This window comes from Lysinibacillus sp. FSL L8-0312 (assembly GCF_038003285.1).
In the GTDB taxonomy this organism is placed as follows: Bacteria; Bacillota; Bacilli; order Bacillales_A; family Planococcaceae; genus Lysinibacillus; species Lysinibacillus fusiformis_D.
The window spans coordinates 2,765,248-2,822,918 of record NZ_JBBOOV010000001.1; the positions used below are offsets into that span (position 1 = coordinate 2,765,248).

Sequence of the window (57,671 nt, forward strand, 5' to 3'; positions counted from 1 at the left end):
ATTTACGACTGGATATTTAGCATCGTTTAATACTTCATCTAAAAAGTCTAGGCCATAGTTGAATTCATGGTTTCCTAAAGTTCCACCATCATATTTTAATGCATTAAGTGCTGCGATAGCTGGATGCACTTCCCCTGGCTTTAATACACTTTCTAACGCTTTATAAGAGCCAAGTGGTGTACCTTGAATTAAATCCCCATTATCGAATAACAATGTATTTGGATTTTTAGCGCGCGCTTGTTCAATTAATGTAGCCGTATTAGCTAAACCAACCTCCGTTGAGGGAGCATCTAAATAGTAATTATAATTAGCTAAATTTGTATGGATATCTGTTGTCCCTAAAATCTGAAGGTCTACTGATGCTCCAGCTGAAGGTGCTTTATATTCTGCTACAAAGCGCTCCACAATACTTTCCATTTGCTCCTTCGTCACATAATCACGAGGGCGAATGGTATTATCCTCAAATGCTTGCAAAATGTTTGCAGCAACTGCGTTAGCTAAATCTTGTTTATATGCCTCTGCAATTTGGTCTGCATCTTTAAATTGCTCTAAAATAGAAAGGGAAGCGTTTTCACTAACTAGTCCACGAGCAGATATAACAAATGCTTGTTGACGTGTTAGTTTATCGTTTGGTCCAAATGTAGTTGCTGTTTTACCTTTAATAAGTTTTAATTCCACAGCCTTTTCTACATAAGGTGCTAAATCCTTAGAGACATCGGTAAAGGCAAGAGAAGAACCATCACCTATCTCTACATCTAAGCTCTTTACTAGTTCTTTTACATAATCTGCACGTGTTACATCATTGGAAGCAGCATCTGCAGAAAATCCAAATGGTATAAACGCGAATAGAACGAGTAACATTGCCAAGAAATTAGTTATTAATTTCTTATTCATACAACAACCTCCTTAATAATCTAGTATTTTCCTACAAATCCTATTATATTAAACTAATTCTATTTTTTACTGAATAAATAGTCCTGATTATATGTATTTTTAAAAGAATGGTTAATTACTTTTCTCCAAAATCATAGATTACTATCATTTTAATTCTTGCGTCGCAAACAGGATGTTAGTAAATGTAAATTCTAAATAATTAATTAATATCAATATATCCGACCTCCATACCACACCATACATCTGTTCACAAAATAAAAAAAATCCTCCCGAATTTGAGAGGACTTTTATTAAAAAATATTTTTTATGCATTCACAGTTTGAAGTGATTGAGCTACTTTTTTCACTTCTTCTAGGCCATTTGCAATAATTTCTTGTGCTTTATCAGGTGAAGCATTGTGACCTTCAATAATAACTTCTTCGATAATTTCCATACCGAATACGCCACCTGCTACATTTTTAATGTAATTTACTGACATTTCCATTGGTTGTGCTTCTGGTGATGAGTAGTAGCCACCACGAGCATTTAAAATGATTGCTTTTTTGTCAGTCATTAAGCTAATTAATTGACCATTTTCACCATACTTGAATGTAAATCCAGCTTGGTATACATAGTCGATAAATGTTTGTAAAGGTGCTGGAATTGTTAGGTTCCAAAGTGGGAATGCAAATACAACGATATCAGCTGCAGTTAATGCGTCCATTGCTTTTTGTTTTGCAGCTAAAAGACGTGATTCGATGTCTGTTAGCTCACCGCCATTTTGAACTTTACCAAATGCATTGAAAAGGTCTTGTCCAAAATAAGGCATATCTTCAGCAAATACGTCAAAAGTTGTAACGTTGAGGCCTTGTACATTCTCCATGAATGTATCATACATTTTTGTTGAAATACCGTCTGGACGGTTGTTAGCTTTTACTACTAAAACGTTCATTATATAAATTCTCCCTTAAACATCATAATCTAATATCTCGAATTCAAGATATATATTAATCTTAAAAAATTTCACCTAAAATGTCAACGTTACTTTCCTCAGACTTTTGACTGAAATATTATGTTAAGATTCTTTCATTCATCTAACAAGAGGGGGTATAAAGCTTTACTCCCCTCTGTGTAAACTACAATTTACAGTTATCATCTGTACATATACCCTCATCATCAGAGCCAGCCATCTTTAACTTTGGTTGCAAACCCTCTTCCTCAGCAACTTTACGTAGTGTATCTTCAAATACCTCCTGTGGCTGAGCACCTGAAATACCATATTTACGATTTAAGACAAAAAATGGTACCCCACGAACACCAAGTTGTAGACCTTCTTGAATATCTACTTCTACTTCGTTTTTATAATCGTCACTTGCAAGAACCTTTGCAACCGCTTCACGCTGTAGCCCTACTTGCTCAGCTATCTCTAATAAAATGTCTTCTTGGCCAATACGCTTTCCTTCAATAAAATGGCTGTGTAAAAGTAATTCCACAAGTGCTGTAACATCTCCCTGTTGTTCAGCCCATTTCACAAGTCGGTGTGCTTTTAGCGTATTTTCTTCCATCAAATTGCTAAAGTCGTAGTTTAAGCCCACTTCTTTTGCACGTGCCGTTACGCCCAATGTCATTTCCTTAGCCTTTTCTAAAGACATTCCATATTTCTTGGCTAATGATTCATATACAGTACTAGTCGATTCTACTGGTGTAGTTGGATCTAATTGATAGCTTTTATAAACAAACTCCACTTGCCCTCCAAAGCCAGTATCTTCAATTGCTTTCTCTAATTGCTTTTTACCAATATAACAAAATGGACATACATAGTCAGACCAAATTTCAATTTTCATTACACTCACTCCTTTTGCTTCATTGTAGCGATAGAACAAATCACAAGGCAATATTTATGCTTCACTGCATAAATTTTCAAGCCCTTCTACATACTGAACATAAAAACAATGTGAGGTTTCAATATGACACAATCTCTGTGGCTCGCATCAACCGAGTCAGTCTCGCTAGCTTCTCTTACTTCCTCAACAACTTGTGATGTATGTATTATCGGTGGGGGCTTAACAGGTTTGTATACAGCCTATACTTTAGCAAAAGCAGGTGTGGATGTAGTTCTACTTGAGGCGAATACCCATTTTGGTCACGGAACGACAGGGCATTCCACAGGAAAATTAACAGCACAGCATAGTATTGTCTATGCGAATCTGTTAGAAAAACTATCTATAGAAGAGGCGCAGCTTTATTATCAGCTCAACCAACAAGCCATCGAGAAAGCTAGGCAATTACTTCCGACACACAGTGTTCGATCAGTGGACTCACTGTTATACTGTCAAACAAAAGAAGGCTATGCACAATTATTAAAAGAATGGAATGCCTATAAGGTTTTAAATATTAAATCTAAAATTACCTCTGAGACAGAGCTACCGTTTCCTATCACCAAAGCATTATGTATGTCACAGCAAGCTCAAATAAATCCTTTAGAGGTGAGTAATTTCCTTGTCAAAGAGGCACAGGCAATGGGGGCAAGACTTTACAGCAATACTCGTGTTCAGCAATTAAACATATCACAAAATAACTTACATACCGAAAAAAATATGTCGGTTCAATACAATAAGCTTATTTTGTGTTCGCATTATCCCATTGAGGCGTTTAAAGGACTCAAACTTTTTAAACTGTCCAATAGTCGCTCTTATATGATTGCTAGTAAGATTTCCGAAACGATGCAGGGGCAATATCTATCCGTTGATTTCCCTTCCCGTTCGATTCGGACTGCCACGATAGACAAGGAACATTATTTAGTAATGGGTGGAGCGAATCATATAGCTGGCGAAACCGTTCATACGGAGCCGTATTATGAAGCGATTTCCAATGAAATGAAGGAACACTTTGAACAACAGCCACTTTATCGATGGTCAGCTCAAGATATTGAAACACCTGACATTGTTCCTTACGTTGGAAGAATTACAAACTCCTTACCTAATGTACTGATTGCTACTGGCTACCGTAAATGGGGGATTTCCAATTCCTTTGTCGCTGGTGACATCTTGTCCACCCTGATTACAGGCGCACAGAGTGAGGATGGTGCCATTGCCCTTTATTCACCGTCACGTACAAAATTCGGCGCGCAATTCATGCAGATGCTTAAAGTAGGGGGCTTTGTTGCAAAGGAATATATAGCTGGTTATATGAAGAACGCCAAAGCACCGACTTGCACCCATTTAGGCTGTAAAACGAAATGGAATGAAGCAGATGAGACATGGGATTGTCCTTGCCACGGTTCACGCTTTAACGCTAAGGGTGAGGTACTTGAAGGCCCAGCAGTACAACCATTAAAACTCGATTAATATGAAAGCTGGATAATTTTCGAATGAACTAAGCAATTTAAACAGAAACCCCGAACTATTACGAAATATTAATGAACATTTCGTAGTTCGGGGTTTTCTTTGGCTAAAATTCTTTTGTCCCAGCCTCTGCCTATTATTTTAGTGCTTCCGTTAATACTGGTACAATTTGTTTTTTACGAGAAACAACACCTGGTAGTACAACACGGTTGTTAATGAGTTCCGCACCGAATCCTTTTGCTGCCGCTTCTGCTACTTGTCCAATTGCAACAGCAGTTGAATCATTATTTAAAATGTCTGTCACAACGAAGAAGAATAAATCTAAGCCGTTTTCTGCAACGTTTTTATTTAATAGGATTTCTAGTTCTTCTTGACGATTAAGTACATCATTAATATCAACTGCATTAACTTGGGCTACAACTGATTTGTACTCACCAAATTGGAATTCTTTCGCATCTAATGATAAAAGATCTTCTAGTGATTTATCAGATAGGTCAGCCCCTGCTTTTAGCATAGCTAATCCATAGTCTGCAACGTCCACACCTGCAATTTTTGCTAGCTCTTCACCAGCTTTTACGTCTTGCTCTGTACAAGTTGGTGATTTAAAAAGTAATGTATCAGAAACAATTGCTGATAACATTAAGCCAGCAATATTAGCTGGTATTGCTACACCATTTTCCTTAAAGATTTTGTTTAGAATTGTTGCTGTACAACCTACTGGCTCAGCACGATAGTATAGTGGATCTGCTGTTTGGAAGTTTGCAATACGATGGTGGTCGATTACCTCTGTAATTTGTACTTCCTCAATACCATCCGCTGATTGTTGGAATTCATTGTGGTCAACAAGAATTACCTTGTCCGCTTCCCCTACTACAGAAGAAATTAAACGAGGTGCTTCAAAACCAAATTTATCTAATGCAAACTGAGTTTCATTATTAATATCTCCAAGACGTACTGCCTCAGCTTCTTCACCAATTTGGTGTTTTAAATAGGCATATACAATAGCAGACGTGATTGTGTCTGTGTCTGGGTTTTTATGTCCAAAAACTAATACTTTACTCATTCAATCAATTCCTCCTAAAATAGCACTTACATTTGTATTTTATTTTATCATATCTTATAGCCTAATAAGTGATAAAGTGTAACTTTGAATCAACGAAGCCTCATCAAACTCACTCGAAAATTTGCTCCTAAAAGCATTTGCTGAATCCAGATAAAATCTTACTGCCTATCATTTATTATATAAAAGAATAATTAATCTTTAAATACATACTTTGCAAATAAGATATATATTATAACTACCTTATGTTGCTATATAACTTCTATTGGGTCTACACACTCCTATAATACTCTCTATTTTTACCAACCTATTTTTAACATTTAATAGTAAAAATGCATCTTTTTAAAAAAATAATTAGTTTATATAGATATTTAGTTGGGTTTTCATATTTAAGTCATCGTAATTTTATGCTATCATCAGATAGTCTATATTTTTGGATATTCAGGAAATGGGGATTACGATGACAAAGAAGATGGAAAAAAAGTACATTCCTTTAGCAAACTATTTTGAAGTAGCTTTACAACAAGAGATCACTTTATCCTTTAGTGAATTAGAAAACATTATGGGACAAGTATTACCAAACGCCGCCTACTTAAATAAGAGCTGGTGGAAAAAAACTAAGCCCCCTCTCTCACACTATTTATCTTGGACCAATGCAGGTTATTATGTTATTGATGTTAAATTAGGGACAAGCGTAACTTTCTCACGTTCGCAAATGAAGCCAACTGAAAGCAGTACTTCTAACAATGAGGAAAGCCCATCTGCATACATAATTCGAGGGATTGAAGCATCCGATGCTAGATCATTCATTCATTTACAAGAGGAAATCTTTCAGCAAACTGACTTCATGTATAATGTTCAAAATGAAGTAGATCTAACGGTCCAACAACTTCGTAAAAATTTAGCCTATTGGAAACAGCTAAAAAACCGCACAATACTACTCTGTGTATTAAATGGCATTTTTGCAGGCTATGCAGTCATTCATGGGTATAAACAATCGAAAGCTAGACATGTTGCTTCTGTTCGCTTAGCAGTAAAGGAAGAACATCAACAAAAGGGCATTGGCTCTGCACTGATGAACGCTGTTGAAAATTGGTCTAAACAGCGAGACATTTCTCGTCTAGAGTTAACGGTGATGGAACATAATAATGTAGCGTTACACCTTTTTACAAAACTAGGGTTTCAACAAGAAGGCATCCGACAAAATGCCATTAAATTAAATGATACGTATGTGAATGAATATAGCTTAAGTAAAATTCTATAATTCATTTTTCCTAGATGTCTAAATCATATTTGGACATCTTTTTTTATAGTGAATTTCATAAAAACACGCATAGACCTGTGTATGAGTACACACCATCTATGCGTTGCCTACATTAAAAAACCTGCTTCTCTCTAGCAGCATCTAAGAATAACACATTACTTTCAACTTGCTCATAGGATTGCTGATATTTTTCATATTGTCCCTTATCTTGACTCATCATTTCCTCTAACAAGGCATGCAAAAAGGAAAATAAGACTGGTGCAATGTTTAGTGAAGAATGCTTTTTTGTGCCAAGAGCAAATAATGCACTGGCATATTCTCGGATAGGGGAAAATGCAGACCCTGTAATCGCAATAATCTTTACTTTCTTCATCTTGGCAATTTCAACAATCGTCTTCATATCCTTCATCTGTTTATCAAAGGATAGCACAATGAATGTCGTATGTTCGCCCATACTATTCATTTGATTAACGAGATCATCCGAGTCTAAGCGAAGCTGCTTAATATTAGAACGTAATGTTTTTAATGTGTTGGCTAACCAATTGGCGACATATGCATTGTGACGAGTACCAAGAATATAGATATGATCTGCCTCATGCATCCATTTCGAGCTTTTTTGAATTTGCTGATCGTTAATCAATTGAATCGTTTCTTGAATATTTTGGCTATCTTGTTGCATGATCTTACCAAAGCTAGAATTAGTTAATTTTTTTACTGTATATGTAGGTTGTAGATTTACCCCTTCATTTTGAGACATCATATATTCTCTAATTTCCTCTTGCAATTCTACATATCCTGATAAATCCATGGCATAACAAAAACGAATTACTGTAGATTCACTTACATTCGCCAGCCTGCCAACCTCTGCTGCTCCATTAGCAATAACTGTAGTGGGATTATCCATCACAAATTGTGCTACTTTACGCTGCCCCTTTGACAGCCTTACAAACCTTTTCTTTATATCCTCATGAATACTCATTCCTAACAACCTTTCTTTCAATGACCTTATCACGAACGGGAGATTGTTTCCTACTGACTCAAAATTCGATTAAAAATACAGTATCACGATTACAATTTGAATACAATGACTTTTCTGAAAAATCTTTAACACATTAACCTGCTAATAGAACAATTTGATTTACCTTTTTATATTGATTTGTCATTTTAACAAATAAATTCTTAAAATTGAATAAAAATTAATAAATACTTATTTTTATGTATTTCACTAGCGAATATAAACAAAAAAGTCCTGGATTCATTACTCTGATCCAGAACTTTTTATTTTTATTCTAATTCAAGCTGCTTTGTTTCCCTTCCAAGGAAGATGACACCCACCACGCCTATAATGATAGCACCACAGAAAATGGCAAAGATAAAGCCTATATCATAGCCTGCCGTTAATAAAAAACCAACGAGCAATGGACCAAAAATACCTCCGATTCGCCCAACAGCTGCCGCCATGCCAGCACCTGTGCCGCGAATAATAGCTGGATATTGCTCAGGTGTATAGGCATATAATGCACCCCATGCCCCTAAGTTAAAGAAGGATAAAAACATCCCTGAAATTAACAATACGGCAAGTGTATCTGCATTCCCAAAAACGAAAGCACTTCCAGCAGTACCAATTAGATAGGAAACAAGGACAAATTTACGGCCGAACTTTTCTATAAACCAAGCTGCTGTAAAATAACCTGGCAATTGAGCTAATGTCATGATTAGAACATATTTAAAGCTTGTAATCATATCAAAGCCCTTTCCAACCATTACACTTGGCAGCCATAAAAACATGCCATAATAGGAGAATACAACTGTAAACCATAATAGCCACAACATAAACGTAGAACGTGCGTACTTCTTCGACCAAACTTCTTTCATATTTTGGCCAATACTGCGTTTTTTGGATTCTTCCTTCACCGTAAATTGTGGTGAGTCTGGCAAATGCCAACGAAGATAAATAGCATAAAAGGCTGGAAGTGCTGTTAATATAAGGGCCACTCTCCATCCCCAAGTAGGGATAACGAAATATGAAATAAGTGCAGCAATTAACCATCCTGCCGCCCAAAAGCTTTCTAATAAGACAACTACACGCCCTCTTTCCTTGGCCGCTACACTTTCAGATACTAATGTTGAAGCTACAGGTAATTCTCCCCCTAGCCCCATACCTACTAAAAAGCGTAAAATTAAAAATGCAGTTAATGTAGTTGTAAAAGCGGATAGTCCACTTGCAATAGAAAATAGGACCAGAGTCCACATAAAAATTTGCTTTCGCCCTACTTTATCAGCAAAAACACCAAAGAAAAGTGCTCCTACAGCCATCCCGATTGAATTAACACTACCTATCCAGCCAGATTGACTTGGTGATAGTCCCCATTCAGCTGCCAATGCCGCAATGACAAAGGATAATATACCAACATCCATGGCATCGAAAAGCCAACCTACCCCCGCTACACCTAAAAGTTTATTTCTAGAAATGGATTGCTGAGGTTTATTTGTTACTACTGTATTTGTTGTCATCCCAACCACCTGTCTTTACACTTGACTTTACATTACAAGATTACTATACAGTTGTTTCAAGAAAGTGACAAGTAAAATTCAAATTACCGAATTGTTTCGACAATTAATGAAATGCTATTGAAATAATAGTACGATTTGCGTTAAAATGTCTTTTATACAAAAACAACTGTTCTTCCTATAAGAACAAAAGGAGATCGTATCGTTATGTGGAAAGGCCTTATTGAAGAATATAAACAATTTTTACCCGTAACTGAAAACACACCTGCTTTAACTTTAAACGAAGGCAATACGCCTCTTATACATTTAGTGAATTTATCTAAGAAACTAGGCATTGAGCTTTACGGAAAAATTGAAGGTGCAAACCCGACAGGCTCATTTAAAGACCGAGGGATGGTATTTGCCGTTGCAAAGGCTATTGAAGATGGGAGTCAATGCGTTATTTGTGCCTCTACAGGAAATACTTCTGCAGCTGCGGCAGCTTATGCAACACGCGCTGGTATTCAATCCATCGTTGTTATTCCGAAAGGAAAAGTCGCTCTTGGTAAACTTGCTCAAGCTACCATGTATGGTGCAAAAATCATCGAAATTGACGGTAACTTTGATGATGCCCTTAATATTGTTCGCCAAGTAAGTGAAACGACTCCTGTCGCACTTGTAAACTCTGTGAACCCATACCGTATTGAAGGTCAAAAAACGGCATCCTTTGAGATTGTAGATGGCTTAGGTACAGCACCTGATTATTTGTGTATTCCAGTAGGTAACGCAGGAAATATTACTGCATACTGGAAAGGCTTTAAAGAATACCATGCAGCGAAAAATTGCGGTCTACCAAAAATGTATGGCTTTGAGGCTGAAGGTGCCGCAGCTATCGTCAAAGGAGAACCTATTGCTAATCCTGAGACAGTGGCAACAGCCATCCGAATTGGTAACCCTGCTAGTTGGAAATTGGCAGAAGCAGCTCGTGATGAATCTGGCGGTATCATTGATTCTGTTACAGATGAAGAAATTGTAGCTGCCTATAAATTAATCGCAAGTACAGAAGGTATTTTCGTTGAGCCTGGCTCTGCTGCTTCTTTAGCAGGTGTTATTAAGTCAGTTGAAAACGGAAAAATACCACAGGGTGCAAAAGTTGTCACAATCTTCACTGGGAACGGACTAAAAGATCCTGATACAGCTATGAACGTTTCTACTGTAGAAGTAGTGTCCCTTAAAAATGATGAAGAAGAAATTCGTGCATATATCGAGGGTGTACTATGAGTAAAGTGTGGCAAATCTCAGTTCCTGGAAGCACGGCCAACCTAGGGCCAGGCTTTGATTCGATAGGACTCGGCTTGTCCCTTTACTTAAAGCTTACCGTTACTTTACAAGATCAATGGAATATTATCCATCTCGATGATAATGGTCCTAAAGAGTTTGAGCTTGAAGAACACTTACTATACGTCATTGCTAAAAAAATTGCAGATCAATATGATCAGCAACTACCTGCTTGTCGTGTCGAGATGACTAGTGAACTTCCATTAGCACGTGGCCTTGGAAGCAGTGCAGCTGTGATTGTGGCAGGTATTGAACTTGCTAACCAAGTATGTGAACTTGGTTTAACTGTTCAAGATAAGCTCAATCTCTCCTCACAGATTGAAGGACATCCAGACAATGCAACCGCTTCTGTTTTAGGGGGATTAACCATTTCCTCAATGGATGACAACGGAATTGTCGATACATTTCATATCAATGATATCGAGGCATCATTTGTGGTATACGTACCAGATGTTGAGCTCAAAACGAGCGAATCTCGTTCTGTTTTACCAGAACAACTAAATCGCGCCTATGCTGTTTGTGCTTCTGCAAATGCGAATATGTTGGCAGCTTCCTTAATGGCACGTGATTTCGAGCGTGCTGGTCATTATATGGAGGCTGATTTATTCCATGAACCGTTTCGTGCAAAGCTAATTCCTGCCTATGCAGAAATTCGTACTGCTGCAAAAGCTAACGGTGCATACGGTACCGCTCTAAGTGGCGCTGGGCCAACGTTGATTTCCATTATTCCTTCTGCTATTGCTACTGACTTTGTTCAGTTAATGACAAAGCAATTCCCAGAGCATCAAGTAATTTTAACAAAAGCGGATGAACATGGTGTGCAAGTCCATAAGCAATAAATGTTTGAAACGTCTACTACCCTAGTAGGCGTTTTTTTGAAAGCAAGTACTTATAAAACTAATATGATAGAAGTATAGAAAAGGATATTTTATACGTGCTTTTCTAAGGAGGGACTATCTTGAAACCAATTATATTCTGTGATTTCGATGGCACGATAACAGAAACTGATAATATCTTTTCATTAATGACTGAATTTGTACGAGAGGATTCTGAAAAAATTGCTAAAGCCATGATGGAACAAACCATTTCATTTAAAGATGGGCTTTCTGCTATGTTTCATCTACTTTCTACTCAACAAAAAGATGAAGTAATTCAATATCTTATGGATTCAGCAGTAATTCGTGAGGGCTTTGGGGATTTTGTTCGCTATGCTCAAGACCATAACATACCATTTTATATTGTAAGCGGTGGCGTTGATTTTTTCATTGAGCCTCTAGTTGAAAAATATGGTCCTTTTTCGGGCATCTACTGTAATAAAGCCGATTTTTCAGGTGAACAAATAGAACTAATCTATCCAAATAACTGTGACGAGGAATGTGTTAAATATAGCACACAAGGTTGCGGTTGCTGTAAACCTAGCGTGATGCGGAAGGTTGCAGAGGAGGATCATTTTAAAATTGTGATTGGTGACTCTCTTTCTGATTTTGAGGCAGCTAAACTAGCAAATATTGTTCTTGCTAGAGATCATCTTGTTCAGCGCTGTGAGGAGCTTCATATTCCATATAAACCTTTTACTACATTTCATGATTGTCTAAATAGTGTACAAGAGCTTGTGGAATAAAAAAAGGCTGTTCCTACAATATAGAAAAATAACAAGGGAGCCACTTTAAATGACTCCCTTTTCCTATTTTAATTATGCTAATAATACTAAGCTAATGGCCATGACAGCCATTCCCCCTACTAGACCATACATGGATAAATGTGTTTCATCGTATCTTTGCGCTGCAGGTAATAATTCATCTAATGAAATAAAAACCATAATGCCTGCAACACCAGCAAACACGATGCCAAACATTACATCTGTTAAAAAGGGCATAAGGAGCAAAAATGCTACTAGTGCACCGACAGGCTCTGCTAATCCTGATAAAAAAGATAACTTAAAAGCTTTTCGACGATTGCCCGTTGCAAAGAAAATAGGGACTGATACAGCAATGCCTTCTGGAATATTATGAATGGCTACTGCAATAGCAATAGCAATCCCCACATTTGGGTCATTAATAGCTGACATAAATGTAGCAATGCCCTCAGGAAAATTATGAATGCCAATAGCGAGAGCTGTAAAAATACCCATCTTCATCAAATGCTCTTCATTGACCTGAGGCTTCACTGCATTCACATCTTCAACTAGCTTTACTTCGTGAGGATTAGTAGCCTTAGGAATAAATTTATCTATTAAAGCAATAAATAACATCCCGCCAAAAAATCCGAGAATTGTCATCCAATAGCCATTTGTTGTGCCTAATGCGTCGGTTAAAGCATCTTTCGCTTTAACAAAAATTTCTACAAGGGATACATATATCATGACCCCTGCTGAAAAGCCCAATGCGAATGATAAAAATTTTGTATTTGTTCTTGATGTAAAAAAGGCGATTAAACTACCTACACCCGTTGCAAGTCCGGCAAAAAGAGTCAACCCTAGTGCCAGTAAAACATTTCCGTCCATTCCCTTCTTCCTTTTCTCTTTTTATTATTGTACTCATCTTAACTTAGAAGTTTCCTATACGCAATTCTTTTTTATAAGGTAAATATCATTCTTTACAATAGGGAAATCATGCTCATTCATTAGTATATAAAAAACCGTGAGCACATTCTTTCTGAGAGAGTCACTGCCTCCCGTTTCATCTACTTCTACATAGAAGATAATCAAATATAGCAAAGACAGAGACATTTTGCTTATCTTGCTGTCACGACTGTGATGTTGTGGGGAATTTAAAGAAATGCTTATAAAAAGGACCGAAACATGTAAAAAGGAATCGAGATTAAATTTCTCGATTCCTTTTGTAGACAGTATCAGTTCATCCTGATACTATTTATATTTTTTTATTTATGGTTTGATTGAAATGATTTTTTACGACGTTCATACCAGATGACACAGATGATAAACCAAGTATATCCCATACTCCAACCTGCAAGCACATCCGTAGCAAAGTGTCGAGCTCCTGCAATACGTGATAATCCAATGAGTACCATTAGAATTATTGCACCTAGCCACAGCACAATTTTACGACCTTTACTATTATTCTCGGCGAAAATATAAGCGATTGTGAATAAGTACAGAATACCCGTCATAGCATGTCCAGATGGAAAGCTAAAGGATGTCAGTTGGTTCTCCAATTCAGGACGTGGTCTTTGGATCCATTTTTTTAGTAATTGATTCAAAACATTGCCCGCTGCAAAAGTTAACACTACAAATAGCATGGCTCGATAATTTTTTACCTTCCAAGCTAAATACACCATTAAGACTACTGCGACAGCGACAACAAATTTAGGCTCTCCTATATAATGAAAGATCTCTATAAATCGATTACCAAAAAAGATCTCCGCCATCTTTGCGTCAAATGTATTCATGAACTCGCTTTGATAAGTAGCTCTTACTACGAAAAATACAATTAGCGTTAAAATTGCTAATGGATATGCCCATTTTTTCATTCTTTCACCTCAAAAACATTCATGCTATGATCTTCACATCATAACATAAATAAGTCTATTCTGAGCGAAATATAGACTCTCGTTTTAAGAAAGGTAAGCACGTTCGTATTCTTGATAAACATGGATGGATGCTTCTTCAGGTTTGTTAAAATAATCGGAAATAGCCAATGCAATAATAAACAAAATGGCTACTATAGGTAGTATTTTTCTAAACATCCTAAACACTCCCTTATCCTTTTTTGTTCCACTTCGTTTACTTGATTAACACAGGATCAAATAGCCAATCTTTTGGGCCAAAGTTTGAATCCTTTTCTCCTCTAACTTCACGAGAAATACCATTTTTTATAATCGTTTCTCTAAATCTTTTACTGAACAAAGTCTTTCTATAAAGATATCTTCCATCGTGACTACATTCAGCTGAGTAAAATACATCGCCTTTTAAGTGCTTTAAATCTTCATGCTCATAGGTATCAGGACCATTAATCACGCCATTTAAGCCGCAGCTACATGGAGGTTGTTCCGTTGCAAAATATAAATTTACTCTATCCTTGCTACATTCAGGCAGCACTTGCACAGGAATAATTTGATAAGCTAGTTGCTTTCCTTCTTCAGGTCCTTGATGGATAACCTCTAAAAGTTCAAAGCCTTCTAAATTTTCCTTTTTCATGAGTGATGCTAGTGCCTCAGAAGCAACCCAATAACCATTTACATGGACTAAATGGCGATCCTTCATTTGTGTAGTATCAATGACTATAGGTGATAACTGCTCTTTATCCATTAGACCACAGTATTTACAGTGTGTGCTTAAAGAAAATAATGTCCCTTTGTCCTCTAAGAACATTTCTGGTGAATTACCTGTTGAATTTAAAGTAAATAATGGTGCCCGTTCATATTCCATATCTGAAAATTCAAAGTAAAAACGTTCTCCTATTGAAACAATACCAAATTCGCGTTCTAATGATTTATATAAAGCTGTTACCTGTTCGTATGTTACATCTTCATTTAATGTAAAAATAGGATTAAACTTTGTTTTTAAATTTCTTTTTCTAATTTCAGGCGCACCAATCGCAATACCATGACGATTATAAACGTTAATAACTTGATCTTGACTAGTTTCATCTACGGAAAACAAATTTTCAAGTTCTACTTTCACAATACACGCCTACCTTTATAAAGTTTTATGGTGAAGTATATTGACTAGCTAGTAACATTCTACAATCTACTAACGCTACTTTATTCATAGATAGTCAGGCTGCTTATTCTAATAAAATCTATTGTCTATTACTCACTAAAGCAAATCTACTTAACCACCGTTAATTTAAGCGTACCAGTACTTACACCGTCTTTTCAACTTCGGGTTTACGCCAATTTTTTGGCGTGATTCAAGTGAAAATCTGGCGTGATTTGGCGGTCATAAAAAACACCGCCACTTTTTTGGCGGTGTTCCTAGTATTTTATAGGTTATTTCTCATATAAATATGGTTTTATTTTACTAAGGTAATATTTAGGATAGTAAACTCCCAGAAAGCTCCCTTTTTATTGAAAAATATACCAAGAGTATAGCATAGAAATAGTTTAGAGTAAATTCATTCTTTCAGCTAGATTTACAGCCTCTGTTCGTGAATCTACATTGAGCAGAGAAAAGAGTTGTGTCAAATATCTCTCAGTTGTTCGCTGAGGAATGTTTAATTCAATCGCGATGGCTTTATTTGTATGGCCCTCCGCAATCAATCTTAAAATTTTCTTTTCCTTTTCATTTAAATGAATATCTTTTGCATCTTGCAGTTTAAATTTATCATCCAAAAAATCCAAGAAATTTTTAGGTAAAACAATTTCTCCGTTTGCAATGGCTCTCACCGTTCGTAAAATTTGCTCTTTAGAGGCCGTTTTAGCTAAAATGCCTTCTATTTTTCTTTCCAAAATAAGCGGGTAATAATCCGTGATATCATCACCTGTATAGAGGATAACTGCAGCATTTGACTGAAAAGCTTTAATATTACGGGCTAAGTTAATGCCATTTTCGAGTGGCATATTGATATCAATCAAATAGATATCATATGGCTTATTTTTTATTCTTTGAATAACACAAGTAGCATCGCTTTCCGTATCAATGATAATATCATCATTCTCTTGAAATAAGTTTTTAGTTCCCTCTAATACTATTGGGTGATCATCCACTATGAGCATCGTAATCAAGTGTTTCACTCCCTTCTTTCACTATTATTCTAATAGACATCCCTTTGTTTATGTGAGCGTCAATATAAAATTGCCCATTAAATGCTTTTACACGCTCCTGCATACCTCGAATACCCATAGACTCTGCTACAATAATATCCTCCACGTTACAGCCTACACCATCATCATTATAAATGATTTCAAAGCCATCATTCATCTCATTTAAATGGATTTCAACGGATGCGGCATAGGAATGCTTTAACGCATTATTCAGTAGTTCTTGAAACAATCGATAAATCATTAAATTCATGCGCTCATCCTCTAAATAAAGACGATCGATTGTATAAATGAGCACAAAGTTAGCTCTTTCTTGAACTTTTCGAATTAACTTTTCTAATGCAGCATTTAAACCTAAAGTATCCAATAAAGGAGGCTTTAGATTTTCACAATAGCTCCGCAATTCATATAAAGAGATAAGCATTTGTTTATGAATTTTAGCAAGTTGCTCTTGAATATCCGATGTATTCTTTGCATTAACAAGGACATCCACTTCTCGTGCAATATGGAGTTGCTCTTGTAAATTGGTGTCATGTAACTCTTGAGCTAACTGGTATTTTTCTTCTTCAAACCTTAACCATAATAGCTTATTTAGCCATGGTAACTGACCATCGTCAGCCTGTTTCATATGCTTTAGTTCCTCTATCAGTTCTTCCACCATCTTTGTATTTTCAATAAAATTATTTACATACAATAGGAGCAATTCAAGCCATAAAAGCTCCTCATCTTTTAAATGGATCGTATTATTATGCCCCAACACTAATGCTCTTTTATAATGTGCGTCTTGATGGAGAAAGGCTACATAAACTTTGTCTATCTTTCTTATTTCTCCTAATCTCAACTCTTCCACAGTATCAGGATGAATCGTAAAACTTTCTCCAGCCATCGTTAAGAATTCATTCGTAACATAGTTATATGTTATGACAAAAACATCCTCTAACTCAAGATGCATAGAAACTTCATAAGCAAATTTCTCTAAAAGCTCGTCGATTTTAATGGTTTTACCAATTTTATCTACAGCAGTATATAGTTGATGAATATAGTCACCTTTTGTAGAAAATAGTATTTTCCGTTTTCGATAATCAACCTTTTCTTTTACGTAAAAGAGAATTACTAATGATGAAAATGTAAAAAGTGCTACTCCTGACATGACAGTCATAGTTAAATACTGTCCTGCAATAAAATACAGTCCCATAGTAATCCATAACGTAAAGCTTAAAGAGAATATGACATAATAGCGTAATCTTGTAATATGATACTCAATATCAAATAGCCTTTCCGTTAGTTGTGTAAAGATAAAGCTAAAAGGTATAAGCAATAAAAATAATGAGCAAATTTCAGCTGAAAGAATGTACGTATGAAAAAGAATTTGTGGAAGTGCATACAAAAAAAGAAATGGTAGAAACGGTATTAATATACTATTTAATAAAATTTTCAACTGTGGTGAGCTGTATTTGAAATAGCTTATTAGTAAAATACTAAGGATAATCACAAGGAGAAGAAGAAACATGGCTAATACTATATTGGAAAGAATATCGTTAGCAGCAGGATAAATAGTGCCTGTAAAACCTAGTATAAAAGCGATTATGGGGAAAACATAAAAGAGTTTGATATTATCCATAAATACCCAATTCGCTTTCACAAATAAAAAGTAATTTCTTAAAAAATGTAATAATAGGACTAAACATAACACCATACTACTACGATTGACGATAATACCGATCGCATCTAACCTACCAGAGACACCACTGCTCACATATGCTAATGAAACATTTAACATAAAAAGAATAAGTAAGTCTGCTAACTTTGAATTCCTTTGCTTGGAATGTAAATAAAACGCAATGAATAACGTCAAAAAATAATAACACGCCGGAACAAAAAATATATATAAAAATTGCTGAGGAATATCTAAGTGTCTAATATGTATGTTTATTAAACTTCCACTTGGCTTCATAACTGTTAAATCATTAGCTGATAATATTTTGGATTTATACTTCAGCTGATTTAAATGGTCAATTGGACGTTCATCTACCTTTACAATAACATCACCAATGGCTATATTTTGACTGTCCGCCCAGTCTTTATAATCAAGTTGAGTTACTACCCACTGACCATTTTCTTTTTCTACCTCAATATCAATATATGGCGCGCTATAATTCACATAATTTAAATAAAAGCCAATCATTAAATAGAGAATTATAGCTGGCCAAAATAATTTACTACGCAATGTTTTTAGTTCCAAACATCACTTTCTGCAATCATCTCTCCGCTAAATGCTTCTAGAATTGCTTTTTGTTCAACAGGTGAAACTCCAATTAATGAGGCTTTTTGTTCTTTTAATAGTCCAACTAGGCTAGGATTTTGTTCTAAATACTGGATTACATTAATCATACTAATCTCTCCTCATTTCATTAATTCTTGCAGATATATTTTACCTAATTCGTTTATCTCTACATTTTCAAGGTAATTCAAGGCTTTAAACTTGTAAACATTTTTTATTGTGATGGCATAGCGTATTGCCCCACTATTTGTCAACTCATTTTCTGTTGCATTTTGATCTAAAACTGTAACTATATCATCATTATAATAGCTGGCAACAGAATTTGAAATATCATTTTTCTTGGTTAAAAGGTATATAATAGGCAATGAATATTTTTTGTTTAGCAGGTCATTTTTAGGGCCCCACACTTTCAAGCCTTGTATATCATTTTTAATTTGCTGGATAATACCTATGTATTTCCCATACTCCTCTACTTCTTTAGAAACTTCCCCTTTTGCAAGTACTTCGCCGATCAAACAGCCCATTGCTGTTAAAGAGCCAGATTTCTGAGTTATCATTTGTACATAGGATTCTTCATCGCGGCAATTATTTAGTAAATCTAGTTGTTGACCATTTATACTTTGTAACGCGTATTTCTCAAGTAGTCTTATAGCAACTTGTTTATGCTCAAAGGAAGTGTCATCGATTGCTTTAGAAGCCATGATCAGCATTGCTAAGGCAACGTTTAATGATAACTCAGGTGTTTTACTCCAAATATAGTCTGAATCCTTATCCTGTATATCATCAATAATATCAAAGGAAAGTATTAAAAGTTCAATTGCCGCAGCTACTTTATAGATATCTTCATTTACTCCGTCAGAAAATGCTTCGTAATGCCAAAAGCATAACTTACCAAAGGAAAAACCTCTGGTTGTTTTTTCTTCTTTAAAGCTTTTTAACAGTAATTGTAGCTCATGTCCCAGTAATGTCTCATTTTCTATAAGAATGTCTAATGATTCATTAATACGTTCATCTAAACCGTTCAATAGTCCTCTCTCCTCTCTAGCATATTACTAGATATTATATAGATTAGTGGGAATTAATACTAGTAACATAATTAGGTAAGCCATATAAAAGCATTAATTCTTTTTTAGAGATAGAGACCGCCAAAAAATGGCGTTATTCATGCAAACCACGCCAGATTTTTGCTAATAATTACTAAAAAAATGGCGGTAGAGAACTAAGCACCGCCACTAAAGTGGCGTAAACTTACCCTTGAAATGGCGTTCTAACAGATGTTACGCTTATAGTAACTCGAGGATTAGTAATTTTAGCTATAGCAAGATTTTTATCCTGCTCAATATACTACTGCTATGTAAAACAAATGAAAGTACTGGTAAATGACTATCTGTACTGTCTTATACATATTTAATTTACAAATAAGGGGATCAGGACTTACGGTTTGAAATAAATATTATTTTCTGTATGTTTATTTCTGTCCTAATTACCTAATATACCAATTAACGGAATTTGATATTACTACAATATCTGTATTATTAGAACAAAAGATTTTATAGCAATAAATTAAACATTAGTGAACAATAAATTCTTTTGTACTGGGAGTGATTTAATATTGAAAAATGCATTAAATGAAACTATTTTCATACTTACGGCTACTTTTTCATGTAATATCTCTGTCTCAGCTGAAGAAATTACAATTAAACAGCCTACAATTGATCAACATCGAATGGAGCAAGTCATTATTCAATCCGAGTTAAAAGCTTATCAAGAAACTTTAGCAGCATATCAAGGCATTTCAACCGTATCAAATCTTATTAGTGATATTCCTGGATTTGAGGATACATTCCAACAAAAAAGGGATCTTTATATGGAGCAGCATGGCATTATAAGAGTTTCGACCGAAAGTTTATCCAGTATGGCATCTGTCAATCCTTTTACCTTTGGATTAAACCTAGATTCACCTTCTGTCTATATGACACCACAATACACCATCATCAATGCTAGAGGGCTAGAAATGGAGACGACGACTCAAGATCATTTTGATGAGCAAGGAAATACAAGCATTTCAGGATTGTCCATCAATGAAAGCACGATATCCTTTAATATGGATTCAACATTTAGTGGGTGGCGAAAAACATCAATCAAACATTAAAATATAGTTAAGCAGGTCACCATCATCAACGTGACCTGCTTTTATATGTATTAAAAAAGGTGCCTCAATCTCTTGAGACACCTTAAGGCTATTAACCTTTTACATAATAAACTTCTTGTCCACTTTCAATGATATGATCAGGCTTTGGCTTTCCTGCGCTTGCCTTGTGGCCGGCAATATGCTCAGGGCTCTTCTCCCAATTTTTCCATGCTTCTTCTGATTCCCAGCGAACCATCACTAGCACTTCCTCATCACCGCGGCGAACTTTCTTTACAAGAACCTGTTTATCAATATAACCAGGTTGTTGTTCAAGTAATGATGGACTGTTTGGCTTAGCACCAAAGCGTTCCACAACCTTATCCGAATTACCTTCCGTCACAACGATACGTTTAATTTGTACAAACATATTAGTTAAACGCCTTTAACACATCTTCAGCTTTTTGTGTTTCTGATTGTAAACCGCCACCTGAAAGGTACCAAACTTCCGGATCCAAGTAGAATACTTTACTGTTTTTCACAGCATTTGTTGCACTTACGATTTCGTTTTCAATTGCTGCTTTTGTACCTGACTCACCGTTTTCATTTACAACAGCGTCACGGTCAATAACGAATAAAATATCTGGGTTTTTCTCACGTACGAACTCAAAGCTTGCATTATCACCATGAGACTCAATTTTAAATCCGCCAGCTTCAGCTACAGCTTTTACACCATATACATCATGAATCACACCGAAACGTGAACCAGGACCAAATACAGATAATGAACCTTCACTACCTAAAACGATTAATGCTTTTTCTTCTGTTGCAGTTGCTTTTGCTTTTACTTCTTCTACTTTTGCTTCATAGGCAGCAATTGCATCTGCTGCTTCTTTTTCTTTACCAAAGATTTTACCTGCTAATTCTGTATTAGCTTTGAATGACTCTAAGAAGTTATTGTTATCTACACCAACATATACAGTAGGTGCAATTTTAGATAATTCAGCATAAGCTGCTGATGCACGACCAGAGATGAAAATAATATCAGGGTTGATTTCAGATAGTTTTTCATAATCAGGTTCGAATAATGTACCTGCATTTACATAAGTGCTATCTTTATATTTGCTTAAGTAAGCTGGTAATGAATCTTGTACTACAGCAGTAGGATTAACACCTAAGGCATCTAATGTATCTAGGAAACCATTATCAAAAACGACAACTTTTTCTGGCATTTTATCAAGTTTTACTTCTTCAAATGTAGTAGTGCTATCACGACCTTCAACTGTGCTTCCAGGAATTGTTAGTGGGTATACTGATGATTCTTCATTTTGTTCTTCAGCCGGTTTGTCAGTTGAAGTCCCTTTATCTTCTTCTTTTGCTTCGTCTTTTGAACCACAAGCAGCTAATACTAATAGCATCATTGCCATTAATACCGTAAGTAATTTCCATTTTTTCATTGTAAAATTCTCCTTTAAATAATTTATTTGATAGTCAATTGATGGTTGATCCATCGATAACTATTTTTACGAATTAAAATAAACACAAATTCGACAGCCATCCTGTTCTTGAACAGGGATATCCATATCATAGATTTCCTTCAATGCATCTGAGTTAATAATGTCATTTGTAGGACCGTTTTTAACTACACGGCCATCTTTCAATGCCACGATATTATCAGAATAAACAGAGGCAAAATTAATATCATGTAATACGATGACCACTGTTTTCCCTAACTCATCAACAAGTTTACGTAAAATCTTCATAATCTGGACAGAATGCTTCATATCTAAATTATTCAATGGCTCGTCCAGTAAGATATACTCTGTATCCTGCGCAATAACCATTGCAATAAAAGCACGCTGACGTTGACCGCCTGATAGTTCATCTAAATAACTTTGTTGCATATCTTCTAAATTCATGTAGCGAATAGCTTCGTCCACTTTTTCTTCATCTTCAGGCTTTAGGTTTCCTTTTGAATAAGGGAAACGACCAAAGGATACAAGCTCACGAATGGTTAGACGGACATTCATAAAGTTTGATTGCTTTAATATCGAGACACGCTTGGCAAAATCATCTGATTTCCAACGACGTACATCTGCTTTATCGAGTAGTACTTCGCCAGTATCTGCATTCAGTAAACGGCTTACCATTGAAAGTAGCGTGGACTTCCCTGCACCATTCGGTCCAATAAAAGATGTGATTTTTCCTGAAACAATGTCAACACTTACATCTTGAACGACAGGCTTTTTCCCAAAAAACTTCGTAATTTCTTTGACTTGAATCATCCTGCTGACCTACTTTCTCTTAATAATAAGTAGATGAAGTAAACCCCACCCACAAAATTAATAATGACACTAAGTGTAGTACTGAAACCAAATACACGTTCAACCATCCACTGTCCACCGATTAAAGCAATAATACTCATGACACAGGAGCCAGTAATCAAAATAGAATGCTTGTATGTTTTGAAATACTGATACGATAAATTTGCAACAATTAAACCAAAGAATGTGATCGGCCCAACGAGCGCCGTCGAAACGGCAATCAAGATCGAAGCTAAAATCAACATACGTTGTACCAACTTATCGTAAGGTACACCTAAATTAATCGCTGTATCTCGTCCCAAGGACATCACGTCTAATTGATTCATGTGGCGAGCACCATATGCAAACGTTATTAAAATGATAACACCTGCTAGCCAAACTAAATCTGAATTGACATTATTAAAGCTTGCAAACATTTTACTTTGTAAACCTAAAAACTCATTAGGATCGATTAATACTTGGAAGAACGTCGTAATACTTCCTAAAAACGTACCAACAATCATTCCGACAAGCAGTAAAAAATAAATCGGTCGCTTTCCTTCTTTAAATAATACTCGGTAAAAAATTAAAGCGAATATAATCATCACTACAATAGCAAGCGTGAAATTATAGTAAATATTAATGACTAATATAGATGTAGAGCCAAAGAAAAAGTAGATGAATGTTTGAATCAACATATATAAAGCATCTAATCCCATGACACTTGGCGTTAAAATACGATTATGGGTAATTGTCTGGAAAACTACTGTTGAATAGGCAATAGCTATACCTGTTAACGACATCGCTACTACCTTTATGACACGACGTGGAAAAGCATAATGATAGTTACCATTTAGTGCCCAAAATAAATACAATAAAATGGCTATTACGGCAAGACCTAGTAAAATGAACATCTTTGTACGATTACGCATATGCTCTCCCCCTAAACAACATGAATAGGAAGATGGCACTTCCAATTACACCAACAGTCATACTAATTGGTATTTCATAAGGGAAAATCAGTACACGTCCCAAAATATCGCAGAATAATAAAAATGACATACCAAGTAATGCTGTATGTGGCAAGGTTTTTGCCAAATTATCACCTTTAAACAGTGAAATTATGTTTGGAATGATCAAACCAAGGAAAGGAATGACACCGACTGTTAACACCACTGTTGTGGAGATAAGGGCTACCAACACTAAGCCTAAATTCACCACAAATTTATAGGATAGACCAAGATTTTTTGCAAAATCCTCTCCCATCCCAGCTACAGTAAAACGATTTGCGTAAATGTAAGCTAAAATAAGTACTGGCACACTTATGTATAACAGTTCATAACGGCCTTTCATGATTAATGAGAAATCTCCTTGTAACCATGCAGAAATGTTCTGGATAATATTCGCCTTGTACGCAAAGAATGTTGTAACGGAGGACAAAATATTTCCATACATTAAGCCAATAAGCGGTATAAAAATCGCATCTTTAAACTTAATTCGGTTTAATATTTGCATAAATAGTAATGTGCCGGCTAAAGCAAATATGAAAGCGAAGGAAATTTTTTGAAAATACGTGACATTCGTAAAGAACATCATGGAAATCAATACACCCAACCGCGTGGCATCTAATGTACCAGCTGTTGTTGGCGATACGAACTTATTCCTACTTAAGCTTTGCATAATTAAACCAGCAATACTCATACCTGCACCTGCTAGCAAAATAGCAACAAGTCTAGGTACACGACTAATTAAAAATAGTCTAGCTTCTTCTGATTGAAAGTCTAATAGGTCGCTAGGCTTAATATCTATTACTCCGATAAATAGCGACACAATAGACAGCACAATCGTTGCTGTTAAAAGATATCTTATTTTCATAGTAATCCCCGGTAGATTTCATTTTTGTGTGTAATTCACTTTCTAGTGAAAATGATTATCATTACTCACGTTTCCCATTATAAGCATGATTTTATTCTCAGTCAACCAACAATTGAGAATTATTCTCGTTTTATTGAGTATTAACTAAAAAACGTGTCTAATAAACAAAATATCAGTAAGTTCGCTAAACTCTACAACTGAAATAATTCACTATTTCTACAAATTTTTTATCCAAACAAAAAGGTAATTGAGAACAAAAGCTATCTCTCAATTACCATTTTTATATTAAATAATCTTCCTCGTACCTCTTAACCACGCAGAAACAATAAATATAATTAACACCAAACCTACATAGCCCATTACTGCATACAGCTTTGCCACTAGTGTCGTGAATCCTACAAGACTCGCTAGAAATCCGAGACCACCTATAAAAATAACTGCTACTCTAAAGCTAGCTTTACTAGGCTCGAAAAACCTTACCATGAAAGAATAGAGCATTCCTACGGCCGTATTATAAATCATCCCCAAAAGGGAAATTGCCATTAAAAGGCCCACTATAGGATGGATTTCATTTGCTAAGGCTAGCATTGGAATATCTAATCCAACAATGATATTCATTTTTGCTAGAAGGGAAAAATTAACAAGTAAAATTAAAGCGCCTAACAAAATGCCACCAATTATGCCACCCATGCCAGCAACTTTGGCATTGCGTATAGAACCACACATAACCGTTAGTAAAGAAAAGCTAACCCCTACATTGAATGACATATACAGTAAGGCCGTCACCCACCAACTGTTTGCACTTACTTGAACCTGTTGGGCAATAACTGCCTGCTCTACAAAGGTAAGGTCCATCGTTGCTATAGCATAGATTGCGATAATAGAGACAATTGTTAGTAGATAGGGTGTGGCAAGGGCAATGATATTAATAATGCTTTTGACATCCATCATGACCGTAGCTACTGTAAGTAAAATCATACAAATACTCCCTAGCCAAATAGGTAGTCCAAACATTTGCTGAAATGTTGCACCCGCACCAGCAAACATAATCACGGCTACACCAAATAAAAAGAGAGATAATACAAAATCCAACACAAAGCCAATCGTATTCCCTGAAATTTGATAAATCAAATCCTTATGTGAGGCTGTGCGGAGTCTTGAGCTCACTTGAGCAATACACATGCCAACAATAGAGAAGCCAACCATGGCTAACAGCGCACCATATACGCCTTGAAAGCCATAGCTTGTAAAATAGAGGACAATTTCCTGTCCTGATGCAAATCCAGCTCCAACGATGATTCCTACATAGGCCCCACCGACTTGCAAGCTTTTTTTCAATCAGTTCTCTCCTCGTTTTTCCTTTATTGACTTACTAATGCTTTATTGATAGACCTCTGTACTAATCGTTAACTTATCAATAATAGTCATATTAGGCGCATACCCAATACCAACTGACTGCGACACCTCAATATAACCATCTTTCACTACTACTTCAGGATCAATTATATCTTCATACCAATAATGACTAGAACCTGCAGTATCACCAGGTAAAATAAAATGACTAAGCGATGTTAAGGCAATATTATGTGCTCGTCCGATCCCTGCTTCTAACATACCACCACACCAAACTGGAATTCGTTTCACTTTACATAAATCATGGATTCGTTTCGCTTCTGTTAAACCACCTACTCGTCCAATCTTGATGTTAATAACACCACAGCTCCCAAGCTCAATCGCTCGTCTGGCATCCTCAAAAGATGTGATACTTTCATCTAAACAAATAGGCGTTTTTAACTTTTTCTGTAATGTTGCATGATCGACAATATCATCCGTAGCTAATGGTTGTTCAATCATTAATAAACGAAAGTCATCCAGCTGCTGAAGTATATTTATATCCTCTAATGTATAAGCAGAGTTTGCATCCACCATCAAAGGTAAGTCTGGTAGTTCCGCACGGATTGCTCGTACTACCTCAACATCATAGCCAGGCTTTATTTTTATTTTCACCCTTTTGTAACCCTTTGCAATATGACTTTTTATTACCTCTATTAATTGCGCAGTGGAAGGCTGGATACCTACACTGACTCCGACTTCAATACGCTGCTTTTGGCCACCTAATGCCTGTGCAAGTGATTGCTTCGTTAGTTGAGCATAGATGTCCCAGACAGCACCCTCTATCGAAGCCTTCGCCATACAATTTCGACGAATAGGGGCAAATAAGGAATTGACCTCATCTGGATGCCCAATCTCTTTATGTAACAAGATGGGTATCAAAAAATCCTGTAGCATATGCCATGTGGTCTTTAATGTCTCTTCTGTATACCAAGGTGCTACAAAAGCAACGGTTTCTCCCCATCCTGTAATTCCTGACTCATCTCTTGCTTCTACTAATAACAGCTCTTTTTCATCGACTGTGCCAAAGCTCGTTGTAAATGGTGTTTTCATGGGCATTTTTAAGTGCCTTAACGTTATCTTTTCTACTCTCACGATATTCACTCCTTATCCTTATTATAAGGCTAATAAGGAGCGTCTGACTAACAGATAGCTATGAACATATTCTGTGTGCTTCTTCATACGTACAATGGCATAATCTTGATTAAATAATGTAGTTAAGATTGTGCGTATTTTATAACGCCAATCCTCTGCAAGTTTTGGACTCTCTACTTTCATTTTCTGTAAAGATTGTGGAATTGGTAAGAGATAGGCATCCTTGTAAAAGGACTGCTCCATCTGAAATGCATTTTCCACATCAAGCGCAGGTAAGCCATCGACGGTTAATGTCCACGGTACAATCTCCCCCGCTATTTCTTCTAATTCATCAAGGCTATCTGTCATTTGGTCACGCTCGATCCACCATTCAACGACTAACCTATCTGAAGGTAGTCCTTCATTAAAATCATCCTGGAGCGGGCCATAGTAATCATTTTCATATTGATAGCTAGTGGCATTTAGTTTTAGAAACGCTAGATTAGCTAAACGTACTTCTAACGGTTCAATTAACCAACGGACAAGCTGAAAACCATGTTCTTTTGCATATTCTTGTTGCGCGTGCTTCAATAATTCAGCTACACCTTGTTCACGATATGCTTTTTCTACACCAATCATGTGCGAATGTAAGTACATTTCGCCATCTTGATAACCCACGAAGCAATAGTTAAAGCCAATTAGCTTTTCTCCTAAAAATGCCCCTACTATTAACCCACCATTTTGTACAGCTGCTAGTAATTGATGGGAGGGAATTGCTTGGCTACCCCATATTTCTGCATTCAATTTTTGGACCTCTGCAATTTCTACCGGTGTCATTACTTTCTGTATACGCACTTGCTCTAACATTATGCTGACGCCTCCTTTGTCTGCCCTGAATCCAATGCTAGCAGTACTGCCCTCGTTAGAATTTCAACTCCCGTGACAAGTCTTGCTTGTTTAAATTTCATTTTTGGATGATGCAATCCCGGTGTAAGACCACAGCCCAAGCCAAGCATCGTTGTTTTTAAATGTGGTCGTTGCACAGCATAGTGATGAAAATCTTCTCCACCAGGTGTATGAACTGGCTTTCTTAAATTCGATAATCCCACAGCCTGTATAATGGCCTGCTCCATCATGTATTGTGCACTTGTGTCGACTTCAGCAGCTACAATATTCGCAACAGTGCGTAATTCAATCTGCACCTTATGCAAGATTTTAGAGGAATCTATAACGCGCTTTACCCCTTGTACTAAATCATCCATTACATTATTTTGCTGGGCACGAATATCAATCGTAAACGATGCATTACCAGGAATAATATTGCCTGAATCTCCACCAGCATGAAATTTCGTCATCTTAACAGACACTGGCACCATAGGATCAGTATGAATAGTTCTTAAATCTTCAATGATCGTTGCGCCTACTTCAATGGCATTAATGCCTAGGTGAGGTCTTGCAGCATGGGCATCCTCCCCTATAATCTCCCCCTCAAGCAAGCGAGAGGCACCGTGATAGAGCGCAGCACAATACGTACCATCCTCTAGCTCATGGACAGGTCGTACATGAACACCAAATAAATAATCTAAGTCATCAATAACACCTTCCTCTAAAACAGATAACGCTCCAGTTCCCTTTTCTTCTGCCGGTTGGAAAATAACACGAATTGTACCATTAAATGATTGCTGTAAGTCTTTTAAAAGTAATAGCGTACCAATGGCCATCGTCATATGTCCGTCATGACCGCAGGAATGATTTGCACGGAAATGACCATCGACCTCCTGCCATAAGGCATCTATATCTGTTCTTAACCCCACTTTTGGATATCCATGGCCAACATCGACGTATAGACCTGTGGAATTTTTAAACCGTATAGGAGAAAATCCTTCCTGTGTTAATAGCTCAACTATATAATTGGTGGTTTCTACTTCATGCCAGCTAATTTCAGGATTTGCATGTAAATACGTAAAAATCTCCATTAACCTTGGCCTCAAATAATCTAACTCTTCTTTCATGGCTTCCAACCCCTTAAATTTTCATATTATTAAGACTATTATAACGAAAATGATTATTATCTACATAGAAACTTATACCCACATTCAATAAATTAACTACTTACGATAATATATTTCACTCTAAATTTCTTAGATAGACTTTTATTTAGATAGCAAAAAAAGATGCAAGTACAGTTACTAATCAAACTGTACTTGCATCTTTCTTTTAATTAATACCCTTCATCGCTTTTGAAATAATCGGTGAAAGTACTAATATAATAATTCCGACCACAATAGATAATGAACCTAAGAAGCCGAAGTATGTGAATTCGCTTACAACTTCATAAACCTTTACTAATTGCGCATTAATTGCTTGTGCTGCGGCACTTGTTAAAAACCATAATGACATAGTTTGTGCTGCAAAGGCTTGCGGTGCCAACTTTGTTGTAGCAGATAGACCAACTGGTGATAATAATAACTCACCAACCACTACTAGGAAGAATGACAGGACTAGCCATAAAGGGCTTACTAACGTTTCCCCACCAGATAAGTATGCTGGAATCATCATTACTAAGAATGAGAGACCTGCAAAAAACAATGCATATGAAAACTTACGTGGTGTAGTTGGTTGCTTGTCCCCCCATTTAAGCCATAGCATCGCAAATAATGGTGCCAATGTTATGACAAATAAAGGATTCAACGACTGGAACCATGAAGATTGAAGCTGAATGCCTCCAATACTTAACTGAGTACGCTCATCTGCATACGTAGCTAAAATTGTTGCCCCTTGTTCTTGTATAGCCCAGAACATTACCGCTGATAAAAATAATGGAATATAAGCAAGTAGGCGAGACTTCTCATCTTTCGTAGTTTTTTCACTGCGATACATATAAATGAAGAACACAGTTGGAATTAATACACCTAGTGCCGTAATAATAAAACTGAATACATTCATTGTTAATGTACCCGTTTTAATACCAATAGCACCTAAAATGATGATAAGTAAGGCTACAATTCCGAATTGTGTAAAGACTTTTTTACGTTCTTCAGGCTTTAATGGATTATTAACTTGTAATCCTGCTAAGCCTAAATACTTTTTCTCTGTTAATTTGTAAACAATTAAACCAACAAACATTCCAAGACCAGCTAAACCAAAGCCTAGATGGAAGCTATATTTTTGTCCAATTGTTCCGACAATAAATGGCGCAATGAATGCCCCCATATTAATACCCATATAGAAAATAGAAAAACCTGCATCACGGCGGCTATCTGTTTCAGCATAAATGTCCCCAACAATACTTGAAACGTTTGGCTTTAATAAACCTGTACCCATGACGATAAATGCCATTGAAGCAAATAACATAGTCACTCCGCCAGGCAATGCTAGCAGTAAGTGACCGATCATAATTAACACGCCACCATAAAAAATGGTTCTACGTGTTCCTAAAACTCGGTCGGCAATCCAGCCACCTATAATACCAGACATATAAACAAGTGAGCCATAGATGGCCATAATAGAGTTCGCTGTTCCGCGGTCTAGACCTAAGCCACCCTCATTCAATTCATAATACATAAAGAAGATGAGAATTGCTCGCATTCCATAATACGAGAAACGTTCCCAAAATTCCGTGAAAAACAAAGTAAAGAGCCCTTTAGGGTGTCCAACAAAGCCATTTTGAGGGACAGATTTTACAACTTCATCTTTACTAGACATACAATACCCTCTCCCAAATAAAAATTATTCTCCAAAAACATTACTACCCTAATTTAAGGATAAAAAAACTTTGTTTCATCATACTAAAGCGTTTTATTATCTTTAGCAAGAGTTTTAAAAAATGTTGAAAATTTGTCATTTTTCTATAAATTCTGATTGGTTATAGCACAAAATATTAAATCCTTTGATATATCTAAGTTTTCTCATTCTTTGTTTTCAGAAAACTGACATAAAAGCTTTAAATTATTCTAAAATATTTAACATTCGGATTTTTTACTTATTATACAAATTCACACTATTTTGTCTATAAAATTTACGAAGTCCTGTCATGTAGTTCTAGATTCTACTATTCCCACTAATCGCAAAAAGCATGCCAAAAATCCTTTGGCATGCTTTGGGTGATCTACATTTTTTTAATTGACAACATATTGTTGGTACTTGGCATAATCTGCTGCCTTTACTTCAAGCGATAATAATGTACCGCCCTCTTCATAGGCTGTATTAAAAACAGAGGCATATTCATTTAAATAAGAAACAACGTTGCCTTGGTCATAAGGAATTAACATGTCACACGTCACATAATGAGAGAAGATATGCTGACGAATCAATTGTATTAATTCCTCTAAACCGATCCCTTGTTTTGCTGAAATCCACATATTATCACCGCTGACTACAGGGTAAGGAACATCTGCTATATCAGCCTTATTGTAAACATAGATTGTTGGAATGTCTTCTACTCCAACCGCCTTCAGCGTTTCATTTGTCACATCCATCATAAATCCATGCTCTGCATTTGAAACATCAACAATATGGAGTAAAAGATCAGCATCTCGCGCTTCTTCTAATGTGGATCGGAACGCTTTTACTAAATGGTGGGGTAATTTACTAACAAAACCAACTGTATCTGTCAGTAAAAATGTCTTTTTATCGGGTAGTTCAATTTGACGAACTGAAGTTTCAAGTGTAGCAAAAAGCATATCCTTTTCAAAAACCTGTTTATGTTCTTCTTGCCCTATTTGGGCAAGCAACTGATTCATAATGGTTGATTTACCCGCATTTGTATAGCCGACGATTGATACAACTGGGAGTGCATTTTTTCGACGCTGTTTACGTTGTGTTTCTCGTTGCTCTTTAACGTGCTCAAGATCCTTTTTAATTTTAGCAATTTGATCTTCAATTTTTCGTCGATCCAATTCAAGCTTCGTTTCACCAGCACCACGGTTTTTAAAGCCGCCTCCAGTACCACCGCCCTGACGACTTAGAGAGGCATGTAAGCCCACTAAGCGAGGTAGCATGTATTGTAACTGAGCTAATTCCACCTGCATTTGTGCTTCTCGTGTTTTTGCCCGTCTTCCAAAAATATCTAAAATAAGCATTGTTCGATCAATAACCTTCGTTGCTAAATCACGCTCTAAATTACGAATTTGAGAAGGCGACAATTCATCATTAAAAATAACAAGATTTGCTTGCGCTTCTTCATAAAAATTTTTGATTTCTTCTATTTTACCTGTCCCCACATAATGAGACGGTGTAACACGCTCCAAATTTTGCGTGACAACGCCTACTACTTCCACATGCAAGGCCTCTGCTAAATTTTTTAGCTCTTCCATAGAATAATCAAAATGCTCATCATTTCGTAAATTTACGCCAACTAATATGGCCTTTTCAAGTAATACATCGACTTCCTTAATTCTATCCATTAGAAACCTCCCACCAAAGCTTGGTGTCTCTACGACAAATTTTCTTCATTTTACCATATATAACTCTTTTTCGTATCTCTTGATATTCAGCTATTTTTCTAAAAAATGCGCCTCTTAAGAAAAGGCGCATTTTAACTATTTTCTTTCTTCTTTTAGTATTGTCTCTGAGCGAGTGAACTCTTCTTCAATTTCTTTATTTGGTCTATATGTCAGCATACTGACAACAATCGCAACAATTAAACAAACAAAGAAGCCAGGAACAATTTCATATAGAGCACTTGATAAAACATCCACTTTACCCCAAACAAACGCAGTTGCAGCCCCTGTTATCATTCCGCTAAGTGCCCCATAATTCGTGAGCTTTCTCCAATATAAAGAGAGTAAAATAATAGGTCCAAACGCTGCACCAAATCCTGCCCAAGCAAAGCCAACTAAGCTTAAAATGGAACTATCTGGATTCCACCCTAGGATTGCTGCAATAATTGCAACAACTAATACAGCCATACGCCCAACAAACACATAATGTTTATCATCTGCTGTTTTATTAAATAAAGCTTTATAAATATCCTCTACAAGCGCTGAGGAAGTCACAATAAGCTGTGAGGAAATGGTACTCATAACAGCTGCTAAAATAGCCGCCAGCATAATACCGGCTATAAATGGATGGAATAAAACTTGTCCTAGGACAATAAATACTGTTTCAGCGTCTTTCAGCTCACCAGCGTTTTGCTCATAATAGGCTACCCCTACCAAAGCTGTCCCAATAGCACCGAATAAACTTAACATCATCCAGCCAATACCAATACGTCGAGCCTGCTTTGTTTCTTTCACAGAGCTAATTGCCATAAAGCGAACAATGATATGTGGCTGTCCAAAATAACCTAATCCCCAAGCAACTGAAGAAATAATTCCTGCCGCTGTCGCAGTGGCTGGTAATAAATTTAGAAGATCTGGACTAACCGCTTTAATAGAGGTAATTGTATCTCCTATCCCACCTGTTACAAATAGCCCGAATAACGGTACCATAATAAGTGCTAAAAACATAATAAGCCCTTGTAAAAAATCTGTATAACTAACCGCTAAAAACCCACCGAATAGGGTATAGGCAACTGTTACGCCTGAAACGATTAATAACCCTGTGTGATAATCATAACCAAATGAACTCTCGAAAAACTTGCCTCCTGCTACCATTCCTGACGATACATAAAACGTGAAAAATAATAGGATGATAATACCTGAAGCAATCCTAATAAGCTTAGTATTATCACGTAATCGATTATCCAAATAACTTGGAATGGTAATGGAATCATTCGTAACCTGTGTGTAAACCCGTAAACGTGGTGCAACAAGCAGCCAGTTTAAATAAGCCCCTATTGTAAGTCCAATCGCAATCCAAGCTTCCACAAGACCTGATAAAAATATCGCACCTGGTAAGCCCATAAGGAGCCAGCCAGACATATCCGCAGCACCTGCACTTAGCGCAGTAACCGCTGGACCTAAGGAACGACCGCCAAGCATATAGTCTGTTAAATTGGATGTTTTCACAAATGCATACCAACCTATTGCTAGCATGGCGACCATGTAAATAATAATTGCTAATAATTGATACATGTTATCTGACATATTTTCTCCTCCTTTTTTCCTCTTTAGTATCTCCAATTCAAAAAGAATTACTATATTTAAGATACCATGAATATACAATTCCACCTATAAATACTCAGAATTTTTATTAAAATTTTTCCGAATGTCAAAGTAGCCATTGTCTATTATAAAATGTGTTAAACTAGTGCCATCTATTACACAATAAAGTAGGCGAAAATGTATGACATTTGAAGAAATGAAAGCTCTGCTCATTGAGCAAATTTTACAGCAACAGCTTGTGACTGCTACAATCAGTCAACCACGCATGAAATCGAACGAAATCAAACGTATAAAATTAAAGCCATTAATGTTAAAAAATCATTATCATATACAAATTGAATACCAATATGAACGCATTTTAAAACATGAAAATATTGAAGTGGCCGATTTCCCTTACAAGCTTGAAGCCATTTTTGAGGATTATCGTCAAGCACATATCGATTTTGTAGATGAAAAAGTACATGTGCAATTATCCAAAAAGAATAAGGTCCTTTGGAAATCTGATAAAGCGACCTCCCCTAAACAAGTCAATTTAGCCCATAATCGAAAAAAAAATTATTTACTATCTGATGACCAGCCCTATCCATTTTTAATTCGGCTTGGGGTACAAACAGAGGAAGGGAAAGTAAAGAAACAAAAATACGATAAGTTTAAGCAAATTAATCGTTTCATTGAATTTATTGATGATGCTTTAACTTACTTACCTCAGGATCGACAAGTGCGTATTTTAGATTTTGGTTCGGGTAAATCTTACTTAACCTTCGCTTTGTATCATTATTTAAAAATCGAAAAGGGCTTAGACATTCGTGTTACTGGTTTAGATTTAAAAAAAGAGGTTATTGAAGAATGTTCAAGAATCGCACAGGATCTAGGCTATGACCAGCTCGAATTTCTTGTAGGAGATATTAATGATTATAATGATGAATCTGCTGTGGACATGGTGGTAACACTACATGCATGTGATGTTGCGACAGACATGGCACTAGCTCGTGCTGTGAAATGGGGGGCCAGTGTAATATTAAGTGTCCCTTGTTGTCAGCATGAGTTAAATCGTCAATTAAATACGCCAGCTCTTGATATTATGTTGCAACACGGTCTTGTTCGAGAACGTTTTGCAGCACTAGCCACAGATGCTATTCGTGCTGAAATATTATCCTTGGTTGGCTATGAGGCACAGCTTTTAGAGTTTATTGATATGGAAAATACCCCTAAAAACATTTTAATCCGAGCATATCAAACAGGTAAAAAACCTAGTGAAGAGCAACGCGCCAGCTATGATGCCTTCTTAAAATTGCTCAATGCCACACCATTTTTAGCTAAAGAGTTAAAAGATTATTTATAATCTACGGGGTACTCCTTCCCTAATAGAAAGGCGATCCATCTTTGAAATGGACCGCCTTTTATTATAGCTCTTGTCGTAAAGCTTGAATCACATCTATTTTAGTCGCTTTGCGTGCTGGACGATAGCCTGAAATCATCGCTACTCCGATACTAATGGCGGCTGCAATAATGACTAATTGCCATGGTATAAGAGAGAATATTATATCATTTGTTGCAAAAGCCTCCTCTCCTGTCGCTGCCTTAAGAATCAATGGTAATGCTGCGTTAGCCGCAAAGCTGATGGCATACGAAATAACAACCGCAATAAACGTTCCAAAAATACCAATAAACGTGCTCTCCATTAAGAATAATCGTTGAATAAGCTTCGGACTTGCACCAATCGCCTTTAACACACCGATTTCACGTGTACGCTCTGTGACAGCCATTGTCATTGTATTAAAAATACCAATAGAAGCAATCAGCACCGCAATCGTCCCTACAAAGATTAAGCCAATTTTTAGTACAAGGAAAAATACATTCATTTGATCTAATTGTTCGGTCACTGAATAGACACTATAGCCTTTACCCTTTAACTTCTCCAAAATCGGCTTTACATTTTCTAAAGTATCCGCATAAATATTAAATTCTGAGTAAAATAGCTCATCTTCTTTGATATCACTATTGGCAGGTATATTTTCAGCTAACACTGACTTTTGTGCTTTATCCATGTGAATGGCGTTATCAACCATCCAATCATAAGAAGGCTTCTCCATCACACCAACAATTGTATAGGCCATTTTTTGCGTTTCATCATTTGTGCCAGTATGAGGCACTAAGGAAAGCTCTATATTTTTTCCAATTAATGATTCTTTATAGCCTTCTTCACTACCATCATAGTATGTTCCTTCTGCTTCAGCCTTTTTACTCTTTTCTTCAATAATATTGCGTTCTGCCGCATTCAATAATGTTTGACCAAAATGATAGCCTACAACAATTTCATTTGGCTTTGTTGGATAGTGTCCTTTTGCAAGCTTGCCGTTCACCTGCTCAAAGTCCTGCATATCCGACAAAATTAAATTAGAGGTTGTATCACGATCACCTAAAAAGGAATGTGCAGAAGCATTCACACTTATCGTTTCAAGCACCGTTTCTACATGGTTCAAATTTTTAATTTCTTGTACTTGCTCTTCTGTCAATTGCTTATCGCCATATACTTGAATTTTCGTAACTGTTTCATTCGAAAGAATTTCATTGCGTAAAGATTCCTGTAATCCAAAACCAACGGATGCTAGCACAATCAGAAAAGCACAGCCCATCGTTGCAGCTAATATCGTCATAAACACGCGCAGCTTATTTTTCTTAATATGTTGTGTTACAAAATCTAGTTGATCTTTAAATAACATGTTAAGCCTCCTCCTTTACAAGTTCGCCATCATACATGCGAAAACGTCTATGTGCTATCGTGGCCACTTCTTCATCATGCGTAATAATGACAAAGGTTAGCCCTAGCTCACGGTTTAGGCTCTGGATAAGCAATAAAATATCTTGCTCGGTTTCTGAATCAAGACTTCCTGTAGGCTCATCAGCAAGCAATATCGGAGGATTTGTGATAAGGGCACGCGCAATACTGACACGCTGTTGTTGTCCACCAGATAATTCATTAGGATAATGATCTGCCACTTCTGTCAGACCAACTTTGTCCATTAATTTCTTTACCCTTTCTTTCCGTACAGCCTTACGTAAGCCCTGTAGTTTTAAAGGTAATTCAATATTTTCGAAAGCCGTTAAACCCGGCATCAACTGAAAGTTTTGAAAAATAAAGCCAAATTGACGTAAGCGAAAAGCAGCACTTTCTGTTTCAGTCAGATGGGCTGTTTCCTTACCATTTACTTTAATAGACCCCTGTTCAGCTTTCATAAAACCAGCAAGAACTTGTAATAAGGTCGATTTGCCAGAGCCGCTTTTTCCTACAATGGCAACAATCTCTCCTTTATTAACTTCAAAGTTCACACCTTTCAATACTGGAACCTGTTTTTCCTTCCCTCTTTTACCAATTAAAAATGTATGTTGTAAGTTTTCAACTTGAATCATTTGTTTATAAACGCTCCTTTCTCATTCATTTCCCATTGTAGAAAACAATTCTTAATAAAGAGGAAGGATAAAAATGAAGAAATTCTTAAGAATAAGAAGACTTCCTCATAGTACAAACGTATTTACATTAGCTTTACAATTCATCATGCTATTTCTCTTGTTATTCATCCTATTTTCCGTTGAAATCTGTACCAAACAGAAAAAACTATAAGATAATTCCTTATTAAATAAAGACTTTTCCTGTATCTATAAAAGTAAATACAGTTTGTTCCCCTTTCATTTTGTGAACGAAATAAATATTACAGGAATGTAAATTTTCATGTCGAATATAAAGTTTTTATGTAGATAAATTAAAGATTTTGTTATGATAATAAAGTTTAGAGGTCGATTAATTTTATTTACATCCAGGAGGATTCGATTTACATGCTTAACTCAAAAAAACAAGACCCTTTCTTTATTGCATTGCATAAAATTGCTGAAAATATGAGAGAGGCTGTACATTACGCAAATGATTTTCGTATTAACAGTGTAGCTGACCTAAAAGAGATTAGCATTACAATGAAAAATTACGAAACTGCTGGCGATAAGCTCATTCATGAACTGATCGTAATGCTAAACAAATCATTTATGACACCTATTGAACGTGAGGATATTTTAGAGTTTGCCATTCGTATGGATGATATTTTAGATGGAACAGAACACTGTATTGCACACTTTGAAATGTTTTCCCTGACAGAAATCGATGAATCCATGCGTACGTTCTTAGGGTTTATTTCTAAAAGTGCTGATGAAATTGTTAAAGCGACTGAAGAGTTAAAGAAAAAGAATCTAATTGGCATGCGTCCACACGCAATTCTTATTAAAGACTATGAACGTGAATGTGATGAGGTACAGCGTTCTTCCATTAAGAAATTATTTTTAAATGAAAAAGATCCAATTCGCCTCATTAAATTTAAAGATATATATGAACAACTTGAAGATATCGCTGATCATTGTCAAAACGTAGCAAATACTATGGAAACAATTATCATGCGCAACGCATAATTAGGAGATGGGCACTTTACAATGAACACAATCATTATACTAACCGTACTGGTCGTCATCTTTGCCCTTACATTTGACTTTATCAATGGCTTCCATGATACAGCAAATGCTATCGCAACTTCGGTTTCCACTAGAGCATTGCCACCTCGAGTAGCAATCATCATGGCAGCAACCATGAACTTTATCGGTGCTATTACCTTTGTAGGGGTTGCAAAAGCTCTAACAAAAGATATTGTAGACCCTTTCTCTTTAAATGCTTTTGAAGGTGACACAACCGGTTCAGTCGTTATTTTAGCTGCATTAATTTCAGCTATAATTTGGAATTTATTGACATGGTATTTTGGTATTCCATCTAGTTCTTCTCACACATTGATTGGCTCTATTGCCGGCGCTGCTATCGCTTCTGCTGGCTTTAATGTACTAAACTATGGTGGCTTTACTAAAATTATTATGGCGTTAGTTTTTTCTCCAATACTTGCTATTTGCGCAGGTTTTATTATGATGACGCTATTTAAAATATGGTTTAAAAATTTAAACTTATATCGAACAAATAAAGGTTTCCGTACTATGCAAATTTTCACTGCGGCCATTCAATCATTTACCCACGGGACAAACGATGCACAAAAAGCAATGGGGATTATGACAATGGCGTTAATTGCTGGTGGTTTGCATACAGGAGATGAAATACCGTTCTGGGTGCGTGCAGCAGCAGCAGCAGCAATGGGTCTAGGTACATCGATAGGTGGTTATAAAATCATCAAAACCGTTGGCGGTAAAATTATGAAAATCCGCCCTGTTAACGGTGTAGCAGCAGATTTAGCTTCCGCTACTGTCATTTTTGGGGCTACGTTAGTCCACTTACCAGTATCAACCACACATGTTATTTCTTCATCTATAATGGGTGTTGGTTCTGCACAGCGTGTACGTGGTGTAAACTGGGGTATGGCCCGCAAGATTGTCACTACTTGGATTATTACAATGCCAATTTCAGCCGTTATGGCATCTGTTATTTATTTCCTCTTATCATTATTCTTTTAATAAAAGGCTCCTGTCCAATAGATGGACAGGAGTCTTTCATGTTGTTGAAAAAAGGTAATGTCAACGGCATAATAAGCAATTTTGTAAGGCGAGGGGTTGATTTCCGTTCCGCCAGCGTCCTTTCCAGGGGGCGTCCGATGAGCCGCTTCACTCACTGCGTTCGCTCCAGGGTCTCCTCTATGACGCTAAATTCCCCTAGGAGTGACGCTGGCTCCACTCCAATCAACCTTTCTGCAAAAGTGTCTTTTCCTGAACAAAATAGCCCATTATTTATATTATAAGAGAGGATAGCCTCTTATTTTCAATGTGGAGAAGTGATGTGTGACAACACCCCTCCATAAAAGAGTAGTGAATGCCTTCACTTTTTTATGGATTGGAGTGGAAGGCTACTTGACTCCCGTGGGAATAGCGAGACAGGCGAGCCTCTAAACGGAGCGGTAGCAGAGGAAGCGGCTCGGCGCTCGCCCACAGGAAAGCAAGTAGCCTGCAACGGAAATCCTTTTTCACCTTTCACATAAATTCTATGGATGGTTTTGTTTTTCAACACTATGAAAGACTCCTGTCCAATATCTTTACTTTGTCACACGACAAAATGTGACACATCCTTTACACTATTTGAGAAGGGGGATGCATTAACAACCATGAAAACTTTTTCGGCATTTATTACAGCACATGCAAAAGCAATCGTAGCGATATGGCTTATTATTTTTCTAGCAATGGCTTATTTTGCTCTACAGCTTCCAGGTAAACTTCAGGGTGATGGCTTTTTTGTTGAAGCCGACCATACCTATGTGACTAATGAGCTAGCAGAAAACTTTGATCTACCATCTGATACGATTTTAATTGTCTTTGATCCAGCTGAAGATCAACAAATCAAAGACACTTTAAAAAAACTAGATAGCATAAAAGACATACATTCAATCCAATCACCTTTAGAAGACTCCTCTTTACGTAAAGATGACATTGCCTATGCAATGGTTCATTTAAAAAATGATGTGGAGAATCTTTCTGACATTGTAGAAAATGTTCGATCATTAATTGAAGTAGACGGCGTTAGCATTACGGGAGGACCCGTTATTTCTGCTGACATTAATACAGCCAGTCAAAAAGATTTAGCTTCCGCTGAAGCCATTGGGTTACCCATTGCCATCGTTGTTCTCTTATTGGCTTTTGGTACAGTGATTGCTTCTATTTTGCCAATCATCATTGGTGTTGTAACAGTTGTTACTGCGTTCGGTATAATGACGCTCCTTAGTGGTAGTGTGAATCTATCCATTTTCGTCTTAAATATTGTCCCAATGCTCGGGCTTGCTTTAAGCATTGATTTTGCATTGTTGTTTATTAATCGTTACCGAGAAGAGCGTGCGCACACCTCTATAGTCCAAGCTATTCAAACTGCTATACAAACAGCAGGGCGTTCCATCATTTTCTCTGCTGTTTGTGTCATGATAGGCTTAGGCGCTATGATCGTTATTGATGTAGAGATTTTTCACAATATCGCTCTAGGAGGTACCATAGTCGTCCTGTTAGCCGTTCTTTCTGGCTTGACACTACTCCCTGCCACTATGATGCTATTAGGAGATAAACTCAATAAATGGCGTCTAATACGCATTAAACCAGGTGGTGCCAATCGTTGGCGTGGCTTTGCAGGCTTTGTCATGAAACATCCAATAGCCATTGTAATCTCTGCTTTATTATTACTTGGCATTGGTATGCTCCCATTAAAGGACATACAACTAACGATTCCACAGGTTGACTCCTTGCCAACTAAATATGATGCACGTGCAGCATATGATAAATTAGATGAAACGTTTGGACTGGGTGAATCATCTACGTTATATTTATTAGCTGAACGAAAAGAAGGCTGGGAGGATGCTGAAGGAAGAGAGCTCATTTATGCTATTCAAGAAAAGCTATTAAAGGACTCCCTAGTAACAAATGTTTCAACAGTCTATACAGCTGCTAACATTCAAACACCTGAGGAGCTTTCCACTTCTTTAGCAATTCCACAGATTGCGGAACAGTTAAAGTCTGTAATGAATACTTTTTCAAAAGATACTCAATTATTTATCCCTATTACCATCGATGCAGCGGGCTCTTCCACTACTGCTCAAAAATTTGCCCGATCTTGGATGGATCAAGATTTAGGTGTAGATTTCGCGCTTGGAGGACCCGCTAAATTCAACCAAGAGATTTTTGATGAAATTGCGAATAAAATAGTTTTGGCTATAGCCATTATCATCGTTTCCACATTCTTTATTTTAATGCTGGCATTCCGTTCGATTTTAATACCGTTAAAAGCGATTATTATGAACATTATTGGGCTTTCATCTGCGTTCGGTATACTCGTTTATATTTTCCAATATGGACATTTTGGTATTGAAGCAGGTCCGATTGTACTAATTATTCCAGTCATTGTTTTCTGTCTGGTGTTCGGCTTAAGTATGGACTACGAAGTCTTCTTAATCTCTCGTATCCAAGAAGAATATTTAAAAGGGGCAGATAATACACACGCAACAATTGATGGGTTAACATCCACTAGCCGTATTATTACATCGGCAGCGCTTATTATGATTGTTATTACAGGGGCATTTGCCTTCACAGACGTGATGCCTGTAAAACAAATTGGTGTTGGTATAGCCATTGCCGTTGCTATTGATGCGACGATTATTCGTCTTATGCTTGTGCCAAGTCTCATGAAATTATTTGGTGATTGGAACTGGTGGCTACCTTTTTCAAAGAAAAGTAAATAAAATCATTAAAATCCGCCTCCTTTAGGAAAAGAGGCGGATTTTTCAATTAAACATAGATACTGTTATACCATTCTTTTGCTGCTTGTACTTCCGGCATTGTTAGCTGATGACCAAAATTAAACCAAGCTGTCGTGACCATTGCACCTGAAGACGTTAAAAGCGCTTCTAAATCCTCAGACTCCTGTGCTGTACACATCGGATCATTCGTTCCAGCACCGATAAAAACAGGCGTAGAAGAAAGTTGAGGTAATTCTATTCCACGTCTTGGTACCATTGGATGATGTAAAATAGCTCCTGCTAATGCATCAGCATAGTGGAATAATAAGCTTGCTGCAATATTAGCGCCATTTGAATAGCCAATCGCTACAATTCGTTGGCGATCAAAGCCATATTGCTGTGCCGCCTCCTGTAAAAAGTCATGAAGCTCTTTAGTTCGAAAGATTAAATCCTCTATATCAAAGACACCTTCTGCTAATCGACGGAAAAATCGCGGCATCCCATGCTCAAGAACATTTCCACGTACACTTAAAATATTGGCTGTTTCATCTATTTCTTTTGCCAACCCAATTAAACTTTCTTCATTACCACCCGTGCCATGTAACAATAGCAACGTCGGTTTTGTTTCATCTGTACCTTTATAAAAAATGTGTTGCACTAACAATCACCTCTCGATTATCTTGAATTCGAGATAATTGTAGCCTGTGGCAAAATTAAATTCAAGCTCTTTGACTTATTAATTTCTCGATTTTCTCGATTCGGCTGTTCCTCATGGTTTTTATAAAAATTAGTAATGGTAAAAACTGAAAATAAACATGCCACGATTAAAACAACAATTACAATTCCCACTAATTTTTTTCCGTTCATTTATGATGATCCCCCGTATGTTTATTTCTTTGTACGAAAGCCTTCTTCTAGTAAATATTCCTTTGCCGCGTCATACGTACCAAATGCCTCTTCAAGATTTTCTCCATGATACACATTCCAAGAACGTTGCTCAAACGCTAGCTGTAATTTCACACCATCTCGGCTATGCCAAATCTCTACAATCGGCTCCTGCTCTTCTACTTCTTCTGATAAATACTGAATAGAATCCTCAATAATCTCACGTAGCTGTTGCTCATCGTAATCACGGATATTCACTAATCCTTTATCAGTAGCCTCTTGCTCATAGCGTAATAAATCCCCAACAAAGACAAAGCCATTGCCATTTGGGTGAAGCTTTTCCACTACAATTGTCTTTTCATAAAGACTATCCATATAGTGATAATTTAAGCGTTTTAATGAAATCTCCTTTTTTGTTAGTCCAGAAAACGATTCAATAATCGCTTGTTTTTGTTCAAATGTTAGCATATTAAAAATGCTCCTTTTCTTTACAATCTATCTTACAGTATAACGTATTTTTTACTGTTATATCGTGTAGTTTCTAAATCATTTTTGCCCAAAAAGTAGGACAAGCTTACATTGATAGCTTGTCCTACTTTCCCTCTTATGATGTTTGATTAAATATCTTTTCGCGTGTAAATTTTATCACTTGTGCTACATACAATTCTCGATAAGGAACAAATTGCGTGGTGCCAACTGGTCTGACAATTTTCACTCGTTGACCATCAGGGAAATACTCGTACCCTTCAATATTAAGTGTTGTTGTTTCTCCCAAGAAGAAAGCCTCAGCCTCATTTAGCCTTGCTCTCACTACACCTGATACTTCCTCGTACTGTAAATCAAAGGAATCCCAATCGTGCTCGAAAGGGTATATGTAGACATGGCAAAATTCATTGTCAATCATATTTTCGGAAACGATACTACAAGAGGTCATGCCCATTTTGACAACTTCATGGACATCTATCTGGAGCCCTAATTCTTCTTTTACTTCTCTGATACCTGACTCCACAGTCTCAATCGCTAAAAGATGTCCTGCTGCTGTAATATCGAGTAAGCCTGGATAATCCTTTTTCTGTGAGCTACGTATTTGAAAATAAATATAGTCTTCATTGACAAGCCAGCAATGAAAAGTCTCATGCCAAAGCCCTTTTTCATGTACTTCTGCTCTCGTAGCTGTCCCTATTTGCTCATGCTGCTCATTAAATACCTTTACAATTTCTTGTTCCATTGTTTCGACTCCTATACTGACTTCGTCGCTTTTTTCTTAATCGCATTACGTTGATCATAAATATTGGATACGATAACCTTTAATACTGCATAAAATGGTACAGCGATAATAATTCCAATAAAACCTGCTATATTACCTGCTGCTAGAATAATTGTAATCACGGTTAGTGGATGGATATCAAGGGATTTCCCCATAACATTAGGTGTGATAAAGTTGCTATCAATTTGCTGAGCAACAAGCGTCACAACGGATACCCACACAACTAAAATAGGATCCTGAATAACTGCTACGATCAGCGCTGGCGCAAAGGCGATCCAAGGTCCGATAAATGGAATCATGTTCATAAAGAACGCGAAGATTACTAGCAGCAACGAATAGTCTAATCCAATAATTAAATAGCCGACATACATAATAAGTGCTAATAAAAAACTAATTTGCAGTTGGCCCTGAATATAAGTACGTAATACATCATCAATTTCACTTAACGTTTTCTTTACCCATTGCTGACGTTCACCACTGAAATACTTATAGATGGATGGTGCAAATTTCTCATGATCCTTCAGCATAAAAATAAAGAAAAACGGAATTAATATAGCTAATAACGATACGGACACTATGGATTGTAAAAAAGACATAAATCCTTTACTCGCCACTACTGCAACATCTTGTACTGAATTCGCCATTTTTTCAATAACATCATTTAATTGCTGTGGGAAGTTATCTTTATTTTGCGTTACATAGTCTGTTAGTTGCTGAATGCTTGTGCTAATGCTCGTACTAATCATAGGGGCATTCTTCACTAATTTATTGATCTGCTCAGCAATCGGATTACCAATAATCCAACCAAAAATCCCTACAATGGCTATTAGCCCAAATACAATCGTCAAAATACTTCCCCATCTAGGAAATCTACGTTTTTCTAAAAATCTCTGGATCGGTTCTGTCACATAATAGAGGACACCGCCAAGTAGTAAAGGGACAAAAATAGCTTTTAATATGATGACTAATGGTGAAAAAATCCAATGAATCTCTATAAAATATTTAATGATTAGTAGTGTAATTAATATCCCTACACCTACTTGAAACCAAACTTTCCTCGTCACTTTTATTCACTTCCTTTTTTCACAGTTACTGAAAATACTACTGATATATTACCCATTTCGCAAGTATCCTAGTATTTTTAAACAAAATCAATGATACTACTGGACGACATTGCTACATGCGCACAGCTAAGCCATGCGTCCAGATTTTTCGAATTTGCTTGAAAAATCAACTTTGACAAACTAAAAAATTCGCTCACTTCCACAACGCTTAGCATGGAAGTGTAGCGAATTTACGTAATCAATTATAGTGAAGAATCGTCTACTGAATTTAAGTATTCCTCAATTTCCCCGATAACCGATTCAACACAGCCATCTTCAAATGGTGAAATTAAACCTGCCTCTTTTACCAGCTTTGTAAAGGACATAGAACCACCTAAGCCACATAGATGAATATAGTCTTTCCAAGCCGATTCAAATTCTTCACGTGAGCGTTTCCAGAACTGGAATGCACAAATTTGGGCTAACGTGTAATCAATATAATAAAATGGACTTGCATAAATATGACCCTGACGTTGCCATATGCCTCCAGCCTCTAGGTAGCTGTTATGATCATAGTCGCGGTGTGGTAAATATGTTTCCTCAATTTTTTTCCATGCTGCTTTACGTTCAGCCGGCGTCATTGTTGGATTTTCATAAATAACATGTTGGAACTCATCTACTGCAACACCATATGGTAAGAATAAAAGACCACTACTTAAATGCGTAAATTTATATTTCTCTGTATCCTCTTTAAAGAACAACTCCATCCAAGGCCATGTGAAGAATTCCATACTCATCGAGTGAATTTCACAAGATTCATAGGTCGGCCATAGATACTCTGGAATGCCAATGTTACGGCTTGAATAAACTTGGAAGGCATGTCCTGCTTCATGTGTTAATACATCGATATCACCTGACGTACCGTTAAAATTCGAGAAAATAAATGGAGAATGATAGTTTTCAATAAATGTACAATAACCACCACTCTCTTTCCCTTTCTTCGCTACTAGGTCCATTAAGTCATGGTCAATCATGAAATTGAAGAATTCTCCTGTTTCAGGTGATAATTCCTCATACATTTTCTTACCATTCGCCACGATCCACTCTGGATCTCCTTTTGGAGCAGCATTACCTGATAAGAAGTTGAATGCTTCATCATAGAATTTAAAATCTTCAATTCCAATACGCTTTGCCTGACGCTCATATAGCTTCGTTGCCACAGGTACAATTAAATCACGAACCTGATCACGGAATTTTTGAACCATTTCCGCATTATAATCAATACGATTCATACGAACATATCCTAGCTCAACATAGTTGTTATAGCCTAGTTTAATCGCAATTTCATGACGTACTTTTACAAGCTCATCATATAAACGATCGAAATCATCTTCATGCTTCGCAAAGAAACCGAAACGGGCATCAGTTGCTGCCTTACGTGTTTCTCGATCAGTTGATTCTGCAAACGGACCAAGCTGAGCAAGTGTTAATGTCTCCCCATTAAAGTCAATTTGTGCAGAAGCTACAAGCTTATTATACTCAGAAACAAGCTTGTTTTCTTTTTGCATTAAATCAATAACTGCTGGTGAAAAACCCTTAATTTGATAGCTTGCAAGGTCAAATAATTGTTGACCCCACTTCTCTTCTAATTGCTCACGGAATGGTGAATCAATTAATGCTTTATAATATTCAGTCGTTACTTCTTCTAGCTCTGGGCCTACTTCATCGAAATAATCGCGTTCTGCTTGATAAAATTCATCATTCGTATCGATTGAAGCGCGAATGTATACTAAGTTAGCCATTGTCGCAAAGTCATTACTGATGGCATTTAGCTTCTCAATTACACCACTTTGCTCATCTATTGATTGTGCATGTTTAAATTGCTCGATAAGTGCTAATTGCTGTTCTTTCATCGCTGCCACATTTGGACGGCTATACTGATAATCTTTAAACGTTGTCATTGAAGTCCCCTCTTTCTGTCCTATACCCCGTGATATTTCTATTATATGCCAAATGGAACCTATTAAGAAACAATTATCTATTTTTGTAGTGGTGTTTTTTACGAGAAAGCACTAGAAATGATTACGCCTCAATGAAAGTACTTTAATAGCCAACAATATACGTTTTTAATAAAGCGGCTCTTTCTCTCAATCTTAGTTTAGCTTCTACTGACTTTGGTGTTTCGGCTGCGACGACATCCACTTCGAAATCTAAAGTTTCTGCTAAATACTTGGCGCGTTTCAAATGAAAGTCATTTGAAACGATGGTGATTTTCTTTGTATCTTTCGGTAATAGTTCTTTGGAAAATACTAAATTTTCATAAGTGGACGTAGACTTGTCCTCGACGATAATCCTTGTAGCCTTGATACCGTTCTGTTCTAAATATTCTTGCATAACAGATGCCTCTGTTTGATCTTCATCAGGTCCTTGCCCCCCTGACACAATGACCTTAACATGAGGGTATTTTGTTAAGTATGGAACTGCCACCTCTAATCTACTCTTTAATGAAAGTGATGGTACACCACCCGCCTTTACTTTTGCCCCTAGTATAATCATATAGTCAGCAGAGCCTTTTGCACTTGGTTCAACACCCTGCTCTATTTGTTTTCCCAACCAAATATAAAGAACCATTCCAATGCTTACTAGAAGTACACTTCCTCCAATTACCCATTTTTTCACAAATCACCCCTCCTTTACCTTTTATTAACGCAGCTAAAGAAAAAAGGATGCTTGTTGACCAAGCATCCCATAGTGTTGAAAAACAAAACCATCCATAGAATTTATGTGAAAGGTGAAAAAGGATCTCCGTTGCAGGCTACTTGCTTTCCTGTGGGCGAGCGCCGAGCCGCTTCCTCCGCTACCACTCCGTTTAGAGGCTCGCCTGTCTCGCTATCCCACGGGAGTCAAGTAGCCTTCCACTCCAATCCATAAAAAAGTGAAGGTATTCACTACTCTTTTATGGAGGGGTGTTGTCACACATCACTTCTCCACATTGAAAGTAAGAGGCTATCCTCTCTTATAATATAAATAATGGGCTATTTTGTTCAGGAAAAGACACTTTTGCAGAATGGCTGATTGGAGTGGAGCCAGCGTCACTCCTAGGGGATTTAGCGTCACAGAGGAGACCCTGGAGCGAACGCAGTGAGTGAAGCGGCTCATCAGACGCCCCCTGGAAAGGACGCTGGCGGAACGGAAATCACCCCCTCGCCTTACAAAATTGCTTATTATGCCGTTGACATTACCTTTTTTCAACAACATGGGATGCTTGTTGACCAAGCATCCTGCATAATTATCTCAATATAAAGCGTTTAATAGACTCCTGTAAGGCTGATATTTCATCAGTTAGATCATTGGAAGACTCACTAACAAGCTGGATTGCTCGTTGCTGCTCATCTACAGACGCTGTTACCTCTTCAGATGCAGCAGCATTCTTTTCACTAATCATTGCAATGCTTTCAATCGACTGCATAATAACATTCTTGGAGCTATTTAAATATTCTACACCCTCTGCCATATCTCCTATAATGGCTATTATTTTTTCAACAGCCAATTTAATTTCTTTAAAAGATAACGCTGTCACCTGAACCGAATCATTTTGCTGATGCACAATAGCATGCGTTTTCTGCATCTCATCATTGACTAACTTCGTTTCACTTTCAATCCCCTTTATAGTGGTGCGGACGAGCTCTGTCGCGACTGATGTTTGATCCGCAAGCTTACGTACTTCTTCTGCAACAACTGCAAATCCTTTACCATGTTCTCCCGCTCTTGCGGCTTCAATAGAGGCATTAAGAGCCAGTAGGTTTGTTTGGTCGGAAATTTGCGTAATTGTCTCTACAATACCTTCAATTTCATGCACTTTGACTATTAAACTGCCAAAAACAGATTGAATGTTCTGAATAATATCGGAAGATTCCTGTGATGTCTCTTTTAAACTATCTAGATTAACGAGACCTTCTTCATTTGATTTTTTCATATGCTGTGATGCATCCAACATTAAATCATTTTTATCGTGCAATCCTTCAATTTGCTGAGCAAACTCAATAGCTGTTCGATTTGTATCCTCCGCATCTGATGCTTGCTTGACTGCACCTTTAGATACTTCATTGATGGCTTTGACGATTTCGTCACCATAGGCATCCGTCTCTTCAGCCACTGCTGTTAGGTTCGCTGATGTCGATTGTATTTCTACAATCGCTTCCTCCACATCTGAAATAAGCGTTTTGAGTTGATTTACCATTTCATTAAAGCCCTCATTTAATTGTCCAATTTCATCTGAACGCTGTAAATGCTCAATCTCTACAGTTAAATTCCCTTGCGCTACTTCTCGCACACGCATCGATAATTTTTTAACTGGTAATGCCAGATGTCTAGATACTAAAATGACTACGATTGTCCCGATAATAATCGCACCCACTAATGTCACACCAATCACTAACAATAAAGAATTTGCCCCTTCGTTAAAATCTTGCATATATGTACCTGATGCGATTACCCATCCCCAATGTGGATCTTTCTCCGAATAAATAATTTTATCTGCTAAGACATCCTGACCTGGTAGCTCAAATTCATATACTGTAAAACCACCACCAGCAAGAGCTTTTTCAGTCACTTCCCGAATAAAATAATTTCCGCTACTATCCTGGTCATTCCAAAGATTATCCCCTTCTCGCGTTGGATGTGTTGTTAATGTCCCCTTATCATCCAATACATAAATATAGCCATATTCTCCTAAATCACCAGGATAATTAATAGGGCGTTTCCCTTCGCTATCTTTAGGTCCAAGAAACGCCTCACGTACTCGCTCCTGTGCAACTTCTAAAGGAATGTCACCTTTTTCAACACTCTCATTGGCAAGCTCAATTATTTGCAAAGCTGATTCTACGCTATTGTAAAGTACTTGCTCACCAATTTCCTCCATGCCATTCTTAGCCTTACCGTAGCTAACTATACCAATTATTAAACTTGGAATAATCAGTATTGCTAATGAAATAATAATCAATTTCCCCTGTATTGAACGTAAAAACCTCATACTTTAGCCCCCCTATTTCGTTCAACAAATATTACTTTATATTATGTTATGGTTTGAAAGTTTTCACAATGGGTAAAACACAAATTATTTTCTAATTTCCCTTAATATGGTTTATTTAGACATTTACACACTACTATCTCCTATTAAAAAACTATTTTTCTACAAGACCTATGCTTATAGAAAAATAGTTTCAAGGTCATCATAATTTGAATGTATTAATCGTATCGATAACTTCTTTAGATGTCTGATCTAAAATGGTTACAACTTCATTTAATTCCGAAACCATTGCTACTTGTAAGTCAGAGGAAGTTGCAACTTCCTTTGTTCCTAGCACACTATGCTTCGCAATATCATTCATTTGCTCTATAGTAGCTAATATTTCCTCAGAGCCAGCTGACATTTCCTCGATCACAGCTGAATCATCTTGAATTTTGTTATTTACCTCAATGACTGATTGCAATATTTGCTCTAAGCTTACACCAATATATTGCACCGCTTTATTGCCTGCTTGTACGTCTACTGTACTGCTCGACATCTCTTGCAATGCTCGATCTGTTATTTTCTTAAAGCTTTCTAAATGCATGTGTATTTCGTCAGCTGATGATTTAGACATCTCTGCAAGTTTATGTACTTCGTCCGCCACAACCGCAAATCCTTTACCTGCTTCCCCAGCCCTCGCTGCTTCAATCGCCGCATTCAAAGCAAGTAAGTTTGTTTGATCGGCAATACTCGTAATGATCGTCACCATCTCTTCAATAGAACGGAACTTCTCGCCCATCTCCTCGACATGATTAGCTGTACGTAAAACGGAGGCTTCTACATTTTGAATTTGTGATACAACTTCTTGTGAATGACCAACACTTGTTTCAACTAGACCCGTCATAGCTGAAGATGACTCGGCAATTTCAGACGTAGTATCAGCTAGACGTTGAATACCAATCGACATTTCGTTCATCGTTAAGACAACCTCTTGATTGTTTTGCTGCTGCTGCTCACTCCCCGCAGCAATTTCGATAATACGATCCGCAATTTGAGCGTTTGATGTTTCCACATGATGAGTTGTCTCATCAATCTTTTGAACGACACTTTGTAAAGCTAATGTTCGTTGTTGAATCGTGTGGAATGTTTCTTTTAATCTTTGTAGAGACTCCTTAAAGGATTGAGCAAAAATAGTAATCTCATTTTCTCCTGTCAATTGAATTTCCTCTACTGCCATAGATGCCTTAGCAATATCTCCTTGTGCAAAGTTTTGTGCGGCAACACCTAAATTTGTTAAAGGCTTCAACGCTCGATTGATATAACGATACATAATAAACATAACAAGTCCTATTAAAGCTAATATAACGACAATTAAAGCAGGTAAAATGGCTGTTAGCACAGCATTTGTCACACCACTTACCTCTGTTGCCTCTATATCTACCCCTACAAAGGCAACAATATTTCCTGAGGCATCTTTCAATGGCACAGTACCTGATAAATAATCGCCAAAATCGCTATGTAAAATATCGGAGTAGTAGTTCCCCGTATCCATTACCTTTTTTAAATCTTTATAATAGGTGGAAGCAGATTCATCTCCTATAACGCCAGCATTTTCTTGATCATCTACTGGCATACCATCCACTAAAAATCGAACCTTTTTATCTTCCTTTGGGACTGCGAAAGTATAGGCATACAGAACCCCATTTATTTCACGCAATTCATTGAGTTCTTGCCTTAGCTGCCAATATAATTCAGATTCCTTTGGGTCCTGTGAGAGTTGTTCATATTCATCTGCGTTCAAACGTTTTGCAATATTCTCAGCAACTGCAACTGCCTGTGTTCCCATTGTTTTATTAACAGATGATTTCGCTGTATAGATCGTTGTTACAATGAAAAAGGCTAACAAAGCTAATAGCATAACAAATGACATTAGCACAATTTTATTACTTAATTTACCTGTCGCTCGCATACTTTCCTCCTTTAATACGCTGATATATTAATATCTTACTATTACTTATTGTACTATTTATTTCACTATTTCGACAATATAACTATGCTATTATACTTATCCAAAAAACTAATGCTAGTAAAGTAGCGAGCAGTGTTGGAATTGTAAGAATGATGCCGATTCTAAAATACTGTCCCCAGCTAATTTTAATGCCCTTTTGAGCCAATATATGAAGCCATAATAATGTCGCAAGCGAGCCAATCGGTGTCATTTTCGGACCTAAATTTGTGCCAATAACATTTGCATAAATGAGCCCTTCCTTCATCATACCAGTTGCACTTGTTTCAGAAATGGCTAAGGCATCAATCATAACAGTAGGTAAATTATTCATCACTGCAGACAAAATTGCCGCAACAAATCCCATCGTCATGGTTGCCACTACAAAACCATGCTGTACCGCTTGCTCTAGTAAACTGGCTAGCAATCCTGTCATCCCTACATTTTTTAATCCATAGACCACCACATACATACCAATGGAAAAGAACACTATATTCCACGGCGCTCCTTTTATGACCCTCTTCGTATCTACAACCTTACTACGCTGTGCAAGCGATAAGAAAATAGAAGCAACACCGCATAAAACGAAGGATACAGGAATGTGTAGAACTTCACCGACCACGAACCCTACTAATAGGATGGCGATCACATACCAAGCTATCGAAAATAAGCGAGGATCTCGAATTGCCTGCTTTGGATGCTCAACCGCCTCAAGAGAATAATGCTGTGGAATGGACCGTCGAAAAACAATATACAGTACAACAATACTGGCCACTAAAGAAAAGAAATTCGGTACAACCATATGAATTGCATACTCTATAAAGCCGATTTCAAAAAAATCAGCTGATACAATATTAGTTAAATTACTTATTACAAATGGTAAGGAAGTTGTATCTGCTATAAAACCACTTGCCATGATAAACGGAAAAATCATTTTTTCAGTTAAATTCAGTTTTCTTACCATTGCTAACACAATGGGAGTGAGTATTAAAGCCGCTCCATCATTAGCAAATAGGGCCGACACAACTGCCCCTAGGCAAGCAATATAAACAAATAACCGAATTCCGCTTCCCTTCGCAAGTCGTGCCATGTGCAGAGCTGCCCATTCGAAAAAACCAATTTCATCTAAGATTAGCGAAATTAAAATAATGCCAATAAATGATAACGTCGCATTCCAAACAATTCCAGTTACTTCTAACACATCATGCCAGGTAACTACACCCATTAGTAAGGCAATCGCCGCCCCTATACAGGCTGACCAGCCGATAGATAGTTTACGTGGTTGCACTATGACAAAAAATAATGTGACTAAAAATAAACTAATGGCTAAAATACTCTGCATCGTTTTCCTCCCTAATTAAAAACCAGTAGCTAATTTGCTACTGGTTTACTCACTTCATTTATCGATTTATTCGCCCAAATCTGCATTGTGGAAGACATTTTGTACATCCTCTAAATCTTCTAATGCATCGATTAGTTTTTCAAACTTAGCTACATCATCGCCAGTTAAGGCAACTTCTGTTTGAGGTAGCATAGAAAGCTCTGCTACTGTAAATTCTGCAACCCCTGCAGCCTTTAACGCTTCTTGTGTCGCAAAGAATTGATCTGGCTCCGCATAAATAATAACCGCGTCATCCTCTTCTAAAATATCGCGAGCATCAAGATCTGCTTCCATTAAAATTTCAAGTACTTCATCAGCCGTTTTACCTTCTAAGCCAATAACTGCAGTTGAATCGAACATATAAGCGACAGATCCACTGACACCCATGTTCCCGTTATTTTTACCAAATGCCGCACGAACATCTGATGCTGTACGATTCACATTGTTTGTTAAAGCATCCACAATAATCATTGTGCCGGCTGGTCCAAAGCCTTCATAACGTAATTCATCAAAGTTTTCATCGCCGCCACCTTTTGCTTTATCGATGGCTTTTTCTATAATATGTTTTGGAACACTGTATGTTTTCGCGCGTTCGAGCACTACTTTAAGTGCACGGTTTGACTCTGGATCTGGTTCGCCTGATTTAGCTGCCACATAAATTTCTCGCCCGAATTTTGCATTAATACGGCTTGTGCTTTGATCTTTAGACGCTTTCTTTTCTTTAATGTTGTTCCACTTACGACCCATTGTTTCCACTCTCTTTCAAATATAAGTTTATAAAAATGATAGATACGCAGTTGCACATCTGTAAATGGTAATTAAATACTTATCGTATCTTTACTCTGCAAATAATAACACAATGATGCTTACAAAGCTATATATACCAATGTTTAAGCTAATATTTTCTGAAGAAATAGCTGTTAAAATTTTCGTTTTTTAGTGTCACTTTACAACAGCTCTTGTTTTATTTTTGCTAGTAATGCCTGACAGCCTTCTTGCACTAAATCATAGGTTTCTTGAAAATCACCCGTATAATATGGATCAGGGACGTCTTTGCGATGTTCCGTTAAATCTAGAAAACGAAAAATCTTTGGTGAGCGCGGATCGCCTAGCATCGTTCGGATATTGCGAATATTGCTTTCATCCATACCGATAATATAAGCGAATTTTTCAAAATCAGCCCGTTGTAATTGTCGACCTTGCATGCCTGTTGTGGAAATACCATTTTCTCTAAGCTTATCCAATGTACCTTGATGTGGAGGTTCACCAATATGCCATGAACTTGTGGCAGCAGAATCCACTTCAATTTTATCTCCTAAATGCTCTTTTTCTACTAACTCTCGCATGACGGCTTCTGCCATGGGAGAGCGACAAATATTACCTAAGCAAACGAAAAGTACTCGAATCATGTTTCTCCTCCTACAACAAAGCACTCAAAATCTATGTGACTCTGAGTGCCGCTTCTCTTTATTTGACTGCAATACGTTTTTGTAATTCTTCCGTTAAAGAAATTAGCTCATGTTCAAGATGTTGTGTAAATTGCTCACGACCTTCTTTCCCTTTCCCTGTTACATAAAATGGCTCACCATAGATTAAGTAGCCTTTGCCACGCTTCATTACATCGCCAGCATTACGCGCGCCAACATATGCAGCTGGAACAATTTGCGCCTTTGCTAGCTGTGCAATCGTAATCGCTCCTTGCTTCAAATCCGTTCCTTCTGAGCTACGAGTACCAGAGGGAAAAATCCCTACAATTTTACCTTCTTTCAATAACTGTGAAGGAATTTTAATCACGCTTGGTCCAGGATTATCACGATCCACCGGAAAGGCATTTAAACGCTCAATAAGCCAGCCAAGCCCTTTCATTTCAAATAATTGCTTCTTCGCCATAAAGTGAATTTCACGAGGGTACATGGCTACACCAAGGTTTAAAATATCGACGTAGCCTGTATGTGTACAAGCTATAATATACCCACCATCTTTTGGCAAGTTTTCTTCTCCATATACACGAGCCTTTGAACCCATTAATTTTAATATTACTTTGACAACATTAGCTGCTAATTTATACACTGTTACATTCCTACCTTATTCAATAGTTATTCCCATTGTAATCGAAAAGACCAGTATACTGCAATTGCAGGTGGCCCTCTTAAACTTTCCCTACTAATAGATCTACATCAATCGTAATTTCATTTAATACAATGGCCGTTTCCTCTTTTTTATGCCAGCCCATCGGTGTCATCTCTAATAACGCCGGCACAAGCTCTTCTGCAAGCGGTAAAGTATAGGTTACACGTTCTACTATAACTTCACTAAAGCTATCTTTAAAACGGGCAACAATTTGTTCATTAGAGTATGTTTCCTTGCTCGAATCTGCATATAATTGGGCACGCAGTTCCTGTAAATAGCCGCTTTGTGGTACAACCTTTACAAGACAGCCATCTGGGGCAAGAAGACGCTTAAATTCCTCATAATTTGCGGGCGATAAAATATTTAATATTGCATCAAAGCTTTCTTGCGCAAATGGACTTTTGGCTAAATCACCTACACACCAAATTTGTTGTGGATAATGACGTGTTGCTGCCAATATGCCCTCTTTTGCTATATCGATACCAACACCGATGCCATTGTCTATGTCTGTCATAATACGAGCTAAATGTGATCCTTCTCCACAGCCAGTATCAAGCACTGTTTTTGCAGAGGCTATAAGCTTACTAATTTTTTCTTCTACAGCATCATAAATCCCACTATCAATCACTGCCTTACGAGATTCAAAAAGACTTTTGCTATATTTAGAAGCAGCGCTATGTGTCAGCATGTTGACATAGCCCTGCTTAGCTATATCAAAAGAATGGTTAGCAGGACAAACCAATCTTCCCTGCTCATAGACATGCATCGATTGCTGACATACAGGACAAGCAAAAAGTGTGATAGATTGCTCCATTAATGCTGCCGCTATCGCACGTTTAGATAATGCTCCCATTTCTATGCCTCCTTCTGTTCATTCGGTGAAACGAGGGCAAATCGCTCCCATTTACGGCTTTTCCATCTAAAGTATACGATAATTGCACGTACCCATTCATCTGCTGAAATAGCTAGCCATATTCCAACCAAGCCCCAATCCAATATAAATACAAATAAATAACCAAGCGGAAGACTCATACAAACCATCGATAGAAAACCAATCTTCACAGGAAATCTGGCATCTCCAGAAGCACGTAAAGAGTTAATGACAACGATATTCATTGTACGGCCAGTCTCTAGCAAAATACTGAGGGCTAACACGGATGCTCCAATAGTAATGACATCTGGATTATCGGTAAAAACATGCATGAGTGGTTTGCGGAAAATCGTAACGACTGCAACCATAATAATCGTAAAAACAAATGCCGCACGGACACTTATCCATAGTTGATGGTATGCCTCATCCTTCTTCCCTGCCCCCACATGACGTCCGATAATAATAGCTGTTCCTGTACCAATGGCAATCGCAAATAAATACGTAAACATCGAAATATTCATAGCATATTGTCGTGCTGCCAGTGTTTCTGCTCCTAAATATGTCGCATAATATAAAAAGACAATCTGACAAAACTGATAAAGTACCTGTTCAAAGGCAGAAGGTAAACCAATGTTTAATATTTTCC

54 protein-coding genes (2 of these 54 only partly in view) are annotated in these 57,671 nt (G+C 37.0%); 11 read left to right on the plus strand and 43 right to left on the minus strand.

What is annotated here, in order from left to right; translation table 11 throughout:
* The 3 genes from MHI22_RS13930 to MHI22_RS13940 all read right to left on the minus strand — a co-directional run.
* Positions 1 to 894: the start of a bifunctional 2',3'-cyclic-nucleotide 2'-phosphodiesterase/3'-nucleotidase gene (locus tag MHI22_RS13930; RefSeq protein ID WP_058844738.1), read on the minus strand. 1,467 nt of this gene lie to the left of the window's left edge; only the first 894 of its 2,361 coding nucleotides appear in the window; the start codon lies at positions 892 to 894; its stop codon lies off the left edge, out of view.
* Between the two features lie 304 nt (positions 895 to 1,198).
* Positions 1,199 to 1,825, minus strand: coding sequence for an FMN-dependent NADH-azoreductase (locus tag MHI22_RS13935; protein WP_036119245.1), 627 nt, complete (start codon positions 1,823 to 1,825; stop codon positions 1,199 to 1,201).
* Positions 1,826 to 2,009: 184 nt separating this feature from the next.
* Entirely contained in the window at positions 2,010 to 2,717 is a 708-nt protein-coding gene (locus MHI22_RS13940) for a DsbA family oxidoreductase (RefSeq protein WP_340812251.1), read from the minus strand.
* Between the two features lie 123 nt (positions 2,718 to 2,840).
* Here MHI22_RS13940 and MHI22_RS13945 point away from each other — a divergent pair, with 123 nt between their 5' ends.
* Positions 2,841 to 4,220: an FAD-dependent oxidoreductase gene (locus MHI22_RS13945; protein WP_089934454.1), complete on the plus strand. Its 1,380-nt coding sequence runs from the start codon at positions 2,841 to 2,843 to the stop codon at positions 4,218 to 4,220.
* A 133-nt stretch (positions 4,221 to 4,353) separates the two neighbouring features.
* Here the strand turns inward: MHI22_RS13945 and MHI22_RS13950 are convergent, their stop codons facing one another.
* The gene (locus MHI22_RS13950; RefSeq protein ID WP_036128351.1) at positions 4,354 to 5,280 is read right to left on the minus strand and encodes a manganese-dependent inorganic pyrophosphatase; all 927 of its coding nucleotides are present in this window, start codon (positions 5,278 to 5,280) and stop codon (positions 4,354 to 4,356) included.
* 457 nt (positions 5,281 to 5,737) lie between these two features.
* Between MHI22_RS13950 and MHI22_RS13955 the strand changes: the two genes are divergently transcribed.
* On the plus strand, positions 5,738 to 6,541 hold the full coding sequence (locus MHI22_RS13955; RefSeq protein WP_036128353.1) for a GNAT family N-acetyltransferase: 804 nt from the start codon (positions 5,738 to 5,740) through the stop codon (positions 6,539 to 6,541).
* Positions 6,542 to 6,653: 112 nt separating this feature from the next.
* On the opposite strand, the gene MHI22_RS13960 is transcribed toward MHI22_RS13955, so the two are convergent.
* Positions 6,654 to 7,520 (minus strand): MurR/RpiR family transcriptional regulator, encoded by an 867-nt coding sequence (locus MHI22_RS13960; RefSeq protein WP_036128356.1) that lies wholly within the window; start codon positions 7,518 to 7,520, stop codon positions 6,654 to 6,656.
* 305 nt (positions 7,521 to 7,825) lie between these two features.
* Entirely contained in the window at positions 7,826 to 9,055 is a 1,230-nt protein-coding gene (locus MHI22_RS13965; protein WP_051891771.1) for an MFS transporter, read from the minus strand.
* A gap of 204 nt (positions 9,056 to 9,259) precedes the next feature.
* Here MHI22_RS13965 and thrC point away from each other — a divergent pair, with 204 nt between their 5' ends.
* The 3 genes from thrC (at position 9,260) to MHI22_RS13980 (ending at position 11,990) form a co-directional block, all read left to right on the plus strand.
* A complete protein-coding gene (gene thrC, locus MHI22_RS13970; protein WP_036128358.1) occupies positions 9,260 to 10,312 on the plus strand; it encodes a threonine synthase in 1,053 nt (350 codons plus the stop codon).
* Positions 10,309 to 11,208, plus strand: a complete 900-nt coding sequence (gene thrB / locus MHI22_RS13975) for a homoserine kinase (RefSeq protein ID WP_036128360.1) — start codon at positions 10,309 to 10,311, stop codon at positions 11,206 to 11,208. The genes thrC and thrB overlap by 4 nt, the downstream gene beginning before the upstream one ends.
* Before the next feature lie 119 nt (positions 11,209 to 11,327).
* Positions 11,328 to 11,990 (plus strand): MtnX-like HAD-IB family phosphatase, encoded by a 663-nt coding sequence (locus tag MHI22_RS13980; protein WP_101966898.1) that lies wholly within the window; start codon positions 11,328 to 11,330, stop codon positions 11,988 to 11,990.
* A 72-nt stretch (positions 11,991 to 12,062) separates the two neighbouring features.
* Here the strand turns inward: MHI22_RS13980 and zupT are convergent, their stop codons facing one another.
* The 8 genes from zupT to MHI22_RS14020 all read right to left on the minus strand — a co-directional run bounded on the left by zupT (position 12,063) and on the right by MHI22_RS14020 (position 19,396).
* Positions 12,063 to 12,872 (minus strand): zinc transporter ZupT, encoded by an 810-nt coding sequence (zupT, locus tag MHI22_RS13985; RefSeq protein WP_036128366.1) that lies wholly within the window; start codon positions 12,870 to 12,872, stop codon positions 12,063 to 12,065.
* Between the two features lie 377 nt (positions 12,873 to 13,249).
* Complete coding sequence (locus tag MHI22_RS13990; RefSeq protein WP_036128368.1) at positions 13,250 to 13,858, minus strand: phosphatase PAP2 family protein; 609 nt, start codon at positions 13,856 to 13,858, stop codon at positions 13,250 to 13,252.
* Between the two features lie 84 nt (positions 13,859 to 13,942).
* Positions 13,943 to 14,074 carry a hypothetical protein gene (locus MHI22_RS13995; RefSeq protein WP_255358824.1) on the minus strand — a complete coding sequence of 44 codons (132 nt, stop codon included), beginning with the start codon at positions 14,072 to 14,074 and terminating at the stop codon, positions 13,943 to 13,945.
* Positions 14,075 to 14,111: 37 nt separating this feature from the next.
* Positions 14,112 to 15,011 (minus strand): hypothetical protein, encoded by a 900-nt coding sequence (locus MHI22_RS14000; protein ID WP_340812255.1) that lies wholly within the window; start codon positions 15,009 to 15,011, stop codon positions 14,112 to 14,114.
* A gap of 422 nt (positions 15,012 to 15,433) precedes the next feature.
* Entirely contained in the window at positions 15,434 to 16,063 is a 630-nt protein-coding gene (locus MHI22_RS14005; protein WP_340812257.1) for a response regulator transcription factor, read from the minus strand.
* Positions 16,029 to 18,275, minus strand: coding sequence for a sensor histidine kinase (locus tag MHI22_RS14010; RefSeq protein ID WP_051891772.1), 2,247 nt, complete (start codon positions 18,273 to 18,275; stop codon positions 16,029 to 16,031). The genes MHI22_RS14005 and MHI22_RS14010 overlap by 35 nt, the downstream gene beginning before the upstream one ends.
* 47 nt (positions 18,276 to 18,322) lie before the next feature.
* Positions 18,323 to 18,481, minus strand: coding sequence for a competence pheromone ComX (comX, locus tag MHI22_RS14015; RefSeq protein ID WP_036128375.1), 159 nt, complete (start codon positions 18,479 to 18,481; stop codon positions 18,323 to 18,325).
* 12 nt (positions 18,482 to 18,493) lie between these two features.
* A complete protein-coding gene (locus tag MHI22_RS14020; RefSeq protein ID WP_036128377.1) occupies positions 18,494 to 19,396 on the minus strand; it encodes a polyprenyl synthetase family protein in 903 nt (300 codons plus the stop codon).
* Positions 19,397 to 19,983: 587 nt separating this feature from the next.
* Between MHI22_RS14020 and MHI22_RS14025 the strand changes: the two genes are divergently transcribed.
* Positions 19,984 to 20,523 (plus strand): hypothetical protein, encoded by a 540-nt coding sequence (locus MHI22_RS14025; RefSeq protein ID WP_036128391.1) that lies wholly within the window; start codon positions 19,984 to 19,986, stop codon positions 20,521 to 20,523.
* 91 nt (positions 20,524 to 20,614) lie between these two features.
* On the opposite strand, the gene MHI22_RS14030 is transcribed toward MHI22_RS14025, so the two are convergent.
* From MHI22_RS14030 to putP, 12 genes are all read right to left on the minus strand, one after another.
* Complete coding sequence (locus MHI22_RS14030) at positions 20,615 to 20,929, minus strand: antibiotic biosynthesis monooxygenase family protein (protein WP_036128393.1); 315 nt, start codon at positions 20,927 to 20,929, stop codon at positions 20,615 to 20,617.
* Between the two features lies 1 nt (position 20,930).
* Positions 20,931 to 21,956 (minus strand): siderophore ABC transporter substrate-binding protein, encoded by a 1,026-nt coding sequence (locus tag MHI22_RS14035; protein WP_036128395.1) that lies wholly within the window; start codon positions 21,954 to 21,956, stop codon positions 20,931 to 20,933.
* Positions 21,957 to 22,022: 66 nt separating this feature from the next.
* Positions 22,023 to 22,784 carry an iron ABC transporter ATP-binding protein gene (locus MHI22_RS14040; RefSeq protein WP_036128397.1) on the minus strand — a complete coding sequence of 254 codons (762 nt, stop codon included), beginning with the start codon at positions 22,782 to 22,784 and terminating at the stop codon, positions 22,023 to 22,025.
* Positions 22,781 to 23,734 (minus strand): iron chelate uptake ABC transporter family permease subunit, encoded by a 954-nt coding sequence (locus tag MHI22_RS14045; RefSeq protein ID WP_036128399.1) that lies wholly within the window; start codon positions 23,732 to 23,734, stop codon positions 22,781 to 22,783. Before MHI22_RS14045 ends, MHI22_RS14040 begins: the two co-directional genes overlap by 4 nt.
* Positions 23,727 to 24,677, minus strand: coding sequence for an ABC transporter permease (locus MHI22_RS14050; RefSeq protein ID WP_036128401.1), 951 nt, complete (start codon positions 24,675 to 24,677; stop codon positions 23,727 to 23,729). Before MHI22_RS14050 ends, MHI22_RS14045 begins: the two co-directional genes overlap by 8 nt.
* Positions 24,678 to 24,962: 285 nt before the next feature.
* Positions 24,963 to 26,015 (minus strand): YkvI family membrane protein, encoded by a 1,053-nt coding sequence (locus MHI22_RS14055; protein ID WP_036128403.1) that lies wholly within the window; start codon positions 26,013 to 26,015, stop codon positions 24,963 to 24,965.
* A 42-nt stretch (positions 26,016 to 26,057) separates the two neighbouring features.
* On the minus strand, positions 26,058 to 27,164 hold the full coding sequence (gene menC, locus MHI22_RS14060; protein ID WP_340812260.1) for an o-succinylbenzoate synthase: 1,107 nt from the start codon (positions 27,162 to 27,164) through the stop codon (positions 26,058 to 26,060).
* 21 nt (positions 27,165 to 27,185) lie between these two features.
* On the minus strand, positions 27,186 to 28,010 hold the full coding sequence (locus MHI22_RS14065; RefSeq protein WP_340812262.1) for a GNAT family N-acetyltransferase: 825 nt from the start codon (positions 28,008 to 28,010) through the stop codon (positions 27,186 to 27,188).
* Positions 28,010 to 29,155 (minus strand): M20 peptidase aminoacylase family protein, encoded by a 1,146-nt coding sequence (locus tag MHI22_RS14070; RefSeq protein ID WP_340812264.1) that lies wholly within the window; start codon positions 29,153 to 29,155, stop codon positions 28,010 to 28,012. Before MHI22_RS14070 ends, MHI22_RS14065 begins: the two co-directional genes overlap by 1 nt.
* 205 nt (positions 29,156 to 29,360) lie before the next feature.
* A complete protein-coding gene (locus tag MHI22_RS14075; protein WP_036128411.1) occupies positions 29,361 to 30,848 on the minus strand; it encodes a peptide MFS transporter in 1,488 nt (495 codons plus the stop codon).
* Between the two features lie 413 nt (positions 30,849 to 31,261).
* On the minus strand, positions 31,262 to 32,548 hold the full coding sequence (gene hflX, locus MHI22_RS14080; protein ID WP_340812266.1) for a GTPase HflX: 1,287 nt from the start codon (positions 32,546 to 32,548) through the stop codon (positions 31,262 to 31,264).
* A 135-nt stretch (positions 32,549 to 32,683) separates the two neighbouring features.
* On the minus strand, positions 32,684 to 34,171 hold the full coding sequence (gene putP, locus MHI22_RS14085; RefSeq protein ID WP_249646073.1) for a sodium/proline symporter PutP: 1,488 nt from the start codon (positions 34,169 to 34,171) through the stop codon (positions 32,684 to 32,686).
* Between the two features lie 199 nt (positions 34,172 to 34,370).
* Between putP and MHI22_RS14090 the strand changes: the two genes are divergently transcribed.
* Positions 34,371 to 35,531: a class I SAM-dependent methyltransferase gene (locus tag MHI22_RS14090; protein WP_058844747.1), complete on the plus strand. Its 1,161-nt coding sequence runs from the start codon at positions 34,371 to 34,373 to the stop codon at positions 35,529 to 35,531.
* Positions 35,532 to 35,592: 61 nt separating this feature from the next.
* Here MHI22_RS14090 and MHI22_RS14095 read toward each other — a convergent pair whose 3' ends face one another.
* Positions 35,593 to 36,912: an ABC transporter permease gene (locus MHI22_RS14095; RefSeq protein ID WP_036128417.1), complete on the minus strand. Its 1,320-nt coding sequence runs from the start codon at positions 36,910 to 36,912 to the stop codon at positions 35,593 to 35,595.
* A 1-nt stretch (position 36,913) separates the two neighbouring features.
* Positions 36,914 to 37,600 (minus strand): ABC transporter ATP-binding protein, encoded by a 687-nt coding sequence (locus MHI22_RS14100; protein WP_036128420.1) that lies wholly within the window; start codon positions 37,598 to 37,600, stop codon positions 36,914 to 36,916.
* A 423-nt stretch (positions 37,601 to 38,023) separates the two neighbouring features.
* On the opposite strand from MHI22_RS14100, the gene MHI22_RS14105 reads away from it, so the two are divergent.
* From MHI22_RS14105 to MHI22_RS14120, 4 genes are all read left to right on the plus strand, one after another.
* Positions 38,024 to 38,644, plus strand: a complete 621-nt coding sequence (locus MHI22_RS14105; protein ID WP_036128422.1) for a DUF47 domain-containing protein — start codon at positions 38,024 to 38,026, stop codon at positions 38,642 to 38,644.
* 21 nt (positions 38,645 to 38,665) lie between these two features.
* A complete protein-coding gene (locus MHI22_RS14110) occupies positions 38,666 to 39,682 on the plus strand; it encodes an inorganic phosphate transporter (protein ID WP_058844748.1) in 1,017 nt (338 codons plus the stop codon).
* A 368-nt stretch (positions 39,683 to 40,050) separates the two neighbouring features.
* Entirely contained in the window at positions 40,051 to 40,200 is a 150-nt protein-coding gene (locus MHI22_RS14115; RefSeq protein ID WP_157492955.1) for a hypothetical protein, read from the plus strand.
* Between the two features lie 123 nt (positions 40,201 to 40,323).
* Positions 40,324 to 42,435 carry an MMPL family transporter gene (locus MHI22_RS14120; RefSeq protein ID WP_340812269.1) on the plus strand — a complete coding sequence of 704 codons (2,112 nt, stop codon included), beginning with the start codon at positions 40,324 to 40,326 and terminating at the stop codon, positions 42,433 to 42,435.
* Positions 42,436 to 42,481: 46 nt separating this feature from the next.
* On the opposite strand, the gene MHI22_RS14125 is transcribed toward MHI22_RS14120, so the two are convergent.
* The 15 genes from MHI22_RS14125 to MHI22_RS14195 all read right to left on the minus strand — a co-directional run.
* Complete coding sequence (locus MHI22_RS14125) at positions 42,482 to 43,090, minus strand: alpha/beta hydrolase (RefSeq protein ID WP_036128466.1); 609 nt, start codon at positions 43,088 to 43,090, stop codon at positions 42,482 to 42,484.
* 17 nt (positions 43,091 to 43,107) lie between these two features.
* Entirely contained in the window at positions 43,108 to 43,299 is a 192-nt protein-coding gene (locus tag MHI22_RS14130; RefSeq protein WP_036128468.1) for a hypothetical protein, read from the minus strand.
* A gap of 21 nt (positions 43,300 to 43,320) precedes the next feature.
* A complete protein-coding gene (locus MHI22_RS14135; RefSeq protein WP_036128470.1) occupies positions 43,321 to 43,785 on the minus strand; it encodes a hypothetical protein in 465 nt (154 codons plus the stop codon).
* Positions 43,786 to 43,921: 136 nt separating this feature from the next.
* The gene (locus tag MHI22_RS14140) at positions 43,922 to 44,545 is read right to left on the minus strand and encodes an NUDIX hydrolase (RefSeq protein ID WP_036128472.1); all 624 of its coding nucleotides are present in this window, start codon (positions 44,543 to 44,545) and stop codon (positions 43,922 to 43,924) included.
* An 11-nt stretch (positions 44,546 to 44,556) separates the two neighbouring features.
* The gene (locus tag MHI22_RS14145) at positions 44,557 to 45,648 is read right to left on the minus strand and encodes an AI-2E family transporter (RefSeq protein WP_036128475.1); all 1,092 of its coding nucleotides are present in this window, start codon (positions 45,646 to 45,648) and stop codon (positions 44,557 to 44,559) included.
* A gap of 242 nt (positions 45,649 to 45,890) precedes the next feature.
* The gene (locus MHI22_RS14150; protein WP_036128477.1) at positions 45,891 to 47,588 is read right to left on the minus strand and encodes a M3 family oligoendopeptidase; all 1,698 of its coding nucleotides are present in this window, start codon (positions 47,586 to 47,588) and stop codon (positions 45,891 to 45,893) included.
* Between the two features lie 142 nt (positions 47,589 to 47,730).
* Complete coding sequence (locus MHI22_RS14155) at positions 47,731 to 48,258, minus strand: YdcF family protein (protein WP_051891773.1); 528 nt, start codon at positions 48,256 to 48,258, stop codon at positions 47,731 to 47,733.
* A 658-nt stretch (positions 48,259 to 48,916) separates the two neighbouring features.
* Positions 48,917 to 50,659 (minus strand): methyl-accepting chemotaxis protein, encoded by a 1,743-nt coding sequence (locus MHI22_RS14160; protein ID WP_330493694.1) that lies wholly within the window; start codon positions 50,657 to 50,659, stop codon positions 48,917 to 48,919.
* Positions 50,660 to 50,858: 199 nt separating this feature from the next.
* The gene (locus tag MHI22_RS14165) at positions 50,859 to 52,607 is read right to left on the minus strand and encodes a methyl-accepting chemotaxis protein (protein WP_340812271.1); all 1,749 of its coding nucleotides are present in this window, start codon (positions 52,605 to 52,607) and stop codon (positions 50,859 to 50,861) included.
* An 82-nt stretch (positions 52,608 to 52,689) separates the two neighbouring features.
* Positions 52,690 to 53,985 (minus strand): arsenic transporter, encoded by a 1,296-nt coding sequence (locus MHI22_RS14170; protein WP_340812273.1) that lies wholly within the window; start codon positions 53,983 to 53,985, stop codon positions 52,690 to 52,692.
* Between the two features lie 66 nt (positions 53,986 to 54,051).
* The gene (locus MHI22_RS14175; protein ID WP_036128496.1) at positions 54,052 to 54,771 is read right to left on the minus strand and encodes a YebC/PmpR family DNA-binding transcriptional regulator; all 720 of its coding nucleotides are present in this window, start codon (positions 54,769 to 54,771) and stop codon (positions 54,052 to 54,054) included.
* 200 nt (positions 54,772 to 54,971) lie between these two features.
* Positions 54,972 to 55,433 (minus strand): low molecular weight protein-tyrosine-phosphatase, encoded by a 462-nt coding sequence (locus tag MHI22_RS14180; RefSeq protein ID WP_036128500.1) that lies wholly within the window; start codon positions 55,431 to 55,433, stop codon positions 54,972 to 54,974.
* Between the two features lie 58 nt (positions 55,434 to 55,491).
* A complete protein-coding gene (locus MHI22_RS14185; protein WP_036128502.1) occupies positions 55,492 to 56,094 on the minus strand; it encodes a lysophospholipid acyltransferase family protein in 603 nt (200 codons plus the stop codon).
* 79 nt (positions 56,095 to 56,173) lie between these two features.
* Entirely contained in the window at positions 56,174 to 57,007 is an 834-nt protein-coding gene (locus tag MHI22_RS14190) for a putative RNA methyltransferase (RefSeq protein WP_036128503.1), read from the minus strand.
* Positions 57,008 to 57,009: 2 nt separating this feature from the next.
* Positions 57,010 to 57,671, minus strand: the 3' end of a protein-coding gene (locus MHI22_RS14195) for an MATE family efflux transporter (protein ID WP_101966905.1). 694 nt of this gene lie beyond the right edge of the window; the window shows 662 of its 1,356 coding nt (coding positions 695–1,356); the start codon falls outside the window, past its right edge; the stop codon is at positions 57,010 to 57,012.

What these genes read in the sequence shown, in the direction of transcription:
- MHI22_RS13935 (WP_036119245.1), bottom strand. Translation starts at nt 1,825, where the DNA reads ATGAACGTTTTAGTAGTAAAAGCTAACAACCGTCCAGACGGTATTTCA.
- MHI22_RS13940 (WP_340812251.1), bottom strand. Translation starts at nt 2,717, where the DNA reads ATGAAAATTGAAATTTGGTCTGACTATGTATGTCCATTTTGTTATATT.
- MHI22_RS13945 (WP_089934454.1), top strand. Translation starts at nt 2,841, where the DNA reads ATGACACAATCTCTGTGGCTCGCATCAACCGAGTCAGTCTCGCTAGCT.
- MHI22_RS13950 (WP_036128351.1), bottom strand. Translation starts at nt 5,280, where the DNA reads ATGAGTAAAGTATTAGTTTTTGGACATAAAAACCCAGACACAGACACA.
- MHI22_RS13955 (WP_036128353.1), top strand. Translation starts at nt 5,738, where the DNA reads ATGACAAAGAAGATGGAAAAAAAGTACATTCCTTTAGCAAACTATTTT.
- MHI22_RS13960 (WP_036128356.1), bottom strand. Translation starts at nt 7,520, where the DNA reads ATGAGTATTCATGAGGATATAAAGAAAAGGTTTGTAAGGCTGTCAAAG.
- MHI22_RS13965 (WP_051891771.1), bottom strand. Translation starts at nt 9,055, where the DNA reads ATGACAACAAATACAGTAGTAACAAATAAACCTCAGCAATCCATTTCT.
- thrC (WP_036128358.1), top strand. Translation starts at nt 9,260, where the DNA reads ATGTGGAAAGGCCTTATTGAAGAATATAAACAATTTTTACCCGTAACT.
- thrB (WP_036128360.1), top strand. Translation starts at nt 10,309, where the DNA reads ATGAGTAAAGTGTGGCAAATCTCAGTTCCTGGAAGCACGGCCAACCTA.
- zupT (WP_036128366.1), bottom strand. Translation starts at nt 12,872, where the DNA reads ATGGACGGAAATGTTTTACTGGCACTAGGGTTGACTCTTTTTGCCGGA.
- MHI22_RS13990 (WP_036128368.1), bottom strand. Translation starts at nt 13,858, where the DNA reads ATGAAAAAATGGGCATATCCATTAGCAATTTTAACGCTAATTGTATTT.
- MHI22_RS13995 (WP_255358824.1), bottom strand. Translation starts at nt 14,074, where the DNA reads ATGTTTAGAAAAATACTACCTATAGTAGCCATTTTGTTTATTATTGCA.
- MHI22_RS14010 (WP_051891772.1), bottom strand. Translation starts at nt 18,275, where the DNA reads ATGATTGGCTTTTATTTAAATTATGTGAATTATAGCGCGCCATATATT.
- comX (WP_036128375.1), bottom strand. Translation starts at nt 18,481, where the DNA reads ATGATTAATGTAATCCAGTATTTAGAACAAAATCCTAGCCTAGTTGGA.
- MHI22_RS14030 (WP_036128393.1), bottom strand. Translation starts at nt 20,929, where the DNA reads ATGTTTGTACAAATTAAACGTATCGTTGTGACGGAAGGTAATTCGGAT.
- MHI22_RS14035 (WP_036128395.1), bottom strand. Translation starts at nt 21,956, where the DNA reads ATGAAAAAATGGAAATTACTTACGGTATTAATGGCAATGATGCTATTA.
- MHI22_RS14040 (WP_036128397.1), bottom strand. Translation starts at nt 22,784, where the DNA reads ATGATTCAAGTCAAAGAAATTACGAAGTTTTTTGGGAAAAAGCCTGTC.
- MHI22_RS14045 (WP_036128399.1), bottom strand. Translation starts at nt 23,734, where the DNA reads ATGCGTAATCGTACAAAGATGTTCATTTTACTAGGTCTTGCCGTAATA.
- MHI22_RS14050 (WP_036128401.1), bottom strand. Translation starts at nt 24,677, where the DNA reads ATGAAAATAAGATATCTTTTAACAGCAACGATTGTGCTGTCTATTGTG.
- MHI22_RS14065 (WP_340812262.1), bottom strand. Translation starts at nt 28,010, where the DNA reads ATGTTAGAGCAAGTGCGTATACAGAAAGTAATGACACCGGTAGAAATT.
- MHI22_RS14070 (WP_340812264.1), bottom strand. Translation starts at nt 29,155, where the DNA reads ATGAAAGAAGAGTTAGATTATTTGAGGCCAAGGTTAATGGAGATTTTT.
- MHI22_RS14075 (WP_036128411.1), bottom strand. Translation starts at nt 30,848, where the DNA reads ATGTCTAGTAAAGATGAAGTTGTAAAATCTGTCCCTCAAAATGGCTTT.
- hflX (WP_340812266.1), bottom strand. Translation starts at nt 32,548, where the DNA reads ATGGATAGAATTAAGGAAGTCGATGTATTACTTGAAAAGGCCATATTA.
- putP (WP_249646073.1), bottom strand. Translation starts at nt 34,171, where the DNA reads ATGTCAGATAACATGTATCAATTATTAGCAATTATTATTTACATGGTC.
- MHI22_RS14090 (WP_058844747.1), top strand. Translation starts at nt 34,371, where the DNA reads ATGACATTTGAAGAAATGAAAGCTCTGCTCATTGAGCAAATTTTACAG.
- MHI22_RS14095 (WP_036128417.1), bottom strand. Translation starts at nt 36,912, where the DNA reads ATGTTATTTAAAGATCAACTAGATTTTGTAACACAACATATTAAGAAA.
- MHI22_RS14100 (WP_036128420.1), bottom strand. Translation starts at nt 37,600, where the DNA reads ATGATTCAAGTTGAAAACTTACAACATACATTTTTAATTGGTAAAAGA.
- MHI22_RS14105 (WP_036128422.1), top strand. Translation starts at nt 38,024, where the DNA reads ATGCTTAACTCAAAAAAACAAGACCCTTTCTTTATTGCATTGCATAAA.
- MHI22_RS14110 (WP_058844748.1), top strand. Translation starts at nt 38,666, where the DNA reads ATGAACACAATCATTATACTAACCGTACTGGTCGTCATCTTTGCCCTT.
- MHI22_RS14115 (WP_157492955.1), top strand. Translation starts at nt 40,051, where the DNA reads ATGGATTGGAGTGGAAGGCTACTTGACTCCCGTGGGAATAGCGAGACA.
- MHI22_RS14120 (WP_340812269.1), top strand. Translation starts at nt 40,324, where the DNA reads ATGAAAACTTTTTCGGCATTTATTACAGCACATGCAAAAGCAATCGTA.
- MHI22_RS14130 (WP_036128468.1), bottom strand. Translation starts at nt 43,299, where the DNA reads ATGAACGGAAAAAAATTAGTGGGAATTGTAATTGTTGTTTTAATCGTG.
- MHI22_RS14135 (WP_036128470.1), bottom strand. Translation starts at nt 43,785, where the DNA reads ATGCTAACATTTGAACAAAAACAAGCGATTATTGAATCGTTTTCTGGA.
- MHI22_RS14140 (WP_036128472.1), bottom strand. Translation starts at nt 44,545, where the DNA reads ATGGAACAAGAAATTGTAAAGGTATTTAATGAGCAGCATGAGCAAATA.
- MHI22_RS14150 (WP_036128477.1), bottom strand. Translation starts at nt 47,588, where the DNA reads ATGACAACGTTTAAAGATTATCAGTATAGCCGTCCAAATGTGGCAGCG.
- MHI22_RS14155 (WP_051891773.1), bottom strand. Translation starts at nt 48,258, where the DNA reads ATGGTTCTTTATATTTGGTTGGGAAAACAAATAGAGCAGGGTGTTGAA.
- MHI22_RS14160 (WP_330493694.1), bottom strand. Translation starts at nt 50,659, where the DNA reads ATGAGGTTTTTACGTTCAATACAGGGGAAATTGATTATTATTTCATTA.
- MHI22_RS14165 (WP_340812271.1), bottom strand. Translation starts at nt 52,607, where the DNA reads ATGCGAGCGACAGGTAAATTAAGTAATAAAATTGTGCTAATGTCATTT.
- MHI22_RS14170 (WP_340812273.1), bottom strand. Translation starts at nt 53,985, where the DNA reads ATGCAGAGTATTTTAGCCATTAGTTTATTTTTAGTCACATTATTTTTT.
- MHI22_RS14175 (WP_036128496.1), bottom strand. Translation starts at nt 54,771, where the DNA reads ATGGGTCGTAAGTGGAACAACATTAAAGAAAAGAAAGCGTCTAAAGAT.
- MHI22_RS14180 (WP_036128500.1), bottom strand. Translation starts at nt 55,433, where the DNA reads ATGATTCGAGTACTTTTCGTTTGCTTAGGTAATATTTGTCGCTCTCCC.
- MHI22_RS14190 (WP_036128503.1), bottom strand. Translation starts at nt 57,007, where the DNA reads ATGGGAGCATTATCTAAACGTGCGATAGCGGCAGCATTAATGGAGCAA.